Annotated in this window: 44 protein-coding genes (1 of these 44 running past the window's edge); 18 read left to right on the forward strand and 26 right to left on the reverse strand. The window is 64.7% G+C overall.

Features of this window, described 5'->3' with window-relative positions; genetic code table 11:
* Positions 1–128: 128 nt before the first annotated feature.
* Positions 129–1,391: an ROK family protein gene (locus M8J71_RS17335; protein WP_256249032.1), complete on the reverse strand. Its 1,263-nt coding sequence runs from the start codon at positions 1,389–1,391 to the stop codon at positions 129–131.
* 103 nt (positions 1,392–1,494) lie between these two features.
* Here M8J71_RS17335 and M8J71_RS17340 point away from each other — a divergent pair, with 103 nt between their 5' ends.
* The 5 genes from M8J71_RS17340 (at position 1,495) to M8J71_RS17360 (ending at position 7,983) form a co-directional block, all read left to right on the forward strand.
* Positions 1,495–2,538 (forward strand): Gfo/Idh/MocA family protein, encoded by a 1,044-nt coding sequence (locus M8J71_RS17340; protein WP_256249033.1) that lies wholly within the window; start codon positions 1,495–1,497, stop codon positions 2,536–2,538.
* On the forward strand, positions 2,535–3,323 hold the full coding sequence (locus M8J71_RS17345) for a hypothetical protein (protein ID WP_256249034.1): 789 nt from the start codon (positions 2,535–2,537) through the stop codon (positions 3,321–3,323). Before M8J71_RS17340 ends, M8J71_RS17345 begins: the two co-directional genes overlap by 4 nt.
* A gap of 188 nt (positions 3,324–3,511) precedes the next feature.
* Positions 3,512–4,993, forward strand: coding sequence for an MFS transporter (locus tag M8J71_RS17350; RefSeq protein WP_256249035.1), 1,482 nt, complete (start codon positions 3,512–3,514; stop codon positions 4,991–4,993).
* A gap of 16 nt (positions 4,994–5,009) precedes the next feature.
* A complete protein-coding gene (locus tag M8J71_RS17355) occupies positions 5,010–6,578 on the forward strand; it encodes a GMC oxidoreductase (RefSeq protein ID WP_256249036.1) in 1,569 nt (522 codons plus the stop codon).
* Positions 6,579–6,762: 184 nt separating this feature from the next.
* A complete protein-coding gene (locus tag M8J71_RS17360; protein ID WP_256249037.1) occupies positions 6,763–7,983 on the forward strand; it encodes an MFS transporter in 1,221 nt (406 codons plus the stop codon).
* Here M8J71_RS17360 and M8J71_RS17365 read toward each other — a convergent pair.
* From M8J71_RS17365 to M8J71_RS17380, 4 genes are read right to left on the reverse strand one after another with little or no spacing between them, the layout of a single operon-like run.
* Positions 7,980–9,767, reverse strand: coding sequence for a glycoside hydrolase family 3 protein (locus M8J71_RS17365; RefSeq protein ID WP_256249039.1), 1,788 nt, complete (start codon positions 9,765–9,767; stop codon positions 7,980–7,982). The two genes, M8J71_RS17360 and M8J71_RS17365, sit on opposite strands and share 4 nt — an antisense overlap.
* The gene (locus M8J71_RS17370; RefSeq protein ID WP_256249040.1) at positions 9,764–12,052 is read right to left on the reverse strand and encodes an alpha-L-rhamnosidase; all 2,289 of its coding nucleotides are present in this window, start codon (positions 12,050–12,052) and stop codon (positions 9,764–9,766) included. Before M8J71_RS17370 ends, M8J71_RS17365 begins: the two co-directional genes overlap by 4 nt.
* Positions 12,053–12,104: 52 nt before the next feature.
* Positions 12,105–12,779 carry a TetR/AcrR family transcriptional regulator gene (locus M8J71_RS17375; protein ID WP_256249041.1) on the reverse strand — a complete coding sequence of 225 codons (675 nt, stop codon included), beginning with the start codon at positions 12,777–12,779 and terminating at the stop codon, positions 12,105–12,107.
* 49 nt (positions 12,780–12,828) lie between these two features.
* Positions 12,829–14,112, reverse strand: coding sequence for an MFS transporter (locus M8J71_RS17380; RefSeq protein ID WP_256249042.1), 1,284 nt, complete (start codon positions 14,110–14,112; stop codon positions 12,829–12,831).
* 277 nt (positions 14,113–14,389) lie between these two features.
* On the opposite strand from M8J71_RS17380, the gene M8J71_RS17385 reads away from it, so the two are divergent.
* Both M8J71_RS17385 and M8J71_RS17390 read left to right on the forward strand, forming a co-directional pair.
* On the forward strand, positions 14,390–15,352 hold the full coding sequence (locus tag M8J71_RS17385; protein ID WP_256249043.1) for a LysR family transcriptional regulator: 963 nt from the start codon (positions 14,390–14,392) through the stop codon (positions 15,350–15,352).
* 135 nt (positions 15,353–15,487) lie between these two features.
* Positions 15,488–16,063: a DoxX family membrane protein gene (locus tag M8J71_RS17390; protein ID WP_256249046.1), complete on the forward strand. Its 576-nt coding sequence runs from the start codon at positions 15,488–15,490 to the stop codon at positions 16,061–16,063.
* Positions 16,064–16,142: 79 nt separating this feature from the next.
* Here M8J71_RS17390 and M8J71_RS17395 read toward each other — a convergent pair whose 3' ends face one another.
* The 9 genes from M8J71_RS17395 to M8J71_RS17435 form a co-directional block, all read right to left on the reverse strand.
* On the reverse strand, positions 16,143–16,919 hold the full coding sequence (locus M8J71_RS17395; protein ID WP_256249047.1) for an SDR family NAD(P)-dependent oxidoreductase: 777 nt from the start codon (positions 16,917–16,919) through the stop codon (positions 16,143–16,145).
* A 1-nt stretch (position 16,920) separates the two neighbouring features.
* Positions 16,921–17,919: a fumarylacetoacetate hydrolase family protein gene (locus M8J71_RS17400; RefSeq protein ID WP_256249048.1), complete on the reverse strand. Its 999-nt coding sequence runs from the start codon at positions 17,917–17,919 to the stop codon at positions 16,921–16,923.
* A gap of 11 nt (positions 17,920–17,930) precedes the next feature.
* Entirely contained in the window at positions 17,931–19,004 is a 1,074-nt protein-coding gene (locus M8J71_RS17405; RefSeq protein ID WP_256249049.1) for an amidohydrolase family protein, read from the reverse strand.
* The gene (locus M8J71_RS17410) at positions 19,001–20,125 is read right to left on the reverse strand and encodes an FAD-dependent oxidoreductase (RefSeq protein ID WP_256249050.1); all 1,125 of its coding nucleotides are present in this window, start codon (positions 20,123–20,125) and stop codon (positions 19,001–19,003) included. The genes M8J71_RS17405 and M8J71_RS17410 overlap by 4 nt, the downstream gene beginning before the upstream one ends.
* A 63-nt stretch (positions 20,126–20,188) precedes the next feature.
* Positions 20,189–21,223 carry a cyclase family protein gene (locus tag M8J71_RS17415; RefSeq protein ID WP_256249051.1) on the reverse strand — a complete coding sequence of 345 codons (1,035 nt, stop codon included), beginning with the start codon at positions 21,221–21,223 and terminating at the stop codon, positions 20,189–20,191.
* Positions 21,220–22,179, reverse strand: coding sequence for a fumarylacetoacetate hydrolase family protein (locus M8J71_RS17420; protein WP_256249052.1), 960 nt, complete (start codon positions 22,177–22,179; stop codon positions 21,220–21,222). Before M8J71_RS17420 ends, M8J71_RS17415 begins: the two co-directional genes overlap by 4 nt.
* A 6-nt stretch (positions 22,180–22,185) precedes the next feature.
* Positions 22,186–23,205 (reverse strand): VOC family protein, encoded by a 1,020-nt coding sequence (locus tag M8J71_RS17425; protein WP_256249053.1) that lies wholly within the window; start codon positions 23,203–23,205, stop codon positions 22,186–22,188.
* Positions 23,206–23,486: 281 nt separating this feature from the next.
* On the reverse strand, positions 23,487–24,662 hold the full coding sequence (locus tag M8J71_RS17430; protein ID WP_256249054.1) for an ABC transporter substrate-binding protein: 1,176 nt from the start codon (positions 24,660–24,662) through the stop codon (positions 23,487–23,489).
* 156 nt (positions 24,663–24,818) lie between these two features.
* Positions 24,819–25,535, reverse strand: a complete 717-nt coding sequence (locus M8J71_RS17435) for a DUF2306 domain-containing protein (protein WP_256249055.1) — start codon at positions 25,533–25,535, stop codon at positions 24,819–24,821.
* Positions 25,536–25,693: 158 nt separating this feature from the next.
* Here M8J71_RS17435 and M8J71_RS17440 point away from each other — a divergent pair, with 158 nt between their 5' ends.
* Positions 25,694–26,407, forward strand: coding sequence for a TetR/AcrR family transcriptional regulator C-terminal domain-containing protein (locus M8J71_RS17440; protein WP_256249056.1), 714 nt, complete (start codon positions 25,694–25,696; stop codon positions 26,405–26,407).
* Between the two features lie 102 nt (positions 26,408–26,509).
* Here M8J71_RS17440 and M8J71_RS17445 read toward each other — a convergent pair whose 3' ends face one another.
* Together M8J71_RS17445 and M8J71_RS17450 are read right to left on the reverse strand one after the other, a co-directional pair.
* The gene (locus tag M8J71_RS17445) at positions 26,510–27,469 is read right to left on the reverse strand and encodes a polysaccharide deacetylase family protein (protein WP_256249057.1); all 960 of its coding nucleotides are present in this window, start codon (positions 27,467–27,469) and stop codon (positions 26,510–26,512) included.
* 54 nt (positions 27,470–27,523) lie between these two features.
* Positions 27,524–29,050 (reverse strand): purine-cytosine permease family protein, encoded by a 1,527-nt coding sequence (locus tag M8J71_RS17450; RefSeq protein ID WP_256249058.1) that lies wholly within the window; start codon positions 29,048–29,050, stop codon positions 27,524–27,526.
* A gap of 109 nt (positions 29,051–29,159) precedes the next feature.
* Between M8J71_RS17450 and M8J71_RS17455 the strand changes: the two genes are divergently transcribed.
* Together M8J71_RS17455 and M8J71_RS17460 are read left to right on the forward strand one after the other, a co-directional pair.
* A complete protein-coding gene (locus M8J71_RS17455; protein WP_256249059.1) occupies positions 29,160–30,704 on the forward strand; it encodes a PucR family transcriptional regulator in 1,545 nt (514 codons plus the stop codon).
* 188 nt (positions 30,705–30,892) lie between these two features.
* Positions 30,893–31,852 (forward strand): endonuclease domain-containing protein, encoded by a 960-nt coding sequence (locus tag M8J71_RS17460; RefSeq protein WP_256249060.1) that lies wholly within the window; start codon positions 30,893–30,895, stop codon positions 31,850–31,852.
* A gap of 160 nt (positions 31,853–32,012) precedes the next feature.
* Here the strand turns inward: M8J71_RS17460 and purU are convergent, their stop codons facing one another.
* From purU to glyA, 7 genes are read right to left on the reverse strand one after another with little or no spacing between them, the layout of a single operon-like run.
* Entirely contained in the window at positions 32,013–32,909 is an 897-nt protein-coding gene (purU, locus tag M8J71_RS17465) for a formyltetrahydrofolate deformylase (protein WP_256249061.1), read from the reverse strand.
* A 3-nt stretch (positions 32,910–32,912) separates the two neighbouring features.
* Entirely contained in the window at positions 32,913–34,286 is a 1,374-nt protein-coding gene (locus M8J71_RS17470) for an L-serine ammonia-lyase (protein ID WP_256249062.1), read from the reverse strand.
* On the reverse strand, positions 34,287–34,925 hold the full coding sequence (locus tag M8J71_RS17475; RefSeq protein WP_256249063.1) for a sarcosine oxidase subunit gamma: 639 nt from the start codon (positions 34,923–34,925) through the stop codon (positions 34,287–34,289).
* Entirely contained in the window at positions 34,918–37,875 is a 2,958-nt protein-coding gene (locus M8J71_RS17480) for a sarcosine oxidase subunit alpha family protein (protein ID WP_256249064.1), read from the reverse strand. The genes M8J71_RS17475 and M8J71_RS17480 overlap by 8 nt, the downstream gene beginning before the upstream one ends.
* On the reverse strand, positions 37,872–38,306 hold the full coding sequence (locus tag M8J71_RS17485; protein ID WP_256249065.1) for a sarcosine oxidase subunit delta: 435 nt from the start codon (positions 38,304–38,306) through the stop codon (positions 37,872–37,874). Before M8J71_RS17485 ends, M8J71_RS17480 begins: the two co-directional genes overlap by 4 nt.
* 28 nt (positions 38,307–38,334) lie before the next feature.
* Positions 38,335–39,555: a sarcosine oxidase subunit beta family protein gene (locus M8J71_RS17490; RefSeq protein ID WP_163167983.1), complete on the reverse strand. Its 1,221-nt coding sequence runs from the start codon at positions 39,553–39,555 to the stop codon at positions 38,335–38,337.
* The gene (glyA, locus tag M8J71_RS17495; protein WP_308292960.1) at positions 39,552–40,910 is read right to left on the reverse strand and encodes a serine hydroxymethyltransferase; all 1,359 of its coding nucleotides are present in this window, start codon (positions 40,908–40,910) and stop codon (positions 39,552–39,554) included. Before glyA ends, M8J71_RS17490 begins: the two co-directional genes overlap by 4 nt.
* Positions 40,911–41,067: 157 nt before the next feature.
* Between glyA and M8J71_RS17500 the strand changes: the two genes are divergently transcribed.
* From M8J71_RS17500 to M8J71_RS17520, 5 genes are all read left to right on the forward strand, one after another.
* The gene (locus M8J71_RS17500) at positions 41,068–41,739 is read left to right on the forward strand and encodes a GntR family transcriptional regulator (protein WP_256249066.1); all 672 of its coding nucleotides are present in this window, start codon (positions 41,068–41,070) and stop codon (positions 41,737–41,739) included.
* A gap of 72 nt (positions 41,740–41,811) precedes the next feature.
* A complete protein-coding gene (locus M8J71_RS17505) occupies positions 41,812–43,014 on the forward strand; it encodes an MFS transporter (protein ID WP_256249067.1) in 1,203 nt (400 codons plus the stop codon).
* Positions 43,015–43,495: 481 nt separating this feature from the next.
* Positions 43,496–44,851, forward strand: coding sequence for an MFS transporter (locus M8J71_RS17510; protein WP_256249068.1), 1,356 nt, complete (start codon positions 43,496–43,498; stop codon positions 44,849–44,851).
* Between the two features lie 39 nt (positions 44,852–44,890).
* A complete protein-coding gene (locus M8J71_RS17515; protein WP_256249069.1) occupies positions 44,891–47,167 on the forward strand; it encodes a glycoside hydrolase family 3 N-terminal domain-containing protein in 2,277 nt (758 codons plus the stop codon).
* An 85-nt stretch (positions 47,168–47,252) separates the two neighbouring features.
* Positions 47,253–48,320: an alpha/beta hydrolase gene (locus M8J71_RS17520; RefSeq protein ID WP_256249070.1), complete on the forward strand. Its 1,068-nt coding sequence runs from the start codon at positions 47,253–47,255 to the stop codon at positions 48,318–48,320.
* A gap of 527 nt (positions 48,321–48,847) precedes the next feature.
* Here the strand turns inward: M8J71_RS17520 and M8J71_RS17525 are convergent.
* From M8J71_RS17525 to M8J71_RS17535, 3 genes are all read right to left on the reverse strand, one after another.
* Positions 48,848–49,081: a hypothetical protein gene (locus tag M8J71_RS17525; protein WP_256249072.1), complete on the reverse strand. Its 234-nt coding sequence runs from the start codon at positions 49,079–49,081 to the stop codon at positions 48,848–48,850.
* Between the two features lie 74 nt (positions 49,082–49,155).
* Positions 49,156–50,142: a Gfo/Idh/MocA family protein gene (locus M8J71_RS17530; RefSeq protein ID WP_256249073.1), complete on the reverse strand. Its 987-nt coding sequence runs from the start codon at positions 50,140–50,142 to the stop codon at positions 49,156–49,158.
* Positions 50,143–50,477: 335 nt separating this feature from the next.
* Complete coding sequence (locus M8J71_RS17535; RefSeq protein WP_256249076.1) at positions 50,478–51,443, reverse strand: LacI family DNA-binding transcriptional regulator; 966 nt, start codon at positions 51,441–51,443, stop codon at positions 50,478–50,480.
* A gap of 396 nt (positions 51,444–51,839) precedes the next feature.
* On the opposite strand from M8J71_RS17535, the gene M8J71_RS17540 reads away from it, so the two are divergent.
* The 3 genes from M8J71_RS17540 to M8J71_RS17550 form a co-directional block, all read left to right on the forward strand.
* On the forward strand, positions 51,840–54,320 hold the full coding sequence (locus M8J71_RS17540) for a glycoside hydrolase family 2 TIM barrel-domain containing protein (protein WP_256249077.1): 2,481 nt from the start codon (positions 51,840–51,842) through the stop codon (positions 54,318–54,320).
* A 63-nt stretch (positions 54,321–54,383) separates the two neighbouring features.
* On the forward strand, positions 54,384–55,730 hold the full coding sequence (locus M8J71_RS17545) for an MFS transporter (protein ID WP_256249078.1): 1,347 nt from the start codon (positions 54,384–54,386) through the stop codon (positions 55,728–55,730).
* A gap of 78 nt (positions 55,731–55,808) precedes the next feature.
* A protein-coding gene (locus M8J71_RS17550) for a beta-glucosidase (protein WP_256249079.1) crosses the window boundary here: on the forward strand, positions 55,809–57,671 show its 5' portion. Its footprint extends 387 nt past the window's final position; the window shows 1,863 of its 2,250 coding nt (coding positions 1–1,863); the start codon lies at positions 55,809–55,811; its stop codon lies off the right edge, out of view.

Consider the following 57,671-nt stretch of genomic DNA (forward strand, 5'->3'; position numbering starts at 1 on the left):
AGCGCGTTAGCATGGGACATTGAAGACCTCCTTGTGGTTCGGACTCTAGACAAGCCCCACTCCACTTGGAGGTCTTCTTTTTGTCACCTAACCACGCCGCATGTTCCTAACGTCCGTGGTCAATACACCTAGGCGGAAAGGGCGACCCGTTCCGGCGACGGCCGTCCGTCCGCGAACCAGCGCGGGAAGGTGATATCGAACAGTTGCTCGCGGGCCAGTTCAGCCCCTCCCCGCAGCGGTTCGCGCTCATCGTTAACGGAGAGGGTGATGGTGAGGTCGCGGGTGGCCAGTGGCAGGGATAGTTCGTAGACGCGTTGGCGCACTTCGGCAAGGAAAACCTCGCCGGCCGATCCCATGGCGCCGCCGATGACGATAACGCCGGGGTTGAACATGTTCACGAGGGCTGAGATGGTCTCGCCGGCCACGCGCGCAGACTTTTGGACGAGGGTGATGGCCAGGGAGTCCCCCGCCTGGGCTGCACGGGTGATCTCCTCGAGGGAAAGCACTCCCTTCTTCGCCGGCGCGGCAAGGGAGGTGGTGACGCCTTCCTTGATGGCCTCTTCCGCGTCCCGGACCAGTGCCCAGCCGCCGGCAACGGCTTCCAGGCAGCCGGTCTTGCCGCAGCGGCATTGGGCATCGGAGTCGGACACCCGGACATGGCCGATGTCGCCTGCGGCACCGTTGGCGCCGCGGTGGATCCGGCCCTTGGACAGCAGGCCGGCTCCGATGCCCGAGCCGATCTTGCAGTAAATGAGGTCCGCGAGCGAGTCGCGCCGGCGGGCGCGTTCGCCAAGGGCAAGCAGGTTGGAGTCGTTATCCACCCACACGGGCGCCTTGAACCGTTCCTCGAAGGGGGTGCGGACGTCGAAGCCGTTCCATCCGGGCATGATCGGAGGTGCCACGGGCTGTCCCGAGGCGAAGTCCACTGGTCCGGGAAGGCCCACCACTACGCCCCAGACCGGCACGTCGGGGTGTTGCCCGAGTACTTTCTCCACGAGGGCCATGACCGCATCGATGGTTTTCTCCGGACCCTGCGCGATATCCCAGGTGCGGTGCGTGTGTTCCAGGATGTCGCCGTCGAGCGCTGCTACGCCGACCCTGATGTGAGCTGCTCCAAGGGCGCAGATGACGATGTGTCCCTGCTCCGCGCGAAAGCGGAGGGTCCGGGGTGCGCGGCCGCCGGACGAGGCCCCGAACTCGCCCTCGCCGAGGAAACCCATGGAGATGGCCTGATCCACGCGCTGACTGACGACACCCCTGCCGAGTCCGGTAACCTTGCCGATTTCGGGCCGCGTGGTGGCCTCGCCCGTTCGCACCAGGTTGACGATCCGCAGAAGGCTCGTCACTTCATCCGTCTGTGCCCCAAAGCGGAGGGTGGAGTCTGTGCTCATGGCAACAATTCTCACATAGATAAGCCCACTAAGGTGCGGATAAGCGCGACTATAGCCAGAAGCGTCCTCACTTAGGAATAATAGAGACAAAAGTGAGGAGGCGATGATGCCTTGGAGTGTGGGGATACTCGGAGCGGGGCCGGGCGTTGCGGCGCTGCATTTGCCGGTGCTGGGACGCGTGGGGGATCTGTACAAGGTGGTCCATATTGCCGACGCCGGTAGTGGCCGTGCGCGGGTGCTTGCGGAAAGGCTTGGCGCACGCTGGTCGGAGGGGGAGGCGGACCTCCTCGCCGATCCGGCGGTGGATGTGGTGGCCGTCTGCAGCCCGCCCGGTGAACATGCCCGCCAGATCCTCGGCGCGGTAGCGGCCGGAAAGCGCGCAATCTTCTGCGAGAAACCGCTGGCCACCAGCAGGGAGGAAGCCGATGACGTCATTTCTGCATGCCGGGCCGCGGGCACGCTCCTGTTGGTGGGAACGAACCACCTGTTTGATGCTGCGTGGGGGCGCGCAAAGCACTATCTTGTCGCCTTGGAGGGCCGCGTGCAGGCCGTCTCCGTGACGCTGGCGCTGCCGCCGAATGACAGGTACCACCGGCTGGTGGCCGAGGGCGGTTCCCTGCATCCTGCCCGGCGGGGGCCCCCCGGCCTTGGCAACCCCGCGGTGGCGGCAGGCATCCTGCGCCAGTTGCTGACCGGGCTCGCGATCCATGATCTTCCTGCCGTGCGGGACATCGCGCCCGGCGTCGATGAAATCGTCTACGCAAGAATCGTTGCGCCAATTGGCTACCTCGTGGGGTATCGGACCGGCGGAGTCCTGGTCCAACTGGCACTCACTATGCTTCCTGAGGGGCCGGATGCCCTCTGGCGGATGAGCATCGCCACCACCCATGACCGCATCGAGGTGAACTTTCCGCCCGCCTTTGTCCATGCCGGAAGCGCTGCCATCCGGGTGCGAAGCGTGGACGGGCACTGGACGGAGTATCCGCGGGACGAGGAAGACGGCTACGTGGCAGAGTGGCGCCTGCTGGCCTCGCTCCTGCAAGGTGACGCCCCCGTGGAGTACGACGAACTGCTGGCTGACGCGCATTTTGCCATCGGGCTCGCCGATGCTGCGGCAGCCAAAGTCCTGGAAGGGGTGCCGCAATGAGCCGGGACGGTGCATTCTGCGTCTTCACTGCGTTGCCCGCCTACACTGCCGCTGTTGCTGAGCTTCCCGTCAGCGCTGCACTCACAGAGGACATGCGTGGTGCCGTTGTGGTGGTGCCAGGAGCCGGGAATTGGTGGCAGGACATACTCGCCGCCCGTGCCGGGGGAGCTTCGGCGGTGGTGCTGGCGGATCCTGCTGTCCTGCCGCGGGGAGCCGTTGAGTCGGAGCGGTGGCCCGGGGACATCCCGGTGATCATTGAACGCCCCCGGCTGCGTCCCGATGTTGTGGCCAATGCGGTCCGGGCAAGGCGAGGCAGTGCGGCCCGCCTGGTCACCGTCGAATGTGCCGGTCCGGCCGCCGGCCTTGACGGCGTCATCCTCGATGGCTTCGGCTGGGCGCGGTCCCTGGCCGGGGCGTCCCTGACGCTGCGCGCGGGCATTGCCGCGCCGCAGGGCAGGATTGCATTGCTGGATTCGGAGGGCGCCTGTTCTGCCCCCGCCACCCTTTCGGCAACCGCCATCGGTGGCCTCCGCGCCGGAGGCCTGCTCCAGGTGCTGGCCCTGGGGGAGGTTCGGACGGAAGTAACCGTCGACCAGCCCGCCGGGCTGACCCGGGTGGAGACCGTCACCGAAGAAGGGACCTTACGCGCTCCTGCACGCTATGAGTCCTCGGCGCGCCTGGCCCTTCGCCGGGCGATAGACGCCTGCTTGTCCGGTGAGCCGGCAGCCGACCTGGAGGAGCTGCTGCAGGACATGGCCCTGGCCCGGGCCCTGCGCGATGCCTAGGCAGGGCGTCTCACCCACATGTGTGAATCACACGTTCTTATGTTGTTTTCTGACTAAAGTGCAGTATCATGGATAACGGCGCCGGGGTTCCTTCCGGACCCGTTCTCCGGTGTGATGGTGCGCCGGAGGCACACCACGTCGCGTCGACGGCCCGATCGTTCGGGTAGATCACTATGCCACTTTCGCCTTTGAGACTCCGTCTCCTTGTTGTCTCCCTGCTCTCGGTCTCCTTCCTCGGGGCCCTGGACCACACAGTGGTGTCCACTTCGCTGGCCACCATCACCGGTGAACTGGGCGCTCTGACGCTCATGAGCTGGGTTGTGGTGGGCTACACCCTCGCCAGCACCGTGCTGCTGCCGGTACTCGGCAAGCTCGGTGATGTCCTGGGCGCCCGGCGGATCTTCATCGGTTCGCTGGTGATGTTCCTCGCCGCGTCCCTGGCCTGCGGCTTCGCCACGGACATGGCGTGGCTGATTGCCGCCCGCGTCCTGCAGGGCATGAGCTCCGCCGGCCTGCAGCTGATGTCCCAGACGATCATTGCCCGCGTCACCAGCCAGCGGGAACGGCCCCGCTACATGGCCATCATCGGCGCGGCCTTCCCCATCGCCATCCTGGTGGGCCCCGTCCTTGGCGGCGCCATCACTGATTACTGGGGCTGGCAGTGGGTTTTCTGGATCAATATCCCCGTTGGCGCGGCGGCCCTGGCCCTTGCGCTGATTGCTGTGCCGCACCTGGAGCCCGGCCCTGCGCCCCGCCACTTTGACGTTGCCGGGGCGGCAGTATTCACTACCTCGTTGGTGGCCCTCGTACTCGCAGTCACCTGGGCAGCAGAGCGCAATGCAGGCGCCGCCACAGCTGCTGCGCTCGCGGTCAGCATCGCCGGCTTTGTGGCGTTCTTCTTTATCGAGCGGCGTGCACCCGAACCCATCGTGCCGCTCCACTTCTTCGCCAACCGGACCATCGCTGCCGGTACGGCACTCTCGGCGATTATCGGCGTCGGCCTCTTCTCCATCACCGCCTACCTGCCCACGTACTTCCAGATGGCCTACCAGACCACGGCCACCGTGTCCGGCCTCGTTCCGATCGCCACGGTGTTCGGCATGCTTGTCAGCAACCTGCTGACCGGGTGGCTGGCCAGCCGCACAGGGCAGTACCGGATTTTCCCGATCGTGGGAACCATAATGGGGGCCGCCGGGCTTTTGGTGATGGCCATGCTGCCAGCGGGCCTTCCGCTGTGGGTGCCCATGATGGTGATGGCCGTCGTGGGAATGGGCACCGGCGCGTTTATGAGCCTGATCGTGGCCGTAGTCCAGGGCGCCGCCCCAGCCAGCCAGACCGGCACCATCACGGCCACCATCAACCTCGTGCGGCAGGTGGGGTCCACAGTGGCGACGGCGGTCATCGGCGGAGTGATTGGCTTCGGCGTGGCCGCCCTCCTGCCGGCAGGCCTCGATGCTTCCACGCTGACGCCGCAGCTGGTGCACGCAGCCGCACCGGAAGTCCAGGCCAGCGTGGCCCAGATCTACAGCTCAGTCTTCACGCCGATCTTCATTGCCCTGGCGGCCACCTACGCCGTGGGAATCGTCGCCGCTGTCCTGCTTCCGCACGGCCGCCTCTCCGACGACCCCGTTCCCGCTTTCACCACCACTTCCGAATCCCTCTCGGCCTGATTTCAAAGGAGACATCATGTCCAACCCCACCATTGCCATCGTCGGCAGCGGACCCATCGGTTCCACTTATGCCCGGGTGCTCCTGGAGCAGGTCCCGAACGCGCGGGTGGTGATGTTCGAAGCCGGGCCGCAGCTCACGGACGTCCCCGGCGGGAGCGTGCGTAACATCCCCGATCCTGCCGAGAAGGCGCGCGCCCGGGAAATGTCCCAGGGGCCGCAGGCCGGCGCCTACCGGGAATCGCTTGGCATTCCGGCAGGCACTGTCACGGAAGGCATGTTCACGGCCCGGCAGGGCACCCACCTTTTGGACTTTGGCGGTGCGGGCTCCGCCCACGCCCCCTCCTTCCCGGCCGCGGCTGCGGCCACCAACGTGGGCGGCCAGGGCGCCCACTGGACCTGCGCGACGCCGTCGCCCGCCTTCAGCGAAAAGATCCCTTTCATCGCCGACGACGAGTGGGACGGCCTGATTGGGGACGCCAAGCATTTGCTGCACGTCCACAGTGCCGCATTTGCGGATTCGAAGGTGGGCGAAGCCATCCGGTACCTCCTCGATGAAGAGTTCGGTGCGGAACTGCCGGAAGGTTATGGGGTGGGCACCCTTCCCGTAGCCGGGGATCCGCAGCCTGACGGGTCCGTGCGCTGGGCGGGCGCCGACGTCGTCCTTGGCCCGCTCGTGGACAAGGACAGTCCGCTTTCGAAGCAGTTCGAACTTCGCGATCTCACCCTGGTGCGCCGGGTGGAACTGGACGGGCGGCGGGTCACCGGGGTCACCGTCCAGGATCTCCGGACGGGGGAAACGTCCTTTGTGGCGGCAGACATCGTTGTGGTGGCCGCGGATGCCTTCCGCTCGCCGCAGCTTTTGTGGGCCTCGGGCGTCCGGCCGCAAGCCCTGGGCCACTACCTGACCGAGCATCCCGTGGTCATCTCCACGGTGGCCCTGGATGCAGAGAAGATGGGGCGGTTCGCCACGGAGGAGGACCTCAAGGGTGAGCTGGCCAGGCGCGCGCTGAATTCCGCCGACCCGGTGGCGGCGGTGAACCGCATCCCGTTCTCGGAGCCGGAGCACCCCTTCTCGGTCCAGGTGATGTATACCGAGACCACGCCCTTCCCCATGGAGCCGGGCACCCCGTACGCGGAGAACCGCTGGGGCTACGTCAACATGGGCTACGGCCTGCGCAAGCACCCGCGCTACGAGGACGCCGTAACCTTCGACGACAACGAGCCGGACTACCGCGGTTTCCCGAACATGACCATCGATTATGCGCTCACTGAGCGGGAGGAAACGGAGATCGCCCAGGCCACTGAGCGGCTGCGCCGCGCCGGCAAGGCCCTCGGTGTCTTTGTTGCCGAGCCCAGGCTGATGCCCAACGGCTCCAGCCTGCACTACCAGGGCACCATGCGGATGGGCGCAAACGACGACGGCACGTCAGTGGCGGATCCGTGGTCCCGGGTGTGGGGCTACGAGAACCTGGTGGTGGGCGGCAATGCGCTCATTCCGACGGCGACGGCGATGAACCCCACCTTGATGAGTGTGGCCATTGCGGTCCGCGGCGCCCGGAAGGTTGCGGAGGAACTGGGGTCCTGACACGCTTCCGGTCCGGTTGTCGCCCTGAGGTCCCTGACGTTCCACCCATCCGTCCCGTGGATACCAGCTATCCCAAATCCATGATTCCCCGATAGTCCAAGGGTTGTCACAGTGAGGGAAGTCACTTCCAGCGCCTGAACCGCGCTGAAACCCTCCGTGACCATCAGAGGCTAAGGAAGATTCAATGGAGAATATTCAGCTCACGGGTACCGAGACCAGGAATGAGGCCTCGGGCCCCTCGTGGACTCGAAAGGCCGGACGGCTGCAGGCGGCCCTCCTGGTCGCCGGCAGCTGCATGCCGGTGCTGGGCGCCGTCCTTTTGGCACCCATCCTGCCCACCCTGAACCAGGCGTTCGCGGACACCCCGGGCGTTGCCATCCTGGTGCCGCTCACCCTCACGCTGCCCGCGTTGTTCGTGGCGCTTTTCTCCCCACTGGCCGGCTATGTTGCCGACCGCGTGGGCCGCAAGCAGCTGCTGGTCTTCGCCATGCTGGCCTACGCCGCGTTCGGGACGGCGCCGCTCTGGCTGAACACCCTCGAGTCCATCGCACTGTCCAGGGTGGGCGTCGGGATCGCGGAAGCCGCCATCATGACCTGCTGCACCACCCTCATCACCGACTACTACGCAGGCGAACAGCGGAACAAATACCTGGGCCTGCAGACCATGGTCAGCGCGCTCGCCGCCACCGCGTTCTTCGCCCTCGGCGGCGCCCTGGGCAGCATCAGCTGGCGGACGCCGTTCTGGCTCTACGCGGTCAGCGCCGTGATCGTTATCCCCATGGTTTTCAAGCTGTGGGAGCCGGCAAAGAGCCAGCGCACGACGGCGGAAAAGACGCCGGTGCCATGGCGGCAGATCGGTGCCCCGGCCGCAGTGACGCTGTTCGGCGGGATCGTTTTTTATGCGCTCATCGTCCACCTGCCCTACGTCATCACCGGGCTGGGCGTGGGCGATGCAGCCCTCATTGGACTCGCCGCAGCCATCGCGTCCCTGGCAACGGCGGCAGGCGCCATCTCCTTCCGCTTCCTGGCCAAGCTGGGCACGCGGAACCTGCTGGCGCTCGCCTTCGGGCTGGCCGCCGTCGGACTTTCCCTGGTCTCCGTCGCGGGAAGCGTGCCGTTGGCAATAGCTGGCGCCGTCATCGCCAGTGCCGGGACAGGCGTATTGCTGCCCACCCTGCTGACCTGGGCCGTGAACGGCCTTGAATTCCAGCAGCGCGGGCGGGGCACCGGCATCTGGACCGGCACGCTGTTCATCGGCCAGTTCCTGACCCCCATCGTCCTCGGCGCGGCCGCGGCGGCAGCCGGCAGCCTCAGCATGGCCCTGGGTGGACTGGGCATCGCCTGCGCCGTGGCCCTCCTGGCTGTCCTGTTCCGGGGACCCAGGATGGTGCCCGCCAGCCACTAAAAGCGGATGTCCACTGAGATTGCCGCTTGGGTCAGGCTTCCCAGCCCGTGGCCGTAGGCGTACAGCGGGTCCCGGGTACCGCCCGGGACATCGCTTTGCGCCCCGAGGACCGCTTCGGTTGAGCGCGGCAATTCGAACGGCAGCCGGCCTTCCGGCGTTTCGGTTCCCGCCAGGACCCTGATAAGGGCTTCGTCTGACACGCCAAAGGTGGCCAGCACGGCGGAGCAGTGCGGTTCCAGCGGCGTGAGGATGGCCGGGCGGTCCAGGTTCACGACGAGCACAACAGGAACCTGGGCCGCCAACTCCTGAAGATGCTCCACTGCGGCGTCATCGAATTCGAGGCTTCCGGCGTGGAACATGGCCTCGAGGAACAGATCGTTCCGCGGCTCAAAAGGAGCGTCCAGGCGGACCAGGGCAAGGTCTGCCTCCTCCGGGGTCGCGACAACGGAGGCGCGGCGCTGGATGCTGTCGGCCGGCATGCCCTCCACGTACACGCGTGTGGAGGGCTGGAGGGGAAGGATGCCTTCGGAGGTTTTGAGGACCACAACGGACCGGCTTTGGGCCTTGAGGCCTTCCTCCCGGAACTGCGCGTTACCCACCAGCGCCGCTGCGGCGTCCTCGTCCACATAGCGGTTTTCAAAGAGGCCAAGCTCGAACTTCACCCGCAGCAGGCGCCGGACGGATTCATCGATGCGCTGGCTGGTAATGCGTCCGGCCTTAACGAGCCCTACGAGGATTTCGGGACAGGATTCGCCACCGAACTGGTCGCAGCCTGCTTCGATGACCTTGATCATGCGCTCTTCGACGGAGAGGCGCTCCACGCCCCAGGCTCTGGCCGGCAGGTCCAGGCCGAAGAGGCTGACGTCGTGGAGGAGACCCCAGTCGGTGCATACGACACCGTCGTAGCCCAGTTCCCCGCGCAGCAACCCCGTGATGATCTGGCGGTTGAACCCGAAACCCACTTCCTCGATGGGTTCGCCGTTGCGGCTGAGCCCGACCGGCATGCCGTAGTAAGGCATGATCGCGCTGGTCCCGGCCGCAATGGCGTCCCGGAAGGGCAGCAGGTGGTCCTCGAACCTGCCGCCGGGGTAAACCTGCTCCCGGCCGTACGGGAAGTGCGGATCTTCACCGTCTTTTTGGGGTCCGCCGCCGGGGAAATGCTTGGTCATGCACGCGACACTCTGGCTGCCGACTGTATTGCCCTGGAACCCTTCGAGGTAGGCCGCGGCCAGCTTTCCGGTCAGCTCCGGGTCCTGCCCGAAGCCGCTGTACTGCCGGGCCCAGCGGGGTTCCGTAGCCAGGTCCACTGTGGGGTGCAGCGCTGCGCGGAGGCCAACGGCGAGGTACTCCTGCCGGGCGGTGTCAGCGAACCGCCGCACGGTTTCGGGGTCACCAAGCGCGGCCATGCCGATGGGCTCGGGCCAGGCGGAGAAGAAGCCGGCAGCAAATGAAGCACCCTGGTTTTCCGCAAACGCATGCCGGGGGTCGGTGGACACCGTGATGGGGATCCCTAGCCGGGTCCCGGATGCGAGTTCCTGCATCCGGTTGTGCCAGCGTGCTGCGCTGCGTGCATCAGGGAGCTGGTGCACGTTGAAGTGGCTCATCTGGCCTTCGGTGATCAGTCGCTGCGTTTCCGGGTCCACGTCTGCCCCGCCAAAGGAGATGGCGTGGAACATCTGTCCGGCCTTCTCTTCCAGGGTCATGCGTGCCAGCAGGTCGTTGACGCGCTCCGCGATTGGCCGCGATGCGTCCAGGTACGCGGGTTCGAGGGCCGTGTGCGTCATTTCGAGTCTCCTGCCAGGGCCAGGCCTGTTGTGGTGAACGTGTGGGTGCCCGCCCCGACCGTTCGCCGGGGTGTGGACGGCAGATCGACGTCGGCGGTGACGCCGTCCGGTACCGTCACGTTGAGTATCAGCTCCCCTTCAGGAGCCAGGTGCCATTCGCTTGCCACGGTGCCGCGGGGTGTGGCGAGGGACGTTTTGGCCCAGTCGATTCCCGGGCCGGGCCGGGGTGCGAAGACGACCTTGGCGTAGCCTGGTTCGAGGGGGCGGATGCCGCCGACAACTTTGTGGAGCCAGTCGGCCACGGCACCCAGGGCGTAGTGGTTGAAGCTGGTCATTTCGCCTGGGTTGATGGTGCCGTCGGGCAGCATTGAGTCCCAGCGTTCCCAGACGGTGGTTGCTCCCATCGTTACCGGGTAGAGCCAGGACGGGCACTGTTCTTCGAGGAGCAGCCGGTAGGCGTCCTCGATGTGGCCTGACTCCGAGAGCGCCCATGTGATGAAGGGTGTACCGGCAAATCCGGTGGACACCCGGTAGCCGTTCTTGGCCACAAGCTCGGCCAGGCGGTTCCCGGCAAAAGCCCGCTTCTCTTCGCTGTCGAGGACCTCGAAGGCAAGCGCCAGGGCGTAGACGGTGGTGCAGTCGCTCAGGATGGTCCCGGCCGGGCCGATGTAGTGACCGTTAAATGCGGCACGGACGCGTTCGGCGAGGTCCTCGAAATGGCGGGCATCGCCGTCGTGCCCCAGAAGTGAGGCAGTCTGTGCTGTGATGCGTGCAGTCCGGTAGAGGCAGGCCGTGGCCACCACGCCGTTGTCAGCCTTTGAGTTCCACGGCTGGTCGGGGTCCGCGTCGGGGTCCAGCCAGTCACCGAACTGGAAGCCCTGGTCCCACAACCCGGTTTCCGAGAGCAGGCCCTCGACGCGCCGGGTGTGTTGTGCCATGGATGCGTATTGCCGTGCCAGTACGTCCTTCTCGCCGTAGGCTTCCCAGAGCGCCCAGGGGACCCAGACCGCGGCCTCGCTCCACAGCGCGGTGGATTCGGGGGCGGGAAATTCCTTCGGGTGCTCCTCGTATTTGAGGATGTCCGGCACGGTGAAGGGCACCAGTCCATTGGCGGCTTTCTGCTCGGCCGCCAGGTCCTGGAGCCAGTCCTGCAGGAAGTCCTTGACGTCATACAGGTACGCGGCCGTGGGTGCGAAGACGGAGATGTCCCCGGTCCAGCCCAGGCGTTCGTTGCGCTGCGGGCAGTCGGTGGGCAGGTCGAGGAAGTTGCCTTTCAGGCCCCAGACGATGTTCCGGTGCAGCTGGTTGACCGGCTCGCTGGAGCACTCGAAGTGTCCGGTGCGTTCCAGGGCGGAATGGACGACGACGGCCTCCAGGGCGTCCGCTGTCAGGTTGCCGGGCCAGCCGGTCACCTCGGCGTAGCGGAAGCCGTGGAAGGTGAAGGTGGGTTCAAAGAAGTCCTGTCCGCCGGAGAGGACCAGGGTGTCGGTGGCCTGTGCTGTTCGCAGTGGCCGGACGCCAAGTTCACCGTCCTCGAGGACTTCTGCATGGCGCAGGGTAATGACATCCCCGGGCTGTCCCTGCACGGTGAAGCGGAGCCAGCCGACCAGGTTCTGGCCAAAATCCACGATGGTCTTGCCGCTGGGCGACGTCAGGATACTGACGGGTTTGACCACGTCGTTCCGGACAACGGGTGGACCGATCGGCTCCGCCAGCCGTGACGCGTCGAATTCGAGAGCATGGACTCCCGCCCAGGACCCGGCGGCGTAGCCGGGGCGTGCCCACTGGGTACCTGCACGGCGGGCGTCGATGGTTTGCCCGTTGTAGATGTCGTTCGCGGTTGTTGCCGAAGGACCGGATTCCCACGACGAATCAGTGCCGACGGCCTGAACGAAGCCGTCCGCGAACTCGATGTCCAGCTGCCCGAAGAAGCCAAGCTCTTTGCCGTAAAACGCTGAATTGCCGTTCCAGGACAGGTTGCCCCGGTACCAGCCGTTCCCTAAAGCGGCGCCGAGGGTGTTGACGGGCTGCAGCAGTCCTGTCACGTCATAGGTGAGGTAACGCAGCCGCCATTCGTAGGAGCTCCAGCCCGGGCTCAGTACGTCATCCCCCACCCGCTGGCCGTTGAGGAAGGCTTCAAAGACGCCGAAGGAGGTTGCCCGGAGGGTGGCCCTCACCGGGGCTCCGTGGCCGCCCGTGAGGGAGAACTCCTTGCGGAGGAGCGGGGCGCCGTCGAAGTCCTCATTGGCGGCAATCATTGCCGCAGACCAGGGTAGTGCTGTCATGTGCTTCTTTCCGTACGTAGGCAGTGGGGTTTCGCCGGGCAGTCGGCCCGGCTCAGCCGGCAAGTCCGCGGCCGTCAGGTGTTATGGACTTTGCGAGTCTGTCGAGGTAGGCGTAAACCGTGTCGTGCAGTGAAGTGGATGCTTTAGCCAGGGCCCACTGGATGGTGAAGCCGTCCACGACGGCGAGAATCTCGCTGGCCACGTGACGGACGTCAGTACCTGGGATGAGCGCCCCGGCAGCGACCATGTTGTCGAGGATTCCCGATGAGAGCTCGATGATGTTGGCGTAGCGTCGCTGGAAGTATTCGTGCGCGGGATGCTCTTCGTTCGACGATTCGGCTGCCAGGACCGTGAACATTTGGGTGAGCCCGGGCTGGCCCTCGTTGAAGGCTGTCTGTGCAGCCATCTGCCGGAAGTACCGGATGGGGTCGTTCAGGAAGTCTTCTGCGTAGAAGGCCTCGACCGCCCGCTGGTCGCGCAGTTCGAGGACGGCCGAGAGGAGTTCCTCCTTGCTGCCGAAGTGGTGGATCAGGCCAGCTTTCGTCAGCCCGACGTCGGCGGCAATCCTGGGAATGGAGGAGTTGAAGTAGCCCCACTGGGAGAAGTGCTCGATGGCGGCCTCAAGAATTGCCCCGCGCCGTGCATCCGCTGCCTTGTAGGGGCCCGTCCGGCGGACGCGTTTGGAACGCTCGGCGGGAGCTTTGCTTGCCTCTGTTTGCATCGTCATAACTTAACCTTCCGGCGTCGGCTTCCTTGGGGTGGCGGCCATCTTCCGGCTATCCCGCGACGTTCTGGGGAGCGGTCCCGGCGGTGACCATGCCGCCGTCGTCCTTCAAAAATGTGCGCATCCGGAAGATCCAGAAAATGCCGATGAGGTATGCCGCGCCGGAGGTAATGATGAGGAACAGGAACAGCAGCGCCGGGCCGGCCGCGATGATCAGGGGGGTGACCAGCGCTGCGCCGGCGGCGACGAGCCGGGCGAAGGCGATGGTGATGCCCTGGGCGGTGCTTCGGTGGCTGGTGGGGAAAAGTTCCTGTGACCAGATCTTGTACATGGGTTCACCGGCAACGGCGCCGCCGAGCGCTCCGAATACTCCCATGACCACCAAGGTGATGGCGGTGACGCCGAATACGAGCGGGACCGCCAGTCCCACCAGGGCAAGGATGGCTGCGAGGACAAAGGTGCGGTGGCGCCGTGAGCCGTCCACAACACGCATCATGACGAAGAGCCCGGCCACGCTGAGGAGCAGGATGCCAAGTCCCAGCATGGAGGCGGTTGCCACATCCACTCCGGCTACGTTCACGAAAAGGTCAGTGGAGAACTGTCCGTTGGTGTTTGCGGCGATGTTGACCAGGGCGTAGAAAAGGCCCGTGGCGGCCAGCGGGGCGAAGAGTTTCGGGGCAAAGAGGGCCCGCAATGAACGCAGGTCAACGCGCTCGTCATCAGCGGGACTGTTCTGCGATTCCTTCCAAAGGCGGGACTCCGGGATGCCCCAGCGCAGCGCGACGGCAATCAGTGCGACAGCAGCCAGGTGGCCGTAGATGATCTGGGCGCCCAGTATTCCGGCGTTGCCGAAGAAGATGCTGATGATGATGACGCCCAGGATGCCTGCCATCCAGAGGACGTGGGTGAAGGTCACCATCTTTCCGCGCTTATCCTCAGGAGCTGATTCGGCGATCATTGCCATGGATACCGGCAGGTCTGCACCGGCTGCGAGTCCGAGCACCGCCAGGCCGATGTAAAGCAGTGCAACGCTGGGCGCGAGCATAAGGGCCAAAGCGGCCACAACAAAGACGCTCAACGTCACCAGGAAGACCCGGCGCCGGCCAAACCTGTCGCCGAGGCGGCCGCCCACCAGCGCTCCAGCGGCAATCATGATCGTCAGCAGGGCCGAGAGCTGGCCGATCTGCGCTGGCGTCAAGCCGAGCGAACCCTGAAGGATCACCAGGGCCGTTCCGGTTCCGGCGATGGCTCCCGCATCCACGTAGGAGGCAAGGCCCGAGGCAAACGCGACACGCCACCCGTGTCGGTTGATGGCCTTTTGGTCAAGGGTACTCATGGGGACTCTCCTTTGAATCACACTTACGTAGTGGGGGGAGCAGGAGAATTTGAATCGTTTCGATCCTGCTGACTTGAGCCTAGCAACTTAAAAACCATCCCACAAGAAGGTTTTTGAAAAACGTGAAACAACGTCGCAAGTAGCCGCCCATCCGTCAGCGATGATTCTGAAGCCAGCAATAAAGTCAGTTCCGAATGCCGCAGCGTCCGCAACGTATGTGCCGGAGCCAGGACCGCATGCTACGAGCCTCCGCGCCATTAGTGGCTACGCTATGAGCGTGAAGAACCTGGACCTGAACCTGCTGCCCCACCTGCAGGTCCTGCTTGAACTGCGGAACATCTCCCGGGCAGCGGAGCGGCTCCAGCTCAGCCAGCCCGCCACCAGTGCGGCGATGGCCCGGCTCCGGCGCCATTTCGACGACGAACTACTGGTACGGAACGGCCGCACCTTTGACCTCACGCCCTTTGCGCAGTCCCTGGTCCCGCTGGTTGATGAGGCCATGCTTCACATCCAGCGGGCCACGCGGGTGCGGTCCGGTTTCGACCCAGCCTCCAGTGAGCGGGAGTTCGTTATCGCCGCCTCGGATTATGCGGCGGCGCTGATCGTGGGTCCACTGCGCGGCATCCTGCGCGAGGAGGCCCCGGGCGTGTCAGTGGATTTCGTCCCCACCGCCGGCACCGGCATCCAGGGCCAGATGGCCGACTATTCGAAGATCGACCTGCTCGTGGGGCCCACCGGGTACCAGATGCAAGGTGCCAGCAAGCAGGTGTTCCGCGACAGCTTCGTGGCTATTGCCGACGCCGGGAACCCCCTGCTCCAGCAGCCCCGGCTGACGTTGGCGGACCTGGCCTCGGTTCCCCACGCCGTCGGCTATTTCGGCGAGGGAATCAGTACCCCGGCGGACAAGCTGTTCGAGTCGCGGGGCATTCAGCGCCGCGTTGCTGCCGTGGTGGCCGGGTTCCTGTCCCTGCCGCTCCTGGTCGAGGGCACGGACCTGGTGGCGATGGTCCCGCGGATGCTGGCCGCACGGGCCCAGCGTGGCGCGGACATCGTGGTGCTGGAGTTCTCCGAGGGCACCGAAGCTTCCCTGGTGGAGGCCATGTATTGGCACCCGTCCCAAGCGGAGGACCCGGCCAGCGTCTGGCTGCGGTCCGTCGTCCAGCGCTCCTGCGCCCGGCTCCACGAACTCTTCCCCGTCAGTGCCCACACCGTGAATGTCCAGGCGGCGGATGCCCCGTAAAGCCGCGGCTGGTACCCCCTGCCGGAGGGGGGTACCCTGTGTGGTCTTCCTCCCGTGACCGGGAGGGAGCGCAGCCGTAGACTCGTGCTGACAGCGAGCCGGGCAGCGACTCGGGCAACCCCAAGGAGGACCGTTATGCGCAATGTAACCACCAGCCCTGAGGCGGCCGCCGCCGCACAGACCCTGTTCCGGGTGGGCCTGGGAGGCGTGCTCATCGCCCACGGATCCCAAAAACTTTTCGGCTGGTTCGGCGGGGGAGGCGTTGAAGGCACCAGCAAGGGCATGCACGCCATGGGGTTCCGCCCCGCAAAACCCAGTGCCGTACTCGCGGGTGTAGGTGCAGCAGGAGCGGGGCTTGCCTTGGCCCTGGGGATGGCCACCCCTGCCGCCGGCGCAGCAGCTGCCACCACCATGGGTGTGGCAGCCAGCGTCCACGCCCCGAACGGCTTCTTCGCCCAAGAGGGTGGCCTCGAGTACCCGGCCGTGCTGGGCCTGGCAGCAGCGGCCTTCACCATTGGCGGCTCCGGTCCCTTCTCCCTGGATGCACTCACCGGCCACGTCCTTGACCGGCCTTGGATGCGGATCACCGCCTTGGCCGTGATCCCCACGGCCATCGCCATCCAGGTTGCCCGACGGCGCAAAACCCTCGCAGCCGACGGCGCGGCACCGGCCGCAGACGCTCCTGCGGTCATCACCACGGAAGAGGGCTGAATCGCCGGACTGGTCGGCGGTGCTGCCGGTCTAAGTTCTTGCGGTGGCCCGCTACCTAGTTGGGATGTATAGGGGGCAGTCAGCGCACGGCGTCCGAGATGGACTTCGCACCGCCGTGGGATGCCTGGCCGCCGTCCACCGGGATCTCGGCCCCTGTCACAAAGGATGAGAGCGGGCTGAGGAGGAAAAGCACGACGCCGGCCACTTCCTCCACGCTTCCGGTACGTCCCAGCGGGGTTTCGGCCAGCGTGGCCTGTCGGAACTCCGGTTTGGCACCGGCCGTCATGGGAGTCTCGATAAAGCCGGGGTGCACGGTATTGACCCGGATCCCCCGTGGCCCGAGTTCCATCGCGGCCACCTGGGACAAGCCGCGCAGCGCCCATTTGCTCGCGGTGTACGCCACCGGATAGTGGGCGGTGAGCCCCGCAACAGAGCCCACATTGACGATCGATGAGCCGCTGCGCATCAGCGGAGACAGTGCCTGAATCCCCAACAGGCTGCCGGCCACGTTCACTTCATAAACCTTCTGGAGGTCGGCCACCGAAGCGTCCAGGAGCCTGCTGCGCTGTGTGATCCCGGCATTGTTGACCAGCCCGTCCACCTGCCAGCCCTGCGACCGGATCCATGAAGCGAGTCCGGACCAGCCGGAGGCATGGGTCACGTCCAGCTGCCGGTACACCAGGGCACCGGTCCAAACCGAAGACTCCGCGCCCAGTCCAGCTGGCATGTCCGCCGTCAGATCCGTGGCGATCACCCGTGCCCCGGCCTCCGCCAGCAGCCGTGCTTCCGCGGCACCCTGCCCCTGGCCGGCGCCGGTGACCACCACGGTCCGGCCGTCAAGGTGGAGGGAAACCACGCTAGACGCCGGAAGGAGCCGCAGTGGCAACCCGGTTGCGGGGCCGGACCCGGGCTGCCACACGGGTCACGGCCTCGCGCCGGGCGCCCACCGTGTTCTCGATGGTGCCGATGCCTTCCACCGTCATCCTCACCACGTCGCCGGTTGTCAGCGGCGGGGGAGTCTTGGCGCCGTTGCGACCCCACAGTTCCGCGAGGCAGCCGCTGCCGCACGTGCCGGAGCCCAGCACGTCACCGGCCCGCACCACCGAGTCCTGCGAGGCATAAGCCACCAGCTCCGCGAACGGCCAGCCCATATTGGACAGCAGGTCCTGCCCGATGAGCTGCCCGTTCACCTCTACGGCCATTGAGATGGGCAGGAACCCCTCCCCGTCGTGCCGGTCCTCGAATTCGTCCGCCGTCATGATCCACGGGCCCAGGGTGTTGGCGAAGTCCTTGCCCTTGCACGGTCCCAGGCTGACCTTCATCTCGCGGCGCTGCAGGTCCCGCGCAGACCAGTCGTTGAGGATTGTGTAGCCGAAGATGTGCCGGTGCGCCTCCGCGGCGGTCAGGTTCCGGCCGTCGCTGCCCGGAACGCGGCCGACGACGGCGGCCACTTCCGTCTCGAAGTCCAGGTCCTCGCAGCCCGCCGGAATGCCGATCACCTCGCCGGTGCCGGTCACCGTGTGCGGGTTGGTGAAGTAGAAGGTGGGCGCCTCGTACCATTCGGGCACCACGCCGGCCACGCCGTCGATGCTCTTCCGCACGCCTTCAACGTGTTCCTCGAACGCCACGAAGTCCCGGATGGTGGCGGGCACCAGCGGGGCGAGCAGCTGCACCTTCGCCAGCGGAACGGCAGGGGCGGAAGCTACGGTGTCCCGGGCAACGCGCAGGGTCTCATCCAGCCCGGCGTCCAGCAGCGTCTGGACGCCCTGGCCGGCGGGCAGTGGGTAGCAGTTTCCGCCGTCCACAAAGCCGGACTGCGTCCCGCCGTCGTAATTCCAGCGTGCGATCTTGACCATGTGAGTGTTCCTTAAGCAGTGGGTCGGGACGTCAGGGCGGCCGCTGCCGTGATGCCCAGGGTGCGTGCGTTGCCGCCCAAAACCTGTGCCTCGCCGTCGGACGAAAGGCCGGCACCCTGGACCTCGTCCACCGGCAGGTCGGAGCCCATGTCGAACGGGTAGTCCGAGCCCAGCAGCACCTGCTCCGGACCGGCTGCGGCCACGAGTGCCTTCAGTTCAGCGGGGCTGTGGACGAGCGAGTCGAAGTACAGCTTCTTCAGGTAGGACGACGGCGGCTGGGCACAGCCATGTGCCTCGGGCCGAACATTCCACGCGTGGTCCGAGCGACCCAAGGTGGTGGGCAGATAACCACCGCCGTGCGCCGCCACAACCTTGAGCTCCGGGTACCGGTCCAGGACGCCGCTGAAGATCAGATGGGACAGGGCCACCGCGTTCTCGGCAGGCTGGGACACCGTGTTGGCGAGGTAGAAACGGTCCAGCCGCTCATCCAGCGAGCAGCCGAACGGGTGCAGGAACACCAATGCACCCAGCTCTTCGGCCCGGCGCCAGAACGGCTCCAGCCGGGGGTCGGAGAGTTCCACGGTGCTGCGCTCCGGATCGTTCGGGGTGGCGGCGAACGATCCGATCTCGACGCCGAGCAGTCCGCACTCAAGCACGGCGTGCTCCAGGGCTTCCACCATCAGGGCGGGGTGCTGGAGCGGGACCAGGCCCAGGCCGTTGAGCCGCTCCGGGGCGCGGTCCACGAACCCGCGGACAGCCTGGTTGGCTGTCTTTGCCACCTGCAGGGCAAGTTCTTCGCCCGCAAAGTAGTAGAAGTGCGACGGCGACAGCGAGACCAGCTGCACGTCCACACCTTGGGCGTCCATGTCCGCGAGCCGGCGGTCCAGGTCCGTCAGCTGCGCCCAACGCTCCTTGATCATCCGGCCCGAAGCGGCCATCGATTCGGGTCCGTTGCGCCGCACCTCCAGGGCCTGCTGGGCGCCGAAGCCCTCGGGGTCCGCCTCGGCCACGAGCTGCTGCAGGGCCGGAAGCAGGATATGGGCGTGGACGTCAACGGTGGGGGATTCCGTGGCGCGGGTGTTCATGCCGGTTCCTTAACGAGGCTGGAGATTGAATGCATGAGGCCGGGCACGTTGGCATCCCGGACGCCGTCGAGCATCCACTGGCCCAACTGGACCGACGCGTCGACAACTGCCTTTGCCCTGTCCAGGCGGCGGTCGGTGAACTCTTTCCAGAGGGTCTCGGTAACGTCGTCGGCACTGATGAGCAGCTCGGCCAGCACAGCCGCGTCCTCCATCGCCATGGCAGCACCCTGCGCAATTGTGGGCGGGCAGCTGTGCGCGGCGTCGCCGATGATGACGCTTCGCCCGCGGTTCCAGGGCCCGTCCACCAGGTGCGTGGTGAACCAGGTGTAGTTGATGCGGGCACTGTGGTCCAGGTTGGCGCGGATCTCGTTCCAGGGGCCGCCGTAGGCCGCGGCGAGTTCGGCCATGATGCGGGGGCCGTCCTCGTGCTTGCGCTCCTGGGCCTTCTCCACGAGGTAGGCGTAGATGGTGTCAGGGCCGGTGGGGCAGTAGCCGGCGATGAAGCAGGGGCCGCCGTAGGTGAGGTCCGTGCGGACCACTTGCTCGGGGCGCTCCACGAAGGCACGCCAGATTCCCATGCCCGTGGACTGGGGTTCAACCTCGATGCCGATGGCCTTCCGGACTGCCGAGTGCAGGCCATCCGCGCCGATGAGGAGGTCGTAGGTGGTGCTGCCGCCGTCGGCGGTGCTCACGGTGACGGACCCGCCGTCGTCCGTTATGCCGGTGACGGTCTTCCCGTAGCTGATGCGGGCGCCTGCCTGCTCGGCCCGTTCGCGGAGGATGGCCGTGAGGTCCGGGCGGTACATGCCCATCGTGGCGGGGAGGTCATCGCCGCCGGTCCGGATGTCCTCCAGGACGGCGATGACGGTGCCGGCGGGGTCCGGGGCGCGCAGGCCCAGGGTGCTGAACCCGTAGCCCTTCGCCTCGACCTGCTCCCAGACGCCGAGTTGGCGGAGAACCCGCAGGGCGTTGCCCTGCAGGGTGATTCCGGATCCAAGGGTCTGCGGTGCGTCCGCCTTCTCGAGGATTTCCACCTGGATTCCGGCATCGGCCAGGAGGATGGCTGCGGTCAGTCCCGCGGCTCCGGCCCCGACGATTCCGACGTTCTGTACTGCTGCCATCGCTGACTCCTTTGTATTGACGGCGTTACTGCTGGTGGTTTTGTTGCTGTTTTAAGTGAAAAGCTACCGGACGGCGATCGGGTTGACGGGCGATCCGACGGCACCGGTGATGGGAAGCGGGGCGGCGGTCAGCAGGAAGTCGTACCTGCCGTCCGCCGCACACGCTTCCGCCAGGCCGTCCGGGTCCCACATCTCGCCCAGGAACAGGCCCAGGTTGGGGATGGCAATCTGGTGCAGGGGCTGGAAGGCGGCGTCGAACTCGTTGGGCCGGACTTCGAAGCCCCAGGTGTCGGTGGCGATCCCGGCAATCTCGGAGCGGTGCAGCCATGGCGCCGTGGTGAAGGACAGGCCGGGGGCAGAACCGCCGGCGTAGTCACCCCAGCCGTCACGGCGGACCCTGGTGTACTGCCCGGTGCGGATCACTACGATGTCACCCCGGCCCACCTTTGAGCTTGGGCCCTGCAGGTCAATGGTCCGCTGGAGGTGCTCGGGGGTGATCGCGAATCCGTCTGGCAGTTCGCCGTCGTTCCTCCCCAGTTCGGGGCCGAGCGCCCGGCCGACGTCGAGCAGCACCCCGCGGGTGACGATCTTGGCGGCGGCGGTTTCGATGCCGGTCACCAGGTCACCTTCGGAGGTGACCACGTCCCCGGCGGCGCGGCCGTTCCAGGCCTTGCCCTGGTCGAAGATGTGGCCCAGGCCGTCCCACTGCGTGGAGCACTGCAGCGGCATGGCGATGACGTCGTCAGCACCGCCGAAGCCGTGCGGGAAGCCCTGGTTGCCGCGCTCGGCGTCCACGCCCGTGTCCGTCATGGTGTGGACGGGGTTGGTGCGGCGGCGCCAGCCTTTCTGCGGGCCGTTGGTGTCGAACGGCTGGGACAGCGAGAACGCTTCGCCGGTCTTGACCAGGGCCGCGGCTTCGACACGCTTGCCGGCGTCGATGAAGTTCAGCGTGCCCAGGACGTCGTCCTGGCCCCAGCGGCCCCAGTTGTTGTGTGCCTCGGCCATGGCGCGGATGCTGCCGAGCGGGTCTTCACGCCGGATCACCGGGGAATCGGTTGATTCCCCGGTGGCGGTGGTTGGTGTGTCCTGGGTGGTCACTGGACACCTTCACTTGTGTTTTCGTCCTTGCAGTGGATGAGCTGGGTGCCCAGCCCAGTGATGGTGCCTTCCATAACGTCGCCGTCCTGGAGCAGGCGTCCCCAGTGCTGGCCGTTGCCTGCCGGGCTGCCGGTGAGCACCAGGTCGCCCGGGCGCAGCGGCATGATCTGGGACGCCTCGCTGACCAGCTTGGCCACGCCGAAGATCATGTCCTGCGTGGACTCGTCCTGCATGGCCTTGCCGTTGAGTTTCAGGGTCACCTGGACGTCCTGCGGGTCACCGAAGAACTTGGCGGGCACCAGCAGCGGTCCGGTGGGCAGGAATCCGGGGGCGTTCTTGGCCCGGTACCAGTCCGAGCCGATGGCCGGCATGTCCTTGCGGAAGACGTATTCACGGGTGGTGATGTCGTTGACCATGGTGTAGCCAAAGACGTGGTCCATGGCTTCCTCGGGGGTGACGCGGAACGCGGTCCTGCCGATGACTGCTGCCAGTTCCAGCTCCCAGTCGTGGGACTTGGAGTAGGCAGGCAGGGTGAGGTCGTCCGTGGCGGACGCGATCGCCGTCGGGAGCCCGATAAAGAAGTACGGCGTGCCCTGGCCCGCGCGCTTGTCCATCATGGCAGCCGTCTTGGCGCGCACTTCCTCTTCGTCTTCGCCCGGTTCGCGGTGGGCCGCAGCGAGGTCGATCACGTGCTTGCGGTAGTTCGCGCCGGTCTGCAGGACCTGGGCGGGTTCCACCGGGGCGAGGACCTCGACGTCGGCCAGCGCCAGGCCGGCGTCCTGGCCGGCGGAGGTTGCGAGGGCGTCCAGCTGGGCTTCGGTGGTGTCCCAGTGCTCGATCAGGGAGTTGATGTCCCCGTCCAGCGGCAGGACCCGGTCCTGGACCAGGAGGCCGGCGCGGGCCTTGCTGTCGCCCGCTTCCTGGAAGCGGATGAGGGCATATGTTGCTTCAGGCATATCTTTCTAGCCCCGTCCCTGCTTGGCGTAGGGGTTGAGCAGGGCTTCCTTCATCTCGGCGGAGGCGCCTTCTTCCGTGGCGGTGAAGCCCTCGGCCGGCGGGAAGGATTCGGTCATGGAGTGCGGCATGGCACCGTTCTTGTAGAAGTTGTTGGAGCCCAGGGATGGCTTCCAGGTGTTGGCGTCCCAGTCCGGGACGTAGTTGCGGTAACCGCCGGAGTTCAGTTCGACGCGCAGGCCTGACGGGTCGCGGAAGTAGAGGAAGTTCTGCTCACCCACGCCGTGGATGGAGGGGCCGTATTCCATGGGGGTGCCGTTTTCCATCATGACGTCAGCGGTGCGGAGCAGGTCCTCGGTGGCGTCCACCCAGAAGGCGATGTGGTTGACGCGGCCGGCGCGGCTGGAGGTGTCCAGGACGACGCCCAGGTCGTGGGACTTTTCGTTGGTGGTCAGCACGGAGAACACGGTGATGGGTGCTTCGTCCAGGTCAACAAAGGCCATAACGCGGAAGCCGAGGGCCTCGTTGTACCACTTGGCGAAACCGCGGACATCGGAGGAGGCCACCGTGACGTGGTCCAGGAAGCGGGGTGCGGCAGCATGGCTGCTGCGGCGTTCCGGCCGGTCCGGGTAGGTGGACTCGAAGCCGGGCTCGGCGACGAACTTCTCCACTTCATAGAAGAGGCGCATGTGGTGGCCGTAGGGGCCGGTGAACTCGTAGGCCTTGCCGAAGCCGTGGCCGCCAGCGGTCCAGGTGCCCTCCACGCCGGTCGCTTCGACGCGCTCGGCTGCGGCTTCCAGGGCCGCCTGGGAGTTGGTGCGCCAGGCCATCCGGCCCAGGGACGCTTCCGGTCCTTCCGTGATGACCAGGCTGTAGCGGTAGTAGTCGCCCCAGCAGCGCAGGTAGACGTTGCCGTCCACGCGGTCGATGATGCGCATGCCGAACTTTTCCTCGTAGAACCGTGCCGAGGCTTCGACGTCCGGGGTGGTGATCTCGAGGTGGGCAAGATGGGAGAGCGGAGTTTCCACGTTGAAGTCCTTCTGGTTACTGGCTGCGGTACTGGTTGTTGCAGGTCCTGTAACTACTGTGAGGCACTTCATATATTCGGGGAAGGTGAGCTTTTTGATATCAACTATCCGTCGCGCTGATACCTGCCAGATGCGACGCTCTCTCACTTAACGCGCTTAAATCACTAACGCTCTCTCACTTTCTTAAGGAGAGTGAGAGAGCGTCGGCCGGGATGGCGCGTTAAGTGAGAGAGCGTTGGCGAAAATGGCGCGTTAAGTGAGAGAGCGTGCCAGCCGGTGCGTTACTCCTTGCCGAGCCCCGCGGCCGAGGTTTTCTCGCCCGAAACGCTGTTGAGCGCGGCCAGGTCGAAGATGCCGTTGATGTCGGCCTGCTTGGTGGTGCCCGCAGCGACGCCGTCGGCCAGGAGTTTCTGGTAGGTTCCGGCGAGCGGGTCCACGGTGAACACGATGTTCTTCAGGGACCGGTCAATCACGTCCGCCTTCAGCTCGGCGCCGGCAGCTTCCTTCAAGGCAGCGTTGATGACAGAGGCCTTCTCGCCGTCGGCCGCGCCGTTCAGCCACTCAACCGACTTCACGTGGCCCTTCAGGAGCGCCTTCACGGTGTCCGGGTGGTCCGCCGCGAACTTCTGGCTCACGATCAGGATGGTGGTTGGGAATTCGCCCGGCTTGCCGGACAGCGAACCGTCCCACAGGTCCTTCTCATCCACCAGCACCTTGGCTCCGGCGGTCAGCACCAAACGTGAGGCCCACGGCTCAGGCAGCCACGCGCCGTCGAGCTTTCCGTCCTGGAACAGCTTCAGGGTCTGCGCGTTTTCGGTGGGGTTGATGGCCACGTCGCCGCTGCCGTCCACATTGGTCTTGTAGCCCTGGGATGCCAGCCACGCGCGGAGCGCAACGTCCTGCGTGCCGCCAAGCTGCGGGGAGGCGAGCGTCTTGCCCTTGAGGTCCGCCGCGGAGTTAATCTCGGGCTTGACCACCAGCTGGGCGCCGCCGGCGGCCGCGCCGGCGATGATGTGCACCGACTCGCCGGCGCTCTTAACGTAGGAGTTGATGGCCGGGTTCGGGTCGATGTAAGTGGCGTCGATGGCGCCGGCGTTCAGGGCCTCGATGGCGGCAGGGCCGGCGTTGAACACCTGGGTGGTCAGCTTAGTGTCCCCGAGTCCATCGGCAATGTGGCCCTGGCTGACGCCGACAAGGGCGGGGGCGTGGGTCACGTTGCCGAAGTAGCCGAGCTTCAGTTCGGCGGCGGGGTTGCCGGCAGGCGCGGTCTCCTGGACCGTTGCCGGGGCGTTGTTGTTGACGGCGGAGGCGACGGCGGCGCCGCCGCCCACCAGGGCCAGGATGCCGGCGGCGATGCCGATCTTCAGGCCGAGGGGGCGCTTGGGAGCGGCTGACTGGCCGGCGACGATCCGGGTGGAGCCTGGCTGTTCCGGACTCTTGCTTGAGGGGTCTGACATTGGAAGTTCCTTTGCTGGGGCGGATGCTGAGTTGAGATTACGGAGCACCCGGCAGCGCCACAATGATCCCGTAGCGGGCGTTCACGGGACGTCGCGAACGCTCAACAGGGCGTAGCGCAGCGTCAAGGAACGTCGCGGGAAGACATAGAGCAAGGCTTACGACGGCGTCGCCCGGCTCAGCGGGCGCGGGAACGTTTGGCGTCTGGATAGGGAGCGCCTGCGGATGAAGCATTCCGCCACGGCTAGGTTGATGACCCAGGCGGCGCCCATCAGAAATGCCCTCGTTGTAACGTCCGGCGGGCTGGCGAGGAGTTCGGGCACGATGAGGATCAGGGCCTGGGTTCCGGCGCCGAGGCCGATGGCGTACGCCCTGGTCATCCACGCGCCGTGCCTCGTGAAGTCGCGGCGCAGCACTGCGCGAAGTCCAAGGATGAGGCTCAGTGCCATGGCGGAGCCGAAAACGAGCCGAAGGACAAGCAGCAGCTGCCCGTCGCTGGGCGGCAGGGTGTAGAAGACCGCCATATAGAGGCCGGACAGCGCTGCGAGCAGGCCCGCCGGCAGGAGGATCCGGCCGGCGATACGGTGCCACCGGCGCCGGCGCTGGCGAAGCGACGGAACGAACTGAAATGCTCCGAGCAGGGAGTAGACGGTGACACTGACTATGTGGATTACCACCGGCGCGGGGGAGTCGAAGAATCTGGCGTTGCGTTCCGTCACCGCCGCTCCGCCCGTCAGTTCGGTCAGCCGGGCGGCGCCTGCGATCACCGGGATGAGGCTGAGGAAGATCAGGCCGGCGGGAACAAGCCACTCCCGCCGCCGTCGCTTTGCAGCTGCGGGCGCCTTTGCTGGTGCACCTTGCCTTGTGGTTTGCATTGTCCTGCTCCTCTTGGTGCCGGCGTACTTGGCCTGACGGAAGCGGACCAGCAGGTCGCGCTTCGGGCTTAGGTGTACGGCGTACACCTTCTAGGACTAAATGTAGGTGTACGCCGTACACTGGTCAAGGGGTGCAAGGAAACGAAAGGACCAATGGCATGAGCAGGCAGGGCGGGGCGCAGCGCGTGCGCCTCAACCGCGACCGGGTGCTGCAGGCCGCCGTCGCGCTGGCTGACGAGACAGGGATCGGGCCGCTGAGTATGCGCAGGCTCGCCCAGGAGCTCGACGTGGTGCCCATGGCGCTCTACAAACATGTAGCCCACAAGGATGAGCTTCTCGACGGCATGATCGACGTGATCATCACCGAGATCGATCCGCCCGCCACCGGCCTGGACTGGAAGGACGTGGTCCGGCGCAGGATTCTTTCAGCCAGGAGCGTCCTTCAACGGCATCAATGGGCCCGGCAGGTCCTAGAAACGCGCACAAACAAAACGCCTGGCGTCTTCGCCTACATGGACTCGTTTATCGGGATGTTCCTCGAGGGCGGCTTCTCGGTGGACCTGACCCATCACGTCATGCACGCCATCGGCAGCCGCATGTGGGGCTTCACCCAGGAGCTGTTCCAGGAACCGGCGGACACAACAGTCGGAACGGCGGCAAAGCTGGACGAGGCGGTTCAGCAGGCAATGCTCCAGGAGATGGCCAGGCGCTACCCGAATGTCCTGGCGATCGCCATGGCTTCCGCCCACGATCCGGACGCCGTTGTTGGGCAGGGCTGTGATGACCAGTTTGAATTCGAGTTCGCGCTTGACCTGCTGCTGGACGGCATCGAGAAACTGCACGCGCAGCGTTGGACGTCGGCGCGGGCGTAAAGGCCAGCAACTGCTTAAACACAGCAGCTGCTTAAACACGCGGGAGTGGTACCGCGCCCTCGCCGAGGCCGCAGTACCACTCCGCCTTTTGTAGGGTCGGGTTTAGCTGCCGGCGGCTGCCGGCCTGGACTCCCGCACCGCCGGCGGCGTGAACCGTGCCCCGGTGTCCGGGAAGGCAGGCACCTCGATACGGGCGTGGGTATGGACCTCCTGGACCGTCCGGCGGGTGTGTTCCGCGATGTCTTCCATGGTGGCCACCCACATGCCGTCCATCGCCTTCACCCGTTCAATGAGCCTTTCCAGGGCCACTGCTTTTGAGGGCCGGCCGGAGATGAAGGGGTGGTTGGTGAGGACAAAGCAGCTGCCCTGGGCATAGTGCGCCTCCGCTTCGAGCGTCCACATTTCGAGGACCTTGGCCGGGCTTTCGATGACACCGCTGCCCGTGACGCCGGGGTAGAAGGCGTACTGCTCCCAGTCGTCCAGCGCCCAGTCGACGGGGATTTCCACGATGTCCCGGGTGTCGCCCGGGGCGACGCTGAAGCGGTAGGGGGCATCGCCGTCGAGCAGGCTTGAATCGTAGAGGAAGCCGCGGTCCGCCAGAAGTGCCGGCGAGTGCCAGTTCAGCTCCCACCACGGTGCCCGGTATCCCACCGGTTCTACGCCCGCAGCCTTTACCAGGGCCTCGAGCCCGCGGTCGATGTAGCGGGCCTCCGTTGCGGCGTCGATGCCCTGCATTGGCTCGTGCAGGTAGCCGTGGTGGGCCACCTCGTGCCCGGCGTCCACGATGCGCCGGACGGTGTCCGGGTAGCACTCCGCCGTGAAGCCGGGGACGAAGAACGTGGCGCGGATGTCCTGCCGCTGGAGGATCTGCAGCAAGCGGGGGACTGCCACCTTGGGCCCGTAGGACTGGTGGGTCATCAGGGACATCCGGCTGGTGCTCTTGGGGTCGTGGGCGATGGTGCAGGATTCGGCGTCGACGTCGAACGTGAAGGACGCTGCCGCGCGCTTGCCTTCCGGCCAGGTGATGGGGTGGGCGGAGTCGGGGAATGCTTCGTGAGTCATGTTGGGGATGTCCTGTCGTAACGGGTCCAGGTGCGGCGGTTCAGGAGGTGGAGTTCAGAGTGCGGCGGGTGTGCCGGGCTGGGCAGCGGCGCCGGTCAGCTCGGTGGGCAGCTGGTGGTGGGAAGGTGCCGGGGCGGATTCGATGAATTTGCGGTGCATCCTCGGTCCCAGGATGGCGTAGCTGGTGGCGCTGGCAAGGCCGCCGGCGAGCCAGGACAGGTCCCAGCCGCCCAGGGCCACGGCGATGGGGCCCTGCATGGCGGGGACGAGGCCGTACATAAACAGCCAGGTGGCGAAGATGCCCACCAGGAGTGAGGTGATGCCCGCCCAGTTGACGCCGGGGAGCCGCCGGGTGCCGACGTCGTCGAACAGCCTTTCGGGATTGCCGGGCCAGCGCTTGTCGATCCAGAAGTAGTGGACCAGCATGACGCCGCCCCAGGCAGCGACCCAGGCGACGAGCCCGATGAGCCAGGCGTCGAGGACTGCTGCGAAGTCCTCCTGGAAGATGAAGAAGACGACGGCGGCGAGCGAGAAGACGCCGACGAACAGGTTGAGCTTGCGGCGGCTGATGGTGATGTCGAGTGCCTGGGTGGCCACGGAGAACGTGTAGATGTTGAGGATGTTGGTGGCGATGGGGCCGTGGAGCACCATCAGCAGTACGGGCAGCGCGAGGACGCCGAAGTTCTGGACGATGAGCTTGCCGGGGTCGATTTCGCCGCTGTTGGTGGCCAGGCTTGCGCCCAGGACACCGAGCCAGACGACGGGGATGAACTGGCCCAGGACCGACGCCAGATAGACCTTTTTCTTGGGCACTTCGGTGCTGACGAACCGGGAGTAGTCTGCGGCGTAGGTGAACCAGGTGATGCCCCAGCCGATGCCGATGGCGGTCATCACGGCACTCATCGCGGCAATCCGCTCCGAGCCTTCCAGGATGTTGCCGGCGGGACCTGCGTAGCCCCAGTTGATGTCCATGCCGAACCACGCCACGGCGGACATCACGGCCAGAATAACGATGGTTGGCGGGACGGTCCACTTTTCGAAAGCCGCAATCGCCTTATAGCCAAACCAGGCGATGGCTACCTGCGCGGCCATGATTCCGGTGGCGACGGCGATCTTCCACGCGTAGTTGGCGGCTGTGGGATCCACCCAGCCGAGGGTTCCGAAGAGTGCCATGACCAGGTCCAGGATGATCCAGGTGTTCACGGCGCACCAGCCGATCACCAGGAGCGCCTGGATGGCTGCCGGGAGGTAGTTCCCCCGCCTGCCGAATGCGGCCCGGGCGAGCACCATGCCGGTGGCGCCGGTCTTCTGCCCGAGGAGGACGAAGCAGCCGAAGAGCAGCATGCCGATCAGGTTGCCCAGCACCAGGACAGTCACGGTGTCCGCGAAACCCAGCCCCAGGTGGATTCCGAGGGCGCCCAGTACCCAGTTGATCGGTGCCAGGTTGGCACCGGCCCAGATCCAGAACTGGCCGGAGACCTTGTGCGTGCGCTGGGATTCGGGAATTGGCTGGAGCCAGGCTTCGACGTCTTCCGTGTGAACGGATTGCTCGGCTCCTGGGGCTGTGGGCTGTTGTTGCATCGGGGCCTCTTCGTTGAGGGGATGGGGATTCTTCAAGATTATGTGTCGGGGGCCACATCCACCATCTACAATGTGTCTTGAGCTTTCCCCTTCTACATGACGGAGTGTCATGCCTGTTCGTTTGGAAGATGTTCTGCGGCATTCCACTGTTATTGCCGCGGATCCCGTGGTTCGGGCGGCGGCCGGAGTGGTTTCCCAAACCCAGCTCCGGTGGATCCACTCCAGCGAGGTCCTGGACATTGCCTCGCTGCTGGGCGGCGGGGAGCTGCTGCTGACCGGCGGCCAGGCCCTGGCGCTGGCTTCCGATGAGCGCCGCATGGGCTACATCCACGATCTGGCCGAGCGTGGGGTGGCGGCGCTCGCCATTGAGACCGGCAGTGTGCTGCCGTCCATTCCTTCCTCGATGATTTCGGCTGCCGAGGAAGCCGGGCTTCCCCTGATCGAGCTTCGCAGGGTGGTGCCTTTCGTGGCAGTCATGGAGGCCATCAACTCACAGCTTGTCAGCCAGTCCGCCGCGCAGCTGCAGCAAGCCGACCAGGCCAGCCACGCCATGGCGGTGGAGCTCGCGCACGGAGGCAGCCTGGACCGGATTCTTGCTGTGTTGGCTGCGGCAACGGGTTCGGAGGTGGTGCTCACCACTACTGCCGGGATCACCCTTGCAAGTGCTGAACCTGCGGGGGATAGTGAAGCCTCTGCCGCCTTGGATGGCGATCCCGGGGAGCATCGGAGCACCGTCCAGATTGAAGTGCCCGTGCGCGGGATTCCGTCGGCCCGCCTGACACTTCAGGTGCGCGGCGAAGCCGACGTGAACCTGGCGCGGATCGCCGGCAACCGTTCCGTGGACATCCTGGCCCTTGCCCTGTTGCAGCGGATGCCCCCCGGTTTGAAGGAGATGGCCGGCGCGGCCTTGATCCGGGCCGTTGATTCCGGCAAGCAAAACTGGCGGCTGCAGGAACTGGCGCCCGCCGCAGGCATCCCTGTCTCTGCCCAGGTGGTGGCGGTGGTTATGCGCTCCTCCGCTTCGCAGCAGCTCCGGCGGCAAGTGGAGCACCTCCTGGACCCGGGCGGGCAGCACGGTGCCAGTTATGCGGACAACGCGGAGCTGCTGGCCCTGGGGGTCCTCCGCTCCGGGAATGCCCAGGATGAGCGGCAAAAAATAGTGGCCGGCCTGCAGTCGCTGGAGGTGCCGGAGGGAACGGTGAGCGCCGTCGGGCCCATTGCATCGGGTATCTCCTCCGCTCCCTGGTCCCTCGCCGAGGCGAGGCTCACGCTGGAACTGGCTGCCGACGTCGAACGCGTCAGGTTAGCGGGAACTGCACCTGGGCGGGTGCTTGATGCCCAGGCGTTCGCCGTCGAACGGCTCGCAGTTCACTCCATGGACGAAGCCCTGCGCCGTGACTTCGTGAACCAGCAGCTCGCCGACGTCCTTGAGCACGACGTCCAGCGCCAGTCCAAGCTTGTGGAGACGCTGCGGGTCTGGCTGGACTCCGGATGCAACACCGCGCAGGCGGCAAGGGAGCTGCATGTGGAGCGGCAGTCCATGCACCAGCGCTTGCAGCGGATCTTCTCCCTCTGCGGCGGCGACCCCCGCGGAACCGGCCGCCTGCCAGCCCTGCACCTGGCCACCCGCCTTGCCGCCCTCCAGCCCAAATAACCCCTGCAACGCTCTCTCACTTAACGCCGCTTTCCCGGCGATCCTCTCTCACTTAACGCGGGTTTTGCGCCGACGCTCTCTCACTTAACGTGGGTTTTGAGGTGACGCTCTCTCACCCCACCCACCCCCAACGGCAGGCCTGTGGATAACTTCTGCAGCGTCCTGCCCTGCGGAGGCACAATGCCAGCATGCGAAAGCAAGATTTCCTGCCCCCGCCGTTGGCACAGGCTCCCTTTACCTTCGGTTCTGCCAGGGCTTCCGGCGTCACTTTGGACAGACTTCGGCGCAAGGATGTAGTCAACGTGGGTCGTGGTCTTTACCGCCCGGCGGATTGGGACTTCGATCTGGAAGGTGCCGCCAAGGCGTTGTCCGCTGCCTCGCCCGGCGCCTGGATTTCACACGTGACCGCGGCCCGGCTCCGGCGTCAACTGCTGCCACCGTGGCTCGCAGATTCCACGGAACTGCATCTCAGCAAGCCGCGGGCGCTGCCGTCGGTCCGCCGGAAGGGCATATTCGGGCACACCGTCCTGGCTCTTGAGGATGAGATTGAAGTGGTTGACGGCATCACGCTGAGCACGCGGTCCCGCACTTGGCTCGATCTGGCGCGGGTCCTGCCGCTCAATGATCTGGTGAGCATGGGTGACGAACTGATCCGCATCCCGCGGGTGGATTTTGAGGGAAGGACGCAGCCCTACGACACCTTGGCGGGGCTTCGCATCCTGGCGGGCCGCCACCCGAATCTCCAGGGCATCGTCAGGGCCCGCGAAGCCTTGGACCTGATGCGGGTGGGTGCGGACTCCGCGCCCGAATCGCTGCTCCGCCTGGCCATCGTCAGCGCGGGCCTACCCGAGCCTGAACTTCAGGTGCCATTGCGCGCGGGAGACGTGAGGTCGCCGTCGGCCGATCTGGGCTACCGTCACCGGCGCCTCGCCATCCAGTACGACGGCGGGCATCACCTTGGCGACGCGCAGATCCTCAGCGACAGGAGACGGGACAAAGCCTTCGAAGCAGCCGGCTGGACGGTCCTTGTTCTTGATAAGGACGACCATGCGGACGGTTTCGAAAGTGCAGTTCAACGCATCAAACGGACACTTCGGAGAGGCTGGCTTGACCACCCGCAGGCGTCAGGATTTGCCAGCGGCGATTGAGCGTCGAAGATGGCGCTTAACGCCGTGACGCTCCCTCATCAAAGGTGAGAGAGCGTCCGGACAGAACACACATCAAGTGAGAGAGCGTCACCGGAAAATACACATCAGGTGAGAGAGGATCGCCGGAAAAGCCGCGTCAAGTGAGAGAGGGTCCGTGGGGCTAGCGGAGCACCACCGTCCGGTTCCCCTGCAGAATCACCCGGCCCTCACAGTGCCAGCGGACCGCGTTGGACAGGGCCTTGCATTCGGTGTCGCGTCCGGCGGCCACCAGGTCCTCGGGCCCGTACGTGTGGTCCACTTCCACGGTCTGCTGCGAGATGATCGGCCCCTCGTCCAGCTCGCTGTTGACGTAGTGCGCGGTGGCGCCGACAGTCTTCACGCCGCGGGCGTACGCCTGGTGGTACGGCTTGGCGCCCTTGAAGCTGGGCAGGAACGAGTGGTGGATGTTGATCGCCTTCCCGTCCAGCTTCCGGGTCAGGTTGTCGCTGAGGACCTGCATGTACCGGGCCAGCACCACGAGTTCCACATCGAACTCGTCCACCAACTCCAATAGCCGGGCCTCGGCGGCGGGCTTGGTTGCGGCCGTGACGGGCACATGGAAGAACGGGATCCCGTGCCACTCCACCAGCGCCTGGTGGTCGGTGTGGTTGGAGACCACCGCCACCACGTCCACCGGCAGCTCGCCGACGCGCGCCCGGAACAGCAGGTCGTTGAGGCAGTGCCCGAACTTGGACACCATGATCAGCACCCGGCGCTTGGAACCGTACTGTTCCAGCCGCCAGCGCATCCCGAAGCGCTCCGCAACGGGGCCAAAAGCGGCCCGCAGCGTGTCCGCGGTGGAGGCATCGCCGTCGGACGCGAAATGCACCCGCATAAAGAAGTGCCCTTCGGAACGCTCACCGAACTGCTGGTTGTCGATGATGTCGCAGCCGTGCTCCAGGAGGAAGCCGGAGACGGCGTGGACGATGCCCGGTGATTCCGAGCAGTCCAGCGTCAGGACATGCTCCACAGTGGTCGCCAGCTGCGGCAGGGAAGTTTCAGTCTGGATGGCAGTCATGGCTCAGCACTCGATTACGTTGACGGCAAGGCCTCCGCGGGAGGTTTCCTTGTACTTGGTTTTCATGTCGGCTCCTGTTTCGCGCATCGTTTTGATGGCTTTATCGAGGGATACCTTGTGGCTGCCGTCGCCGTGCAGGGCAAGGCGGGCGGCGTTGATGGCCTTCACGCTGGCGATGGCGTTGCGCTCGATGCAGGGGATCTGCACCAGCCCGCCCACCGGATCGCACGTCAGGCCAAGGTTGTGTTCAATGCCCACTTCGGCGGCGTTTTCCACCTGGGCAGGCGTGCCGCCCAGCACTTCGCAGAGCCCGGCGGCGGCCATGGCGCAGGCTGAGCCCACTTCGCCCTGGCAGCCCACCTCGGCCCCGGAGATGGAGGCGTTGATCTTGAACAGGATTCCGACGGCGGCCGCGGCCAGCAGGAAGCGGACCACGCCGTCGTCGTTGGCGCCGGGGACGAACTTCACGTAGTAGTGCAGCACCGCGGGAACGATGCCGGCCGCGCCGTTGGTGGGTGCCGTGACGATGCGTCCGCCGGCGGCGTTTTCCTCGTTCACGGCCAGCGCGAACAGGTTCACCCATTCCATGGCCCGGAGCGGGTCGGTCACCCCGGTGTCCGCGGTCAGGGTCTGGAATAACGACGGCGCGCGGCGGCGGACGTTGAGCCCGCCAGGAAGGATTCCTTCCGCGGCGCAGCCGTTGTCCACGCATTCGCGCATGACCGCCCACAGCCCCAGCAGCTTCTCCCGGAGTTCCGCTTCGGTCCGCCAGACCAGCTCGTTGGCGAGCATAACGTCCGAGATGGACATGCCCTCGCGCGCGCAGATCTCCAGAAGCTCATCGGCAGTGGTGAACGGGTAGGGGAGGACGGTGGAGTCGGCAACCACGCTGTCGCCGGCGTCGGCGTCCCCATCAACAACGAAGCCGCCCCCAATCGAATAGAAGCTCCGTTCGCTCAGCACGGTGCCCGCATGGTCCAGCGCGCGGAAGGTCATGCCGTTGGGGTGGGCCGGGAGGGACTTGCGCCGGTGCAGGACCACGTCCTCGTCCCAGTTGAAGTCCACCCGGTGGTCCCCGCCCACCCACAGTTCGGCGTCGAGGGCTGCGGCCGCCACCTGGTCATCGGCGGTGGAGGTATCCACGGTCTCCGGGTCCAGCCCCTTGAAACCGAGGACCACTGCTTTGTCCGAGCCGTGGCCCCGGCCGGTGGCGCCCAGCGAGCCGAACAGTTCGGCCTGCACGCGCCTGGTGGAACTCAGGTGTCCGTCGCCTTTGAGTCCGTCGGCGAACAGCTTCGCTGCCCGCATCGGGCCCACCGTGTGTGACGACGACGGCCCGATGCCGACGGAGAACAGGTCCAGGACGCTGAGGGCCATTTAGGGGACCTCGGGGGAGGCGTACTCCCGCATGGCGTCGAGGAGCCAGCGGCCCAGGAAATCGGCGAACGACGCGCGGGGGAAGAGCCGGTAGGTCTCCTCGCCGGTCTTCCACAGGACCACGGGGATGTTGCCGATCTCCGTGGACAGTGCCGTGCCGGGCTTCAGCACGCGGGGGTGCAGGTCCAGGGCGCAGCCCTTTTCCAGGACGGCGCGGGACCGGGGTCCGGTGAGTCCGAAGGTGGTGCGGTTGGCGGAGAGGTCCACCACCTGGCCCTCGCCGTCGCCGAGTGCTTCGCGGAGTGCCTGGATCAGGTCGCCGCCGAGGGACTCATGGGCTTCGGTGGGTGCCACCACCAGGAACTCTTCGGGCCCGAGCCACAGCACGGACGTGTCCCCGGTGCCGCTCACGAGGCCGCAGGCCGCGGGCAGGCCGCCGGTTACGGCGGCTACGCGCTGTCCGGCGTCGCTGGTCCGGTTGACCCGAAGGCCCACCATGGTCAGGAAGGACACCTCGGACAGTTCCACCACGCCATGGACGGAGCCGGTTTCAAACGCTGCCCGGAGCTGGGCGGCGGGGCTGACACGGAGGGAGAGGTTTTTCTCGTAGGAGGTTGCGGGTGCTGCTGTTTCAGCCATCTTTGCGGGTCCCTTCGGGGTCAAAAAGTACGGTTTCGGCGACGACGACGTCCACGAGCTGGTCGCCGGCGGCAGCCACGAGGGTTTCGCCGATGCGGTTGCGGCCGTTCTTGATCAGTGCCAGGCCGAATGACCTGCCCAGGGCGGCGCTGTGGTAGCTGGAGGTGACGAAGCCTTCCATCGGCACCGGGCCGTAGGCAGGGTTGGTGGAGCGGCCCTTTTCCACAAGCTGGGTGCCTTCCGGCAGGCGCAACGTCCCGTCCACCGGGAGCACACTGACCAGGTGCTTGCGGTCCTCGCGCTGGGCGTCGGCCCGGGCGTAGGAGCGCTTGCCGATGAATTCCTTGGCCTTGGAGACGATCCAGTCCATGCCCGCGTCCTGCGGGGTGACGGTGCCGTCCGTGTCCTGCCCAACGATCGGGTAACCCTTTTCGGCGCGGAGCACGTGCATGGTTTCGGTGCCGTAGGGGGTGATGTTGAACTCGGCACCGGCGGCTGCCACGGCTTCCCACGTGTTCAGGCCATACCAGGACGGCACGTTGATCTCGTAGGCCAGTTCGCCGGAGAAGGAGATCCGGCAGATCCGGGCGCGGACGCCGGAGGCGAGGGTGGTTTCGCGGAACGTCATGAACGGGAAGGCTTCGGCTTCCAGCCCGCCGTCGGCGGCCAGTTCCGGTGCCACCTTTGCCAGGACCGCGCGGGATTTGGGCCCGACGACGGCAATGGTGCTCCACTGTTCGGTCACCGAGGTGCAGTGCACGTCCAGCTCCGGCCACTCGGTCTGCAGCCATTCCTCCAGCCAGTCCAGCACCTTGGCGGCGCCGCCGGTGGTGGTGGTCATGAAGTAGGTCTCCTCGTCCAGGCGCAGGGTCACGCCGTCGTCGAAGATCATGCCGTCAGCCATGCACATGACGCCGTAGCGGGCTGAACCCGGGGCCAGCTTCTTGAACGCGTTGGTGTAGATCCGGTTGAGGAACTCACCGGCGTCCTTGCCGCGGATCTCGATCTTGCCCAGGGTGGTGGCGTCCATAAAGCCCACGGAGTCGCGGACGGCGGCGCATTCGCGCAGGACGGCCGCGTCCATGTCCTCCCCGTCCTGCGGGTAGTACCAGGGCCGCTTCCACTGGCCGACGTCTTCAAACAGGGCGCCCTTTGCCACGTGCCACGGGTGGATCGAGGTGACGCGGGCGGGGTCGAACAGCTCGCCGCGCTGGCGGCCGGCAAGTGCCGCGAACGCCACGGGGGTAAAGGGTGCACGGTAGGTGGTGGTGCCGATGTCGCCAATGCCGCGGGACGCCTCGCCGGCGGTGCGCAGCGCGGCGGCGATGACGCCGATCGCGTTGACGCCGGAGGTCTTGCCCTGGTCATTGGCGGTGCTGATGGAGGTGTAGCGCTTGATGTGCTCCACGGACCGCATGCCGGCTCCGGTGGACCGCAGCACGTCGGCCACGGACTGGTCGCGCTGGAAGTCCACGAAGTGGTGGTGCCAGTCGTCCGGGGTGCCCTGCTCGCCGGGGACCAGCCACAGCTGGCGGGTAGGGGCTGAGGCCTTCGGCTCGCTGAGTGGTGCGGGTTCGACGGCGGCGCTAAAGCCAGCTGCGATGGCCGCCTTCGCGCCGGCGGAGATTCCCTCAGCCAGGCAGTCTGCGGTGTCGAAGGAGCCGCGGCCGGAGCCGACAACCTGCTGGTTGGGGACCACGGTGCTGGGCACAAAGGCGGCCAGTTCGTCGTCCCAGCGCAGCTTGCCCTGCCGCTGGGAGTGCAGGTGCACCAGCGGGCTCCAGCCGCCGGACACAGCCAGCAGATCGCAGGCGATCTGTTCGATGCCTGAGGTGAGCTCGCCGTCGTCGTTAATGCTGCGGACGGTGACGCCGTCCAGGCGGCCGTCGGCAGAAGCTGACGTGTTGGCCACCGCGCTGCCGATCAGCACCCGGGTGCCGGCTTCGACCGCGGCAGCGGCCACTGCGGTGAGCTGCGGCCGGGCGTCCACCACGGCAGCGACCTTGACGCCGGCGGCGCGCAGGTCAGCGGCCAGGGCGTAGGCGCTGTCGTTGGTGGTGCTGATGACCACGCGCTGGCCGGCAGCCACTGCGTAGCGGTTGAGGTAACTGCGGACGGCCGAGGCGAGCATAATGCCGGGCCGGTCGTTGTTCTCGAACACCAGCGGCCGTTCGTGGGCGCCGGGGGCCAGGACCACCTGGTTGGCACGGATGTGCCAAATACGCTGCCGGGATACACCGGACGCGGCGGGGGAGGACAGGTGGTCGGTGCGGTTCTGGACGGCGATGACGTAGTTGGCGTCGTAGGCGCCGAAGGCGGTGGTGCGGTTCAGGACGGTGGATTCGGCGCCGGAGACGAGTTCGGCTTCGACGTCGGCCACCCACTCCAACGCCGGCTTTCCCTCGATAGTTTCCGCCAGTTCTGGCGCCGTGGACCCGGACAGGAGCGATCCGCCCAGTTCCGGCTGGTCATCCAGCAGCATGACGCGGGCACCGGTGCGGACGGCTTCGCGGGCAGCGGCCAGGCCGGCAGGGCCGCCGCCGAGGACCAGGACGTCGGTGTGGACGTACTTCTTGTCGTACTCGGCGCGGTCTTCCTCGGGGTCCAGCTTGCCCAGGCCGCTCAGCAATTCTGCCTGCAGGCCGTCCACCAGGGTGACGGTGGTGGCAGGGAGCATGGACTCGGCCACGTGGCCGGGGAAGCGCGGCTGCACCTTGACAAGGGCGTTGGACTCCTCCACACCGGCGGACATGATGCCGCGGGGGCGGTCCTCGTAGAGCGAGTTGCCGGCCGCGATGCGGCCATTGGCGAGCAGGGCGGAGGCGAGGGTGTCGCCGGGGTGGCCCGTGAATTCCTCGCCGTCCACGGTGAAACGCCAGGAGATGGTGCGGTCGATGCGGCCGCCGGCGGCGAGGCGGGCGTTGCGGGCCGCGGGATTCTGGGAAGTCACTTGGTTGCTCCTTCCGGGGCGGTGGTGCTGGTTTCAGAAGTGCTTGGGGAGATGCTGCTGGTGGAAGTGTTGGGGGCCGCGCTTCCCGTGGTGGTGCTGTCAGCGGCGGTGCTGGCAGTGCCGGTTTCGGGGGTTGTCCGGGCGGTTGCGTTGCCAGCGGCATCTGGCCTGGGCGTGCCCATGGGGTAGACGGCCTGGATGTCGTAGGTGACGGTGTCGCGGAGCATGTTGAACCACTGGCGGCAGCCGGTGCTGTGGAGCCAGCGCTCGGCGAAGGCGCCCTTGGTGTTGTCCCGGTAGAACAGGAACTCGGCCCATTGGCGGTCGGTCAGTTCGTTGGGGTTTTCCGGGTAGGCCACGTGGGCCTGGCCGCCGTAGTGGAACTCGGTCTCGTCGCGGGAGCCGCAGTTGGGGCAGGAAATGAGCAGCATGTGCGTTGTCTTTCTGTGGAGGCGGCGGCTAGTGGGCGACGGCGGCGGCGCCGTGTTCGTCGATCAGCGCGCCGGTTTCGAAGCGTTCCAGCGCGAACGGCTTGTTCAGCCTGTGCGGGGCGCCCGTGGCGATGTTGTGCGCGAAGGTCATGCCGGCTGCGGGGGTGGCCTTGAAGCCGCCGGTGCCCCAGCCGCAGTTCACGAACATGTTCTCCACCGGGGTGTTGCCCACGATGGGGGAGGCATCCAGGGTGGTGTCCACGATGCCGCCCCAGGTCCGGAGCACGTGGGCCCGGGCAAAGATGGGGAAGAGTTCCACGGCGGCCGCCATCTGGTGCTCGATCACGTGGAAGGACCCGCGCTGGCCATAGCCGTTGTAGGAGTCAACGCCGGCGCCCATCACCAGTTCGCCCTTGTGGGCCTGGGAAACGTAGACGTGCACGTGGTTGGACATGACCACCGTCGGGTGGACGGGTTCGTGCAGTTCGGAAACCAGGGCCTGGAGCGGGTGGGACTGGATGGGGAGGCGAAAACCGGCCATTTCGGCCAGGACCGAGCTGTGCCCGGCGGCGCAGAGGCCCACCTTTTCGGTGTTGATGGTGCCGCGGTTGGTCTTGACCCCCACCACGCGCTCGCCGTCTTTGACGAAGCCGGTGACTTCGCAGTTCTGGATGATGTCAACGCCCAGCTCGTCGCACTTGCGGGCGAAGGCCCAGGCCACGTGGTCGTGCTTGGCGATGCCGGCACGGGGCTGGTATGTGGCGCCCATGACGGGGTAGCGGATGTTGTCATTGATGTTCAGGATGGGGCAGAGTTCCTTGACCTGCTGCGGGTCAAGCCATTCCGCGTCCACGCCGTTGAGCTTGTTGGCACCCACGCGCCGCATGCTTTCGCGGACGTCACCCAGGGTGTGGGCGAGGTTCATAACGCCGCGCTGGCTGAAGAGGAAATCGTATTCGAGTTCCTCCGGCAGGATTTCCCAGAGCTTGAGGGCGTGCTCGTAGATGGCGGCGCTCTCGTCCCAGAGGTAGTTGGAGCGGATGATGGTGGTGTTGCGGGCCATGTTGCCGCCCGCCAGCCAGCCCTTTTCCAGGACGGCGATGTTGGTCATGCCGTGATTCTTCGCCAGGAAGTAGGCAGTGGCCAGGCCGTGCCCGCCGCCGCCCACAATCACGGCGTCGTAGGAGGACTTGGGCTCCGGGTTGCGCCAGAGGAAGTCCGGGTGCTCGGGGAGCTGTTGGGTGCTCACTGGGCTGCTCCAATCATGTCTGCTTCAAATTCGTTAATGTCCTCGGCGCCGTTGCTGAGGTGGGGGTAGAGGGGGAACTTCTCCGCCAGGGCGGTCACGCGGGCTCGGAGTTCGACGGCGGTGCTGCCGCCCAGGGACGTGGTCCCGGAGGCAACACTGCCGGCCGAGGCGATGAGCGCCGTCGCGATGATGTCCGCAACTTCTGTGAATTCCTCGGCGCCGAAGCCGCGGGTGGCAAGGGCCGGGGTGCCGATCCGGAGTCCGGAGGAGACCATCGGCGGGCGGGGGTCGAAGGGGACGGCGTTGCGGTTGACGGTGATGCCGATGCGGTGCAGGGCGTCTTCGGCCTGCTGTCCGTCCAGCTCGGAGTTGCGGAGGTCCACCAGGACCAGGTGGACATCGGTGCCGCCGTTGACCACGGAAATTCCTGCTGCGGCAACGTCGTCGCGGAGGAGCCGTTCGGCGAGAAGCTTGGATCCCTGCAGGACGCGTTCCTGGCGTTCCTTGAATTCGGGGCTGGCGGCGAGCTTGAAGGCGACGGCCTTCGCGGCGATCACGTGCTCCAGCGGGCCGCCCTGCTGGCCGGGGAACACGGCGCTGTTGATTTTTTTGCCGTACTGCTCCTTGGCGAGGATGACGCCGCCGCGCGGGCCGCCGAGGGTCTTGTGCGTGGTGGTGGTGACGACGTCGGCGTACGGCACCGGGTTTGGGTGCAGGCCGGCGGCCACGAGGCCGGCAAAGTGGGCCATGTCCACCATGAGGTAGGCGCCCACGAGGTCGGCAATGCGGCGGAACTCCGCGAAATCCAGCTGGCGGGAGTAGGCGGACCAGCCGGCAACGATCAGCTTGGGCTTGTGTTCGAGGGCCAGTGCCTCGACCTCGGCCATATCGATGCGGAGGTCTGATTCGCTCACGTGGTAGGGGACCACGTTGTAGAGCTTGCCGGAGAAGTTGATCTTCATGCCGTGCGTCAGGTGTCCGCCGTGGGCCAGGCTCAGGCCCATGATGGTGTCGCCCGGGTTCAGCAGGGCGAACATGGCGGCGGCGTTTGCCTGCGCGCCGGAGTGTGGCTGGACGTTGGCGAATTCGGCGCCGAACAGAGCCTTGACCCGGTCGATGGCGAGCTGTTCCACAACGTCAACGTGCTCGCAGCCGCCGTAGTAGCGCTTGCCCGGGTAGCCCTCGGCGTACTTGTTCGTCAGGACCGAGCCCTGTGCCTCCATGACTGCGGACGGGGCGAAGTTCTCCGAAGCGATCATTTCCAGCGTGGACTGCTGGCGGCCCAGCTCATGCGTGATGGCCTGCTGGACCTCGGGATCGACGACGGAAAGTCGCTCGTTCAACTGCTCAACCACGGATGCTCCTTTTGAAATACCATTTGCTTGATAACTGATATATCAGTGTGAGGTCAATGGTATGATCGGGGTCACAGCAGAGTCAATAGCTGGACCGAAAGCGGCAGGAAGCTACCGTGTCCGGGTCCGGCACGTGATCGAAGAACGGAGCGGCGCCTTGAACGCACTTCTTGCTCTGACCCCTGCGGAGGAGGAAGCTCCGTCCCAGGCGGAGGCCGCGTACCGGCAGCTGCGGGACAAGCTGATCATGCTGGAGATCCGCCCGGGGGAGCCGATCAATGACGGGCAGCTGGCGGCCGAGCTTGGCTTCGGGCGGACTCCCGTGCGCGAGGCGATTAAGCGGCTTGAGGTGGACCACCTGGTGGTTTCCTATCCTCGCCGCGGAACGTTCGCCACGAATGTTGACTTCACCGAGCTGGCAGATGTCTCGGAGATCCGGGAATTGCTGGAGCCCCTGGCCGCCCGCCGTGCAGCCGCCCGGGCGAGTGAAGGCATGCGCCGGGAACTGCTGCGGGTGGCCGATGCCATTGCGGGGATTGACCCCACGTCCGGGGAGACCCGGGACCTGATGCGCTATGACCTGATGGTGCACCGGCTGATTTACAAGGCGGCCGCGAACCCACACCTGGAAAGCACGCTGATCCGCTACGACAACCTGGCCACGCGCATCTGGTGCGTGGTGCTGGATAAGGTTCCCTCCGTGACCGGCCACATTACAGAGCACGTGGACCTGCTGAAGGCGGTAGCGGCCGGTGACGCCGACAGGGCCAGCGAGCTGGCCCTGCACCACGTCACGAGCTTCGAGGAAACCATCCGCAAGGTGCTGTAGCGCTTCCCACTGGAATCGCCTTTCCGGTTCTGTAACCGGACGCCCTCTCGCTGCCAGAAGGAAAAACGCACGATGCCAACTGCCACCCGGAACGCGCAAGGCCGCACCGCCAGGATCGGCTTCGCCTTGATCGGGGTTCTGCTTATTGCAGTTAATCTGCGGGTGTCCTTTGTCAGCGTTGGGCCGGTACTCGCGAATATCAGCGGTGACTTGGGCCTGTCCAGTGCCGCAGCGGGGTTCCTGACTGGCCTTCCGCTGATTGCCTTCGCGGTCTTCTCACCCGTGGCGCCCGGATTCGCTTCACGTATGGGGCTGGACCGCGCGCTGTGGATGTCCCTGCTGTTCCTGGCTTCGGGCATCGTGCTTCGCTCCTTGCCTGTGCCGGGCTTCATTTGGGCCGGCACGGCGTTGATTGGCCTGGCGATAGCGTTTCTCAATGTCCTGGTCCCCTCGCTCGTCAAGCGGGACTTCCCGGCAAAGGTCAGCCGGGTCACCGGAAGCTACACCGCAACACAGGCCGCGTTCGCCGCGATGGGGGCCGCCGTCGTCGTGCCCGTGGCGCAAACGTCGCCGGCGGGCTGGCGGCTTGCCCTGGGCATCTGGGTGGGACTGGCCCTCATCGCCATGGCGGTGCTCCTGCCGTGGCTGCGCCGGCACGGGTCACGCACTGTGACCACCAAGCCGGAGGGTTCCTATCGGTCGCCTTGGGCCTCCGCCTTGGGCTGGCAGGTGACGGCCTTTATGGGGCTGCAGTCCATCGCCTTCTACGTCCTGATGGCGTGGCTGCCCACCATCGAACAAAGCCGCGGGGTTTCGGCCACAACTGCCGGCATCCATCTGTCCGTTTTCCTGCTCATCAGCGTGTTCGCCAGCCTTATGGCCGGGGGAATCCTCCACCGGGGTTCGGACCAACGGCTCGTCTCCTCCGCGAGCGGCGCGGCAATGCTCGTGACGTTCCTCGGGTTGGCGCTTGCGCCGGACCTCACCTTGTTGTGGGTCGTCCTGGGAGCCATCGGGTGCGGGAGCCTCATTGTGATCGCCCTGTCGCTGTTCAGCCTCCGGACCGTGAACTACCCGCAGGCGGCGTCACTGTCCGGCATGGCGCAGTCCGTCGGTTACGGCCTGGCTGCTGTGGGGCCGGTGATGTTTGGTGGTCTTCGCGACGTGAGCGGAGACTGGACGCTTCCGTTGCTCGTCACCGCGGGCATCATGGCGGTTCTCGCTTTTATGGGTGTGCTTGCTGGGCGTGACCGGGTGATCAGCGGGTCAGTGTGACGCATGGCCGGTTCATTAGCGCTGCGGGCGGAGGTTCATGTGTGGCGTGGGCATTTTGCGGCATGGGTTCCGTGATTTGTGTCAGGTTGGGGTCTTAGGGTGTTCGCCCCGGGCGTGTAGGAACTGTTTCCCGGACCCTATTCTGACGGTAATTGAGCGGGTGTCTGACGTCAGGTTTGGGGTGTGCCCTAACCCGTCTCTACTAGTGGGATACCCGGCCCGTGTTGGTTAGAGGACCTTCCGAGCGGAACCCCTTGGCCAGAAGAGTGAACTGGATGAGGCAGTGTGGACGCCGGCCTTGAACGGAACAGTTCTGTGGCATCGACTCCTGCTGGCGACCTTCAAAATTCAACCGGACGTTGACGCGCGTTAATTAACGTGGTTTCCTGATTGACGCGCGTTAACTGTGTTTGGCGTCTCAGTCCAAGACCACAGGGGCCACAACGCGTGAATCATCCCGTCGTTGACAAAGGAGTCCTGAATGACCCAGATAAACCAGCCAGGAGCGGGCCCGGAAACTTCCGGCCCGATAGTCGTTCCCCCCGAGTCTGTTGAGGCTGAAGCGCTTGCAGCTCTGAAGGCCGCTACAGAAGATGACCGCCCCCCGGTTCCCAGGAGTTATGTCGTACTCCTTATCCTGGCCCTCTTCGGAACAAACCTGGCGTTCACAACACCGCTCGTCCTGTCTCTTGCGATTCAGATTCAAGCCTTGGCACCTCAGAATGAGGAGTACCTCGGATTCGTTCTCGGTACCGCAGCCGGGCTCGGGCTCATTGTCGGGCCCATGTTTGGAGTGCTTAGTGACCGCACTCGCTCCCGGCTGGGCCGCAGACGCCCCTGGATGGTTGCGGGACTCGCAGTCGGTCTTATCGGCCTGTTCATCCTCGCTATTGCTCCAAACGTGGTTGTGCTGGCGATTGGATGGATAGTCTCGACGCTTGGCTGGGGACAGATCTTCGGCGGCCTGCAGAATTCCCAAGCTGACCGACTGCCGGCTTCTCAGCGAGGAAAAGTGGCTGGCTTGACTGGCATGGCTGGCATGATGGCGCCCGTGATCGGAAGTGTCGCGGGTTCGGCCCTATCTTCGAGTCCTTACCTGCTGTTCCTTGTGCCCGGCCTGATCGGTGCGGTGCTCGTTGTGTTGTTTTTGCTCTTTGTTCAGGAACCGGACTCGCGCGACCTCATCCTCGAGGAGAAATTGAGTGCCAGGGGCCTGTTCTCCAAATACCTGTACAACCCGCGGAATTACCCTGACTTTTCGTGGAACTTCGTCGGTCGGTTCGCCTTCTATTTCGGCCTCACCCTGAGTTCAACCTTCACAGCGTTCTTCCTGGCGTCGCGTCTCAACCTCCCCATCACGGAGATCGGCGGCACGATTGCCCTTGTTGGCTTGCTTGGCATCGTGGCCACGACGGCCGGCGCTATCGGAGGCGGCTTTCTTTCGGACCGATTCAAGCAGAGGAAGGTGTTTGTGTTGGCCGGCGGTGTCATCTTCAGCGTCGGCGCCGTCACGACTGCGTTCGCCCCCTCCATCGAGTTCATCGTCATCGGATCGTTCCTCAGCAGCGTTGGCATCGGGGTTTTCTCTGCCGTGGATCAGGCTCTCGTGCTGGATGTCCTGCCCGAACGGGACACCCAGGCCGCCAGATTTAACGCGCTGAATAGCTTCTCGCTGACGGTCCCACAGTCGCTGGCACCAATCGCCGCACCGGCGTTCCTTGTGATCGGGATGGTTTCCGGCGGCGATAAAAACTATTCGGTTCTGTACCTGATCGCGGCGGTCTTGACCATTATTGGCGGGCTGATCGTCGTTACCAAGGTGAAGTCGGTCCGCTAGCTCCGTGGCGCTGCCAAACCCAAATTTAGAAAGAAGACAGTGACTACCGATTTTCCCTACATGAACGCTTCGCTTCCGGTCGCCCGACGCGTCGAGGACCTTCTTGGTCGAATGGAACGCACCGAAAAAGCAGCTCAGCTGACGCAGTCCTTTTGCTTCGCAATCGGGGAACTGCCTGATGACTTTGACATCGACGCCCTGCCTGAGGAGCATCAGGCATTCGTTCGGCAGACGCAGCAAATTGACGCCGCCGTAGAGCGGGGGGAAATTGGTTCACTGCTGTTCATTCGTGACGCAGCTGTGGCTAACAGGTACCAGGCTAAAGCCTTGGCTGGTAGCCGTCTCGGCATCCCCCTCATATTCGGTTTCGACGTGATCCACGGCCTTCGAACGGTTCTTCCGGTGCCGATCGCTCAGGCGGCGTCTTGGGATCCGGCCGTTATCACTGCTGGCGCACAGGTAGCGGCCCGTGAGGCGAGAGCTTCAGGAATACAGTGGACCTTCGCGCCGATGATCGACATCGCCAGAGACCCTCGGTGGGGACGAATCGTGGAAAGTGCCGGCGAGGACCCCTTCCTGACCTCGATCGTGGCCGCCGCTCAGGTACATGGCTTCCAAGGAAACCTCGGCCCCGAAAGCATCATTGCAGGGCCAAAGCACTTTGCCGGGTACGGCGCTGCTCGGGGAGGACGTGACTACGAAGATGCTGAAATTTCCGAATCGGAGCTCCGCAACGTCTATCTTCCACCCTTCAAGGCAGCCATTGATGCGGGCGCTCACAATGTCATGAGTGCCTACATGGACCTTAATGGCGTACCCGCCAGCGGCAACTCTCGCTTGCTCAACGGCATCCTGCGGGGGGAACTTGGATTTGAGGGTTTTGTGGTCTCCGACGCCAACGCAGTGAAATCGCTGGAGACCCAGCACTTCGCCGCTGACGCAGCCGACGCAGCCGCCCGGGCGATAACTGCCGGTGTCGACATGGAAATGAGCATGTCCGAGCCCGCCTATGCATCGCTGCCCCAATTGGTCGAAGACGGAAGGCTCGAGCAGTCGATCCTCGATGAGGCAGTCCGACGTGTACTCACAGTCAAGTTCGCGCTCGGCCTGTTCGAAAACCCTTTCGTTGAGGACACAAAGATGGAAAAGGTGCTGGGGGATCCCGGCCACCGCGACACCGCACGTGTCAGTGCCGAGCGTTCCATCGTTCTCCTCAAGAATGATGGCGTGCTTCCGTTGGCACCGAATCAGACCGCAACTGTAGCCGTCATCGGACGGCTGGCCGACAGCAAGCGCGACACATTGGGACCATGGGTCTTCGGACACAGCACAGACGAAACAGTCTCAATCCTGGAAGGGATCCGTGCCAGGGCGGGCAGCGAACTTAGGGTGGAGTATGCCGCCGGAGTCGGCGTACCTGACCGCGCCTTTCCCTCACCCTTTGCTCTTCAGGATCCCGACCCAGGCTCAGGCGGCATCGGCGTGATCGACGATGACGACGAAGAGCTCGACCGGGCCGTGGCAGTTGCCGCACGATCAGATATCGCTCTGGTCGTTATAGGGGAGCGACAAGACCAGGCAGGCGAGACGGCGTCCAAGTCCAACCTGGACCTACCTGGACGCCAGCTCGAAATGTTGCAGAGGATCGCGGCCACGGGAACTCCGGTGGCCGTCATCCTCATGGCGGGCCGGCCCCTCGACCTTCGCTGGGCGGACCAAAACGTTTCTGCGATCGTGCAGGGCTGGTACCCAGGAACGCGGGGCGGCGACGCCATTGCCTCAGTGCTATTCGGCGATGTCTCACCAGCGGGCAGGCTGCCCTTCACCTGGCCACGGCATGTCGGTCAGGTGCCTATGATCTACGCACATTACCGTACGTTCGCCCCGCAAGATCAGGACAAGCGCTACTGGAATGAAGCTTCAACACCGCTTTACCCCTTCGGCTACGGGCTCAGCTATGGCAAATTCGAATACTCGAACCTCCAAACCGATTCTTCAGACATCGCAGTCGGTGCAACGACGAACGTGAGCGTTGACATCACGAACACGTCCGAACGGGAGGCTGATGAAGTCGCCCAGCTGTATATCCACCAAAGATACGGAACTTCGTCACGACCTGTACGGGAGCTCAAGGGGTTCGAGCGCGTCACGCTTCTACCAGGTGAGACGAGAAAAGTTTCCTTCCAAATCGGGCCCCAGCAACTGAGCTACTGGAGCGACGTTACCGGTTCCTGGGTGCAGGACAGCACGATTATTGATCTCTTTGTCGGTGGGGATTCATTGGCTCAACTTACGAGCAGTCTCCGCGTCAAGTGAGCAACACTAACGGAAATCACCGCAAGCGGTGAGTGGGTGCAGGGCCTCAAGCGAAAGGCAAAGTATGGGCGTTGACAGGAGTCTTATGAGCGTGGACGAGAAGGTAGGTGTCGTCTCGATGCCGGCAGACGTGCGTAATGGGGTGAAGGTTGGGCCCCCGCCGGCGTTCGACCCCGAGTGTTCGCCCGCTTTGGTTGCAGCCCAGGCGGTCTTCCCGGAGCCAGTCACCAGCGAGCTGCTCCCGGTCATACGTCAGATGGTTGCCTATGGCGATCCAACTGACGCTGACCTTGAGCGTGGAGGTGCTTACCGGGTCCAGGAGAAGAGCGCACCGGGGCTGGAGGGGGCGCCGGCCGTGCCCCTTCTGGTGTGTACTCCTACCGCAGCTAAGGCTCCGACGCCGGCGGTGTATTACGTGCACGGCGGCGGGATGATTTCTGGTGGGCGACGTTCCGACATGGGTTGGGTGTTGGATTATGCGGAAGCCGAAGGACTGGCGGTCGTTGGTGTCGAATACCGGCTGGCACCTGAGCATCCTGATCCTGCCCCGATTGATGACTGCTATGCGGGACTGCTGTGGATAATCGACCACGCGGAAGAACTGAACATTGACCCGGACAGGATTCTGATCTTCGGAATGAGTGCAGGAGGCGGTCTTGCAGCGGGCGTCGCACTGAGGTGCCGGGATCAAAAGGGGCCGAAGCTGATAGGACAAATGCTTACATGCCCAATGTTGGACGAGAGCAATGACACTGCCTCCAGCTTTCAATTCCAAGGCAACGGATCTTGGATCCGGGAATCCAATGAGTTCGGTTGGAACGCGCTCCTGGGAGATCGCCGTCGGAAAGCGGATGTGTCTCCATACACGTCTCCTTCACGAGCCGCGGATCTGTCGGACCTTCCCCCCACGTTCCTCGACGTGGGCTCAGCGGAGGTCTTCCGCGACGAAGCGGTCGATTACGCGAGCCGAATCTGGGCAGCGGGGGGCAACGCAGAGCTGCACGTATGGCCAGGTGGTTACCATGGGTTCGATCGGTTCGCCCCTGGCGCAGCCGTCTCACAAGACGCGACCCGCGCGCGAGCCCGGTGGTTGCACCGGCTCCTGAGCCAGCAACCAACCCAGCTGGAAAAGACACTGGACCTCGAGAGTTGAACTGACCCAGTAAGCGCCTAACGCCAGGGGCCTGGACACTGCCCAGTGCCAGGCCCCTGCGGGCAAGGCCCCGGCTGAATCGAAAGGCCTCCGGCGCGTCCCCTAGTAGTCTTCCTGTGGGGCTTCCAACGGGACATCCTGGCTTCAGGGCCGTCAGAGCCAAAAGCGCGCCGGACCGGGGGAGATGACAGCCCCCTAATCTGTCAGTGCGTCAGTTGCAAGAGTCGCATCACGAGCATCAATCATCCGCCGGCCCATTCCGCCGTCGGCCCAAATCCAGAAGCAAGATTGATCAGGCATCACCTCGTCCACGATGCCGCTGACAGTTTCATGCCCAAGCCGTAGCGTGAGTTTGTTTCCGGGCGTAAGGATTTCCGGAGTAAGGCGCATCCCTGAAGGTGCGTGGGATGCCTTCTCGGGGAGGTTCACAGAGGTCTTCAAAAGTATCCCTTCCGATGGATGAACGTGGCGGCAGTGGTTTGCTCGCCCGCCTGCCGAAGCTATCGGCTCGAGGCTGTCCTGACTGGTTAGCCGCCGCGTTCATGCTGCTGCCGTATCAGTCCAAAGGGGACTGCAGGATGCGCCCGGACGATATACCTGCCGACGTCGATCCGCGTTACCAGGATTCCAGTCCGGTGTTCGGTGGCGGCCTCCTGCACGACGCCTATTGCCTTTGTCAGGGCATCGTCCACCTCAGCCGCTTGCTTGACATGTACTTCCAACATGCCGGGTGTTTCCAGCTTCGGATTCTCGAATTGCATGATCTGTTCCTATACATGGTCTAGCTGCTGCATCAGTCTTTGGCGCCGGCCGGGGTAGGCGGCCAGGAGTTCTGTCAGGGGCGCGGTTGCAGTCCTGCCGCGCTGTAGATTGCGTCGAGTGTGTGGATTTGGCGCACTGCTGCCGCGCAATCCGTCTCAGCTTCCGTCTTTCCTCGGATGGAATCCCGGAAGGCTTCCAACTGGTAGGTGTATGTGGACTTACGGCTGGTGCGTTCTGTGCGTCGACCAGCAATGCCTTTGACTTCAACCCGGCTTCCCATATGGGGGTGGTACGGGCGGGTTACCTGCATCTGTCCGGTTTCGCCGTGAACGACCAATGCCATGCTGAAGAGCTGGCGGGACCAAAGCGATGACACGACCTGGGCGCTCACCCCGTTGTCGAAGTGCATTGTGGCCTCCACGCGGCGATCCACGCCATTGCGAATCCAAGCCTGCGAGTCCCCTACTTGCGGGGTCTGTCCAAAGAGGCCGGTGAGTGTCCGCACGGGGTAATACCCAATGTCGAGGAGACTGCCGCCGCCCAGCCTCAGGTTCCATCTGATGTCCCTGCCTGGCGGGATAGGGATGCAGAACGTTGCCCGCGCGGAGTGAACTTTCCCTATCTCACCCGACGCAAGAATCTCCCGCAGCCGCCCATGCAACGGGTGATAGTGGGTGTGATACGCCTCCATCACTACCCGGTCTGAGTTCGCCGCGAACGATGCTACAGATTCTGCTGCGGCCGTGTTGCTCGTGAAGGGCTTCTCCACGAGTACATGCTTACCTGCCTGAAGGGACGCGATCGTCCATTCTGCATGCAGGGCAGCGGGCAAAGGGACATAAACGGCGTCGATGTCAGGGTCAGCGAGCATTGACTCATACGAGGAGTGGACGCGCGGGATGTCGTGCTTGTCCGCGTATGCCCGGGCACGGTCAATGTTGCGTGCTGCGATTGCGGTGACATGGACTCCATTCACGAGTCGTGCTGGGGCCAGGAGCGCTTCATTGGCTATTCGGGCAGCACCCAAAACTCCTATGCGGATAGGTTTTGTATCAGGCATTGTCGCCCTGCTTCCTCTTGATTGTGAAGGGGATTGCGAGGTCCCGGCGGGGCCCGGCTATGGGCTGCTTGGCGTTCAGCGGTGAGAGTGCGGCTTCGGCGCCAAGGGGGATGCGCGGTCCGGCACCGAAGGAGTGAAGATAAAACCAGCTTGAAGCGCATTACTTGTCAGCATGGCCTCAGCAGCGCTCGTGGCACGTCTTTTGGAGCGCCGGGGCACGTCAATTCAGGGCGTCGGAAGCAGTGGTTGTTTGCTCATCTGGACTTCGGCGGAGACCCGGGGCGCCGGTCTCCCTGTACTCCGGAATTTTGTGGGGCGGAGCGGCAGGGTTTGATTTATGTTGTTTCCCGCTGAACAAGGTCCATTTGAACCTCGACTACTTCCTCGCGGTTGTTGTCTTTGTCCAGCCGGTTGAGCAGTTGCTGGAGTGAGCCTTGCGTGGCCTGATTGGGGTCGTATCCAATTGTGGTCAGAGGCGGGACGGTAAGGCGGGACAGTGGTGTGTTGTCCATGCCGATGAGCGCGATGTCGTCCGGAACCTTCCAGCCCTTCTCGGTGGCTGCGTAGAGAAGTGCGGTTGCCACGTCGTCGTTGTAACAGGCGACGGCGAAGCCGGGGCGCTCCAGTTTTTCCAGCGCAGACCGTGCGTCTTCGGGCGTGACGTCCAGGTGCAGGATGCGTGGTTCGTCGAGTCCGCACAGTCGGCATTCCTCGATAAAGGCGCGTTCACGCGCGCCGCCGAACGGGTCGCTGCGGGCATCGCGCAAGTGGGCATACCCGAGCGAGCGGTAACCCCGCTCGATCAGGTGACGAGCCTGGAGCGTTCCAATCCGCGCATTGACATTAGCGTTGCTGGACTCATCGGGCTCAAGCACCTCAACGCCACGGCGGACAAGTAATTCCCGCTGTCCAGCAGGCAGTGCAGTAAGGGTCAAGACAGCTCGAGGCTTCATTCCAACGACAAGCCTGTCCAGGGAAGCCTCAGTGGACGTGGATAGACGCAGAACTAAGGTGAGGCCTCGTCTGGCTAGTTCCTCCGTGAGTGACCCGTAAATGTCCTGAAGATTGCGGCCAAATGTTGTGTCGGGGATCAGGGCGATCACGATGTCGCTCGAGCCGCGGGCAAGGGTGCGACCAGCTGACGATGGTTCATAGCCGAGCTCAGCCACCGCCTGGGCAACTCGTGCCTGGGTTTCCTCAGCGAAGTACTCGGCACGGCCGTTAAGGATCTGGCTCACAGTTGAGCGGGAAACCCCCGCACGGGTCGCCACATCTTGACTAGTTGGAATCACGACGACCACCTTTCTTCTGCTCAGCTCCTTACTAAAAGATACCTTGACACGCGACAATTCCGATTCGTTTCACTGCGCGGCTAGCCAGGAGCGGAAATCGGAGGCCCGCCCAGACAGGCTTATGAGCCCGTCTGGGGCAAAGCAGACACTGATTGACACGTGACAACCACTGAGGTTACCAGCAAGTGTAGGGCACAAACTAAAACCCGACCAGAAAATGTTGTCACGCGTCAACAGCGCCTGCCTCATAGGGATTGCCCGAACGCCACCTGAACGAACGCCTCAGGCCCGTACCGCAACAGGGCTGGCATACGCGCGTTGCGTCACTGTTGACGCGCGTCAATTCCCGTGCTTTCCTTATTGTCACGCGTCAATACGACTCAAACAACGAAGTTCAGGAGTGACATGTCTAGGAACCCGTTCAATGAAGGATGGGCTGTCCGCACCAAGGTGAGTGCCTTCGCGGAATTGGGAGGAGCGGGTTCGGAATGGGTGAGTGTCACTCTTCCGCATGATGCCCAGATATCCAGCCAACGGCGGAGCGACGCTCCAAGCGGGGCGGCTGGAGGCTACTTTCCCAGCGGGGCCTTTGAGTACCGCAAGACCCTCTCGGTCGACGAGGGGGATCAGGGGAAGGTCTTCGTCCTTGAGTTCGACGGCGTCTACCGGGATGCGATGGTTTACGTCAATGGTGCCCTCGCCGGCCAGCATGCGTTCGGCTACTCCCGCTTTACTGTAAGAATTGACCCTTACCTGCGTTTTGGATCAACAAACGAGATTCGCGTGGCGTGCCGGGCGCACCAGGACAGCCGCTGGTACACCGGCGCCGGCATCTACCGGGACGTGCACCTGATCGTCAAAGAGCCTGTGCACATCAATGTCGACGGTGTCCGGATCACCACTGACGATATCGACAGTGAACGTGCCGTTGTCGAAGTCGCCGCTGAGATCACCAACTTCAGTGCCCTCACCACCACGGTGGAAGTGACGTCCTCGATTAATGAGGAAGGGATTGCGGAGGCCGCCACCGACGGGTCGCCTCTCACTCTCCTTCCCGGGACGTCGGCTGTGGTCAGGCATCGGCTGTACGTGGACAGGCCTGCGCTCTGGAGTGTGGATTTTCCGTCGCTGTACACCTGCGTCCTGCAGGTGCGCGCAGAGGACCGGGTGTTGGACAAGGAAAGCATTCCGTTTGGCATTCGCCAGCTTCAGATCGACCCCAAACGGGGGCTTCGCATCAACGGGGAGACGGTAAAGCTTCGCGGGGCGTGCGTGCATCACGACAACGGCCCTTTGGGTGCGGCCACCATCGCCGCCGCAGAGGAGCGGCGTGTGCGGTTGCTGAAGGAAGCTGGTTTCAACGCCATCAGAAGCTCGCACAACCCGGCCAGCTCAGCGTTGCTGGAGGCATGCGACCGTTTGGGGATGCTGGTCATCGACGAGGCCTTCGACGTCTGGACTTCAAGCAAATCGGACTTTGACTACGCCACCGATTTCGTTCAGTGGTGGGAACGCGACTTGGAAGCGATGGTCGCAAAAGACCGCAACCATCCAAGCGTGATCATGTACTCGATCGGCAATGAGATCCCGGAAACCGGCGCCCGCGACGGGGGTATCTGGAGCCGGCGGCTGGCCGAAAAACTGCGCTCCCTGGACTCGAGCCGCCCCATCACCAATGGAATTAACGGATTTGTCTCGAGTCTGGATCTTGTGCTCGCCGGAATGAAGCAGCACCAGGCCGCCTCCGATGGCTCCGGCGCCGGTGTCAACGGAATGATGACACAGGTCGGGGACATGATGAACCAGATTTCCGCCTCTGAGATGGTCAGCGAACGGACTGCCGAGTCCTTTTCGGTGCTTGATGTGGCGGGAATGAATTACGGCGATGGCCGCTATGTCCTGGACAAGACGTTGTTCCCGAACAGGGTCATCGTCGGCACCGAGACCTTTCCGGGGCAGATAGCCCGCAACTGGGAACTGGTGGAGGCCCACAGCCACGTGATCGGGGACTTCACATGGACCGGTTGGGACTACCTTGGTGAAGCCGGACTCGGCTCGGTCGGATACGCCGACTCGGAATCCGGTGCTACTGCCATGGTGGCCCGGCCGTATCCGTGGCTTTCGGCCTGGTCCGGCGACCTCGACATCACGGGGGAGCGGCGCCCTGCCTCCTATTACCGTGAGGTTGTCTTCGGACTTCGCTCCCGTCCCTATATTGCCGTCCACCGCCCGGAGTTCCATGGCCGCGCCCCGCTTCAGACCCCGTGGTCCTGGAGCGACGCGATCGAAAGCTGGACGTGGGAAGGATTCGAAGGTTGCCCGGTCCACGTGGAGGTCTATTCCGACGCCGACGAGGTCGAACTCATCCTCAACGGCAAGAGCGTAGGCAGAACCGCTGTCGGGGCGGACCTGGCGTTCCGGGCGGACTTTGACTTCACCTACGAGCCGGGCCAGCTCACCGCTGTGGCCTACTCAGACGGGATAGAACAATCCCGGACACATCTCAATACCGCTGAAAAGCGAATTAGCCTTGAAGCTCAGGCTGACCGGGAACAGCTCACCCCAGACACCCGTGACCTTGCCTTTGTCGCTATCGCCGTCACTGACGGTAACGGCATCATCCACCCCGGCAAGGACCGCGCTGTGACGGTGACAGTCAGCGGTGCCGGACGGCTCCAGGCACTTGGCAGTGCGAACCCCGCGACGGAAGAGACGTTCGCTGGTCCTACCCGGACGACCTTTGACGGCCGGGCAATCGCGATCATCCGCCCGGTCGGAGAAGGCGATATCTACGTGACGGTAGATGCTGCCGACTGCGAAACGGTCAGGCTTCAGCTCCGCTCCGTTGCCAGCACCACGAGTGCTGACCGGCTGCTCGTCTCCTAAAACCCCGGGGCATTGTGCGCCCCAATCAAATTAACCCCCGCTTTTCCGACAACGGAGTCCTCCATGACAAACAACAGTGACATTCCGCCAACAACCGCCACTATGAGTGGTGGTCCAGCAGAGGTGGAAGAAGAACGCATCCTGCTCACCCGCCCTGCGAACGCGGAGGGTGACTTCCCAAAGGTGGGTGCCCGGTACATCTGGTTCATTTTGCTCGGATTGTTCGGCGCCTACATCGCCCTGGTGACCCCGATCGCGCTTTCCCTGGCGATCCGCATTAAAGAAATTGCACCGGATAACGAAGAGTATTTGGGCTACGTCATCGGTTCCGCCGCGGTTGTGTCCCTCTTTTCGGGCCCTATCACAGGCGTGCTGAGCGACCGCACCCGTACCCGCTTCGGCCGGCGGCGGCCATGGCTTGTTGGCGGTGCCATCCTGGGCACGATCGGGTTGCTTGTCATCGCCATCGCACCGAGCGTCCTGATCATCGCAGTCGGCTGGGTCATCACGACCCTTGGCTGGAACACTGTCATCGGCAGCTTCACCAATTCCCAGGCCGACCGCCTGCCCGAGTCCCAGCGCGGAAAGGTCGGGGGGCTTGTCGGGTTCGTCACCATGTCTGCCCCGGTCGCTGGTTCCATCCTTGGCGGCATCCTCGCCACGGATGCCGTGTTGCTGTTCATGGTTCCGGGCGTGATCGGCGTGATCCTCGTGCTCCTGTTCGCCTTCGTCGTACCGGAGGACGACAGCCGGATGCGCACATTCGATGACAAACTCGATCTCCGGCTCATGCTGTCCAAGTTCGTCTACAACCCGCGCCAGTACCCCGACTTCTCATGGAACTGGCTCGGCCGGTTCCTGTTCTACTTCGGTCTGACGCTCAACTCGACTTTCACCGCATTCTTTTTCGCACAACGGCTAAACCTCGAAGTCACCGAAATCGGTGGACTGATAGCCATCGCCGGGCTGATTGGTGTCGTGACCGTGATTGTAGGATCCATCGGTGGCGGATTCCTGTCTGATAAGTTGCATCGCCGCAAACCGTTTGTCCTGGGTTCTGGTGCCATGTTCTCCGTCGGAGCGGTCATGATGGCGTTGTCTAACGACCTTCCGATGCTGATGGTTGGTGCCGCAATAACCAACCTTGGCCTGGGCATCTTCTCCGCCGTGGACCAGGCACTGGTACTGGACGTACTCCCGGAAAGGGATACCGATGCCGGACGCTTCGTAGGCATCAACGGACTCGCCAATTCTCTGGCACAATCCGCTGCTCCTCTGATTGCGCCGCTGTTCCTGGGAATCGGGGTCGTTTCGGCAGCCGAAAAGAATTACTCGCTGCTCTACCTCATAGCCGCTGCTTTCACGGTCGCAGGCGGCATTGTCGTCTTGAAAGTCAAAACCGTACGCTGACCCGCTTCATCATGCGCACGCGTCGCCGAGCGGCGCACTCTATCCGAAGGGGGGCTGCCCCCGCCGAACAGGAATCACATGAAATACGTCGATGTCACCACGCTGACCCTGGAAGAAAAAGCCTCCCTTCTGACCGGGGCCGGCTTCTGGACAACCACTGCTATCCCCGCACAGAACATCGGGTCCGTCACGTTCGCGGATGGTCCGCACGGGGTGCGGCACCAGAAACACGGGATGGACCACCTCGGCCTGTATAACAGCGAGCCGGCCACCTGCTTCCCTCCTGCCGTAGCCGTTGGCTCCAGCTGGAGCGTAGAAGTAGCAGCGCGGATAGGTGCCGCGCTTGCCCGCGAAGCCCGCGCCCTGGGCGTGGACGTTCTGCTCGGCCCAGGGGTGAACATCAAGCGGTCACCGCTGGGCGGGCGAAACTTCGAGTACTACTCGGAGGACCCCCTGCTGTCCGGGGTGCTCGCCAGCACATACGTCAACGCTTTGCAGGAGCAGGGCGTCGGAGCCTCGCTGAAACACTTCGCGGCAAACGATCAGGAAACCGAACGGATGGTGATCAGTTCCGACGTTGACGAACGGACTCTGCGCGAGATTCATCTGTCCGCCTTCGAAAGGGTGGTGACCGAAGCCAAACCTGCGACCGTGATGTGCTCGTACAACAAGATCAATGGTGTCCATGCTTCTGAGAACAAGTGGCTCCTGACCGACGTTCTCCGCACCGAATGGGGCTACACCGGCGCAGTGATTTCGGACTGGGGCGCGGTGCGCACCAGGCCTGCGGCAGCTGCCGCCGGCCTGGATCTGGCCATGCCCGGCCCGGGGGAGTATGCAACCCAATCCCTGATCGAAGCGGTGAAGTCAGGGGCTGTGGAAGAAGCAACGCTTGACGCGGCCGTTGGCCGGGTACTTGGACTTACCGCGTTCACCGGGACTGACCCGGCAACGGCGGATCTCGGCGCTCATCATGACCTCGCCCGTGAACTCGCAGCCGAGTGCGCCGTACTGCTGAAAAACAAGGACAAGGTCTTGCCGCTGAAGCCGCAGTCATCCCTGCTGGTGGTGGGCGAATTTGCCCAGACGCCGCGCTACCAGGGCGGGGGCAGTTCACATGTCAACGCCACACAGGTTGACATTCCGCTTCAGCAACTCGAAGGACGCGCCAGCGCGAACGGCACGACGGTTCACTACTGCCCAGGCTTCAGCCTGGAACCGGCCGATGAGGACTCTCTTCGCGAAGCGGCAGTGGCAGCGGCACGGGCAACCGACATCGCCATCATCTTCGCCGGCAACCCCGAAGAGGAAGAATCCGAGGGGTTTGACCGCCGTCGGCTGGAGCTGCCGCCAGCACAGGTACAGCTCATCAAAGCCGTGGCAGCCGCCGCACCCCGCACGGTCGTTGTGCTGGCGAACGGGGGAGTCGTCTCCCTTGAGGAGTGGCATGATGACGTCGACGCGATCCTCGAAGGATTCCTCCTGGGCCAGGGCGGCGGCAAAGCCATCACCGACCTGCTCTTCGGCGACATCAGCCCATCGGGCCGTCTCGCCGAGACCATCCCATACCGGCTCAAAGACACTCCCACCTTCCTGTCCTTCCCGGGTGAGCAGGAACACGTCCGCTACAGCGAAGGTGTCATGGTCGGCTACCGCTACTACGAAACAGTCGACCAGCCCGTCCGGTACCCGTTCGGGCACGGACTGAGCTACACGAACTTTGAAGTGTCCGACCTTCGCGCTGAAGCAGCCGGACCCGACACCATCGCAGCCACTGTTACTGTCACCAACACTGGTGAGGTCGCTGCCAAGCACGTCGTCCAGATGTACGTCTCCACCGCGGCCGGACCGGTGCAGCGACCCGAACGGACCCTCGCAGCTTTCACGAAGATCCTGCTCCAAGCCGGCGAAACACGAAGCGTACAGCTCACCCTCGACCGG

Origin of the sequence: Pseudarthrobacter sp. R1 (assembly GCF_024494415.1) — a bacterium.
Taxonomy (GTDB): domain Bacteria; phylum Actinomycetota; class Actinomycetes; order Actinomycetales; family Micrococcaceae; genus Arthrobacter.

What these genes read in the sequence shown, in the direction of transcription:
- M8J71_RS17335 (WP_256249032.1), bottom strand. Translation starts at nt 1,391, where the DNA reads ATGAGCACAGACTCCACCCTCCGCTTTGGGGCACAGACGGATGAAGTG.
- M8J71_RS17340 (WP_256249033.1), top strand. Translation starts at nt 1,495, where the DNA reads ATGATGCCTTGGAGTGTGGGGATACTCGGAGCGGGGCCGGGCGTTGCG.
- M8J71_RS17345 (WP_256249034.1), top strand. Translation starts at nt 2,535, where the DNA reads ATGAGCCGGGACGGTGCATTCTGCGTCTTCACTGCGTTGCCCGCCTAC.
- M8J71_RS17355 (WP_256249036.1), top strand. Translation starts at nt 5,010, where the DNA reads ATGTCCAACCCCACCATTGCCATCGTCGGCAGCGGACCCATCGGTTCC.
- M8J71_RS17360 (WP_256249037.1), top strand. Translation starts at nt 6,763, where the DNA reads ATGGAGAATATTCAGCTCACGGGTACCGAGACCAGGAATGAGGCCTCG.
- M8J71_RS17365 (WP_256249039.1), bottom strand. Translation starts at nt 9,767, where the DNA reads ATGACGCACACGGCCCTCGAACCCGCGTACCTGGACGCATCGCGGCCA.
- M8J71_RS17370 (WP_256249040.1), bottom strand. Translation starts at nt 12,052, where the DNA reads ATGACAGCACTACCCTGGTCTGCGGCAATGATTGCCGCCAATGAGGAC.
- M8J71_RS17375 (WP_256249041.1), bottom strand. Translation starts at nt 12,779, where the DNA reads ATGACGATGCAAACAGAGGCAAGCAAAGCTCCCGCCGAGCGTTCCAAA.
- M8J71_RS17380 (WP_256249042.1), bottom strand. Translation starts at nt 14,112, where the DNA reads ATGAGTACCCTTGACCAAAAGGCCATCAACCGACACGGGTGGCGTGTC.
- M8J71_RS17390 (WP_256249046.1), top strand. Translation starts at nt 15,488, where the DNA reads ATGCGCAATGTAACCACCAGCCCTGAGGCGGCCGCCGCCGCACAGACC.
- M8J71_RS17400 (WP_256249048.1), bottom strand. Translation starts at nt 17,919, where the DNA reads ATGGTCAAGATCGCACGCTGGAATTACGACGGCGGGACGCAGTCCGGC.
- M8J71_RS17405 (WP_256249049.1), bottom strand. Translation starts at nt 19,004, where the DNA reads ATGAACACCCGCGCCACGGAATCCCCCACCGTTGACGTCCACGCCCAT.
- M8J71_RS17410 (WP_256249050.1), bottom strand. Translation starts at nt 20,125, where the DNA reads ATGGCAGCAGTACAGAACGTCGGAATCGTCGGGGCCGGAGCCGCGGGA.
- M8J71_RS17420 (WP_256249052.1), bottom strand. Translation starts at nt 22,179, where the DNA reads ATGCCTGAAGCAACATATGCCCTCATCCGCTTCCAGGAAGCGGGCGAC.
- M8J71_RS17430 (WP_256249054.1), bottom strand. Translation starts at nt 24,662, where the DNA reads ATGTCAGACCCCTCAAGCAAGAGTCCGGAACAGCCAGGCTCCACCCGG.
- M8J71_RS17435 (WP_256249055.1), bottom strand. Translation starts at nt 25,535, where the DNA reads ATGCAAACCACAAGGCAAGGTGCACCAGCAAAGGCGCCCGCAGCTGCA.
- M8J71_RS17440 (WP_256249056.1), top strand. Translation starts at nt 25,694, where the DNA reads ATGAGCAGGCAGGGCGGGGCGCAGCGCGTGCGCCTCAACCGCGACCGG.
- M8J71_RS17445 (WP_256249057.1), bottom strand. Translation starts at nt 27,469, where the DNA reads ATGACTCACGAAGCATTCCCCGACTCCGCCCACCCCATCACCTGGCCG.
- M8J71_RS17450 (WP_256249058.1), bottom strand. Translation starts at nt 29,050, where the DNA reads ATGCAACAACAGCCCACAGCCCCAGGAGCCGAGCAATCCGTTCACACG.
- M8J71_RS17455 (WP_256249059.1), top strand. Translation starts at nt 29,160, where the DNA reads ATGCCTGTTCGTTTGGAAGATGTTCTGCGGCATTCCACTGTTATTGCC.
- M8J71_RS17460 (WP_256249060.1), top strand. Translation starts at nt 30,893, where the DNA reads ATGCGAAAGCAAGATTTCCTGCCCCCGCCGTTGGCACAGGCTCCCTTT.
- purU (WP_256249061.1), bottom strand. Translation starts at nt 32,909, where the DNA reads ATGACTGCCATCCAGACTGAAACTTCCCTGCCGCAGCTGGCGACCACT.
- M8J71_RS17470 (WP_256249062.1), bottom strand. Translation starts at nt 34,286, where the DNA reads ATGGCCCTCAGCGTCCTGGACCTGTTCTCCGTCGGCATCGGGCCGTCG.
- M8J71_RS17475 (WP_256249063.1), bottom strand. Translation starts at nt 34,925, where the DNA reads ATGGCTGAAACAGCAGCACCCGCAACCTCCTACGAGAAAAACCTCTCC.
- M8J71_RS17485 (WP_256249065.1), bottom strand. Translation starts at nt 38,306, where the DNA reads ATGCTGCTCATTTCCTGCCCCAACTGCGGCTCCCGCGACGAGACCGAG.
- M8J71_RS17505 (WP_256249067.1), top strand. Translation starts at nt 41,812, where the DNA reads ATGCCAACTGCCACCCGGAACGCGCAAGGCCGCACCGCCAGGATCGGC.
- M8J71_RS17510 (WP_256249068.1), top strand. Translation starts at nt 43,496, where the DNA reads ATGACCCAGATAAACCAGCCAGGAGCGGGCCCGGAAACTTCCGGCCCG.
- M8J71_RS17520 (WP_256249070.1), top strand. Translation starts at nt 47,253, where the DNA reads ATGAGCGTGGACGAGAAGGTAGGTGTCGTCTCGATGCCGGCAGACGTG.
- M8J71_RS17525 (WP_256249072.1), bottom strand. Translation starts at nt 49,081, where the DNA reads ATGCAATTCGAGAATCCGAAGCTGGAAACACCCGGCATGTTGGAAGTA.
- M8J71_RS17530 (WP_256249073.1), bottom strand. Translation starts at nt 50,142, where the DNA reads ATGCCTGATACAAAACCTATCCGCATAGGAGTTTTGGGTGCTGCCCGA.
- M8J71_RS17540 (WP_256249077.1), top strand. Translation starts at nt 51,840, where the DNA reads ATGTCTAGGAACCCGTTCAATGAAGGATGGGCTGTCCGCACCAAGGTG.
- M8J71_RS17545 (WP_256249078.1), top strand. Translation starts at nt 54,384, where the DNA reads ATGACAAACAACAGTGACATTCCGCCAACAACCGCCACTATGAGTGGT.